Raw genomic sequence first — 57,671 nt, forward strand, 5'->3', positions numbered from 1 at the left:
CAGCATTGGCATCGGCCTGGTCGAACACCTGGCTCAGGCCCGGATTGGCCGCGGCTTCTTCCTTGCTGATGTTGCCGTCACCGTTGGTGTCGACGTCGGCCCAACCCTGCTTGGCCTGGGTACCGGCTGCATCGCTGCTCTGCGTCGGCGTGGTCGCCGAGCCCGTGGCCTGCTCGGCCGCCTGCTCGGTCTGCTGCGCCTGCGCGGCGTCCTCAGCCTTCTCCTGCGCGAACGCCAGCGGCATGGCCAGCGCGGCGCTCAGGGCGACCAGGGCGATCAGCGGCTTGCGGTTGTTATTCGTCATGTCAGTGCTCCGTTCTGTAGGGAGTGCGTCCGATTGCGCACGGCCCCACCTTGCCCCCGCGCATCTGAACGAAATTTGCGGCGCGATATGAACGTGCACGCATGCTTAACCACGCCGCCTGCGCTATCGATTAAACCGGTGTTAGGCGGCCGTGAGCGCGGTGTCAGCGACGCGTCCAATGCGTGACGTTGCACCGCGTTTGACGTTACGCATCCGTTTTTTCGGTGCTGTTCGCGGCGTCGGCATCCGTGGTTTTCTTGCTGAACCATTGCCAACCCAGTACCACGCCCGTCAATGCACCCGCGATTTCCAGCACCACGCGCGAACCGAGGCCATCGGGATCGTGGATGCCTTGCAGCGCGATACGGGCGTACAGCGGCGACTCAAGCCGCGCGATGCCCAGATAGAACATGTTCCATGTGTCCACGCCCGCACCGATGACCACTGCCGAGACGCAGGCCCAGCCGATCGCATGCCCGGTCGACCAACGCATCCTTCCGCTCAGCCAATGCCAGAACAGGAAGCACAGCACACCAGCAAGTAGCGCGATCAATCCCGCTTCCAGTGCACCCAGCAGGCCGTAGTGGAGCGGCAGGTTCATCGCAGCGGACCCCACGGAGAGAAGAGATCGCAGGGATTGGCGGGGCGGGGCATACGGGATTCCAGGTCATCGGGCCGCGCCCGTCGCTGCGGAAGGGTAACCGATGCCGTACGCCACCCGGCCGCAGGACTGGCAAGATGAGGCACTCCTCCTGTCGGGTATTCCCATGACGCGTGTATTGCTGGCCGGTGCCACCGGCCTCGTCGGTGAGGCGACGCTGCGGCGCGCACTCGCATCGCCGCGCGTGCAGCAGGTTGTCGCGCCGACGCGACGACCACTCACGCCACATCCGAAGCTTCTGAACCCTGTCGTGGACTTCGACGCACTGCCCGCCGACGCGGAGTGGTGGCGGGTGGATGCGGTGGCATGCGCCCTGGGAACCACGATTCGCGATGCCGGCTCGCAGGAAGCGTTCCGGCGCGTGGACCACGACTATCCCCTCGCGATCGCCCGCCACGCCCATGCACACGGCGCGACGACGTTCGCATTGGTCTCGGCCATGGGCGCGGACGCACGCTCGCGCATCTTCTATTCGCGCACGAAGGGCGACGTGGAAGAGAACCTGGCGGGCATCGGCTTCACATCGCTCAGCCTGCTTCGCCCCGGGCTACTGGGCGGCGTGCGCACGCAACACCGTGGCGGCGAGCGCATCGCGCTGCGCGTCATGGGCGCACTGGATGCGGTGCTGCCGGCGCGCTATCGCGTCGTACCGGCGGAACGGGTGGCCGAGGCGCTGCTGAAAGCGGCGCTGGATGCGCCGCCGGGCCGACACGTCATCCCATCCGAGCGCTTGCTCGGCTGACGGCGCCGATCAGGCGCCAGGATCGTCGGCCAGCACCTGCACGCCGTCGGCGACGATGCGGTACTCCACCTTCGGCACGGCCGCGCCGGAGGTTTCCTGTGCGGTGTGCCGTTGGGCATCCGGCGACAGTTCGACGCGCGACAGCACGCCATGCACCTGCGCCGGACCGCGTACGTCCTTGGGTACGTAGAAGTCATGGTCGCCCAGCAACACGCGCGCACCCTGCCCCTCGTCCTCGAGCATCACCCAGCAGCCCTTTTTCTGGCAGACGTCGACAACGCGGCCGCTGAACACCTTCGCCTGCCCGACGTGCGTGGCAGGATCGGCCAGCGCGGTGGCCAGCGGCACCGCCTTGCCGTCCTGCGGCAGGTCGGCGCCGAACTTCTCCCACTGCGACGTTTCCGAGGCCAGGGCAGCGCCTGCCAAGAACATCATTCCCGTGATCGCCCAACGTCGCATGCGCGCGTCCTCAAATGAAGTCGCCTGGATGATACGTCGCCGGGCAGCGCTACTGCAGCAGTCCGTGCGGCAGCACCTGCAGGCGGTGGACGCCGGCCGTGGCCAGTACGGCAGCGGTGGCACGCTCCAGCCGCGCGTCATCCGGATCCTCGATCACCAGCAGCACCTCGCCCGCTTCGATCTCCCGCCGGTAGTCGCGGCGTACTTCGCTGGGCACGGCGGAGCCGGCGAGCGAGGCCGCCCACATGCCGACGCAGCCACCGATCGCCGTGCAGACCGCCACGCCCGCCCAATGGATGCCGACCGCCGGCACCAGCAGGGCGACCAGTCCCAGCATCAGGCCCAATCCGGCACCGCCCACCAGGCCCCGCAGGGCGGCGGGCTTGAAATCGGTCGGCGCCGCTTCCTTCTCGTCGTCGGGGACCTGCTCGACCTCGATCTCCGACCGCCCGACCAGGGCGACATGGGCAGGATCGATGCCGGCGGCGACAGCCCGGTGCAGGGCCGCCTCGGCGACGGCGACGGAGGGAGCGCTGAATACACGACGGTTCTTCATGGCGGTCTCCTGCCCGGCGCGGAACGACCGGGCCATCGCGACACGCTAGGCGCGCAACCGCACACATCGGGTGAAGACCACAGGCGGAGACTGAATGCCCCGCAACCCCGCGCTCAAAGCGCCGGACGCTCCGGCGCGGCCTTCTTGCCCAGCGCGCGCAGGTAGAGCTCGTACAGCGCCGTGACCTTGGAGACGTACTCCTGCGTCTCCGCATAGGGGGGAACCCCACCGTACCGCGTCACCGTGCCGATGCCGGCGTTGTAGGCGGCAGCGACCAGGGTCAGGTCGCCTTTGTACCGTTTCATCAACTGACGGAGGTGGCGTGCGCCCGCGTGGATGGATTCGGTGGAGGAGAACGGGTCCGCCACGCCGTACTCCTTGGCGACGTCCGGCATCAGCTGCATTACGCCCATCGCGCCCTTGGGCGACACCGCCTTGGCATCGAAGTCGCTTTCCGCATGCGCCACGGCACGCAACCAGGCGTCATCGACGCCGGTCTGGCGCGCGGCCGCCTTGAACTCGGTGGGATAGCGGTCCAGTCGTGGCTTGCCGACCCGCCCCAGCCCGGGATGGGTGGGTTCGCCGGGCGGGGTCTGCACGGTGAACTTCAGGTAGGGCGTGGACCCCGGCAGGTTGCGGGTGGAATAGACGTTCTGCCCGTCCTGCTCGCGCTCGTAGAGCGTGCCGCTGAAGACACCCATCGAGCCCCACAGGTTGGGCGTGCTGACGGCGTTGTCGTCGATTTCCTTGGCCACGCACTTCGAGCCCGGCTCGGGCGCCGTGGCCAGGCTGACCGTCCCACCCTGCACGCAGCGGTACACCGTCCGCGCGCCCGCTTCGGTGCTGGCGAGGGCCAGCACCGTCAGCAACAGGCCGGCGGCGGAGCGTGGGAGGAGCATGGGCGGCGGATTCTAGGCTCGGGCATTGAAGGGCAACCTGAACCACGTGGCCTCTGCCGACGGTCGGCCAGTGCGCCGAAGGTCCTGCTGCGCCGCAGCAGCCAACCGCGTAAAATGCCGGCCCTCAATCACCGCACCCCTCGGAGCACGCAATGGGCCTGGATCTGGTCAGCGCCGGCAAGAACCCGCCGGACGAAATCAACGTCATCATCGAGATCCCCAAGGACGCCGAGCCGGTGAAGTACGAGGTGGACAAGGCCAGCGGCGCGATCTTCGTCGACCGCATCCTCTCCACCCCGATGCGCTACCCCTGCAACTACGGCTACGTCCCGCACACCCTGTGCGGCGACGGCGATCCGGCCGACGTGCTGGTCGTGCTGCCGCTGCCGCTGATCCCCGGCTCGGTGATCCGCTGCCGCCCCGTCGGCGTGCTGCGCATGAGCGACGAAGCCGGCAGCGACGAGAAGCTGCTGGCCGTGCCGGTCGACAAGGTGTTCGCCGGCTACAGCCACATCAGCGACATCGATCAGGTCAGCCCGCACTGGCTGGAGCGCATCGGCCACTTCTTCGAGCACTACAAGGACCTGGAGAAGGGCAAGTGGGTGAAGCTCGACGGCTGGGGCAACGCCGCAGAAGCCAAGGCCGTGCTGGTCGATGCCATCGCCCGCCAGGCTGCGCAGCCGGAAGACGAGAAGCACAAGTTCTGATCCCGTCGCGGGATCGCGCACATACAGGAAGGCCGCCCTCGGGCGGCCTTCTTTTTTGCCCGCCAGGCGAGCGGCAACCATGAAAAAAACCACGGCCCCTTTCGGGGCCGTGGCTTGGAACGACAGCGTGTGATCCGGGGATCAGAAGCGCTGGGTGTACTTCACGTACAGGAAGCGGTCGAAGTCGAAACCACCGTAGTAGGCGAAGTCGCTGTGGCGGTACGACGAGTTCGAGAACATCAGCGGACCCTGATGGTTGAACACGTTGTTGGCGCCCACCGCAATCGTGGCATTCCACGGCGCGCTGTAGCTGACCTGCATGTCGTGGAACGTGTTGGAGCCGACCTTGCGGATCGCATCCGGCTCGCCGTTCGCGATGTGGCCGGGCTCCGTGCAGGGACGCGCCGTCACGCAGCTTTCCTTCATGCCCGAGTAGTAACGGGCCGTCCAGTTGACGGCGACGGGACCCAGCGACCAGTCCACGCCCAGGTTCGAGCGCAGGCGGAAGATGCCCGAGTTGCCCACGTTGCCGACGATGATCTTCTCACCGGCGGAGTTCTCGGCTTCTTCGTCATACACGCTGGTGTAGGACGAGGTCCAGTCGAACGCGATCTTGCCGAACGACTGCTCCGGCAGGGCGTACTTCACGCCCAGGTCGAAGCCTTCGGTCTCCATCGCGCCCAGGTTGGCCAGGCCGTAGAACAGGTTGGTGATGTGGCCATCGTCCGCGCGCGTGATGCCTTCGCAACGGGCGCTGTTGCCCAGCACGTAGCAGTCGCGCAGGATGCGGTCGACGCTGTCCGAGATGATCATGTTGGTCAGCTCGTAGCGGTACCAGTCCAGCGAGATGTCCAGACCCTGCACCCAACGCGGCGACCAGACGACGCCCATGGTCTTGCTCTTGGACGTTTCCGGGATCAGCGCCGGGTTGGAGCCGGTGATGAACTGGTCAGGCGTGGCGCACGGATAGGTCGTGCAGGGCACCAGGCCCTGGCCCAGCTGCACGTAGCCCAGCGGCACGCCGGCGGCCGTACATGCGGCATTGCCGTTGACGCTGTTCACCGCACCGGTACCGCACGGATCGGTGTAGTTCTCGAAGCTCGTGCCGATGCCGCCGTACAGGTTGTCGATCGTCGGGGCGCGGAAGCCCTCGGCGTAGGTGCCGCGGACCAGCAGCTCGTCGATCGGACGCCAGGTGAAGCCGAACTTGCTGTTGATCGTGTCGCCGAAGTTGCTGTAGTCGGAGTAACGGCTGGCCATGTTGATGGTCAGCTCCTTCGCGAACGCCATGTCGGCCAGCACCGGGATGCTCAGCTCGACGTAGAACTCGTCGACCGAGTAGTCGCCCTCGGTGGTGGTCGCACCCAGGCCCGTACTCTGGCCCGACTGCGCGAACGCGTCCGGCACGAAGCGGCCCTGCTCCTTGCGATGCTCGACGCCCACCGCGATGCCCAGGTCACCGGCCGGCAGTTCGAACAACGAACCGGACAGGTTGGCGGTGTAGCTGGTGGTGCGGGTCAGACCGGTGTCGGTGAACCACGGGAACAGGAAGCGCTGCACGTCCGGATCGGCCAGCGAACCCTGACCTGCCACGCCGTAAGGCAGCAGCGGGTTCCACGGACGGCAGTCCGACAGCGGGATCGGGCTGGCGGCGCTGCCGCACTGCGCGATGCCGTCGGCGTTGATGAACGACGCGCCCAGCGCCTGCTCCGAGGCGATCAGGCTCATGTCGCCGTGCGCACGCTTGGTCGACTGGTTGCGGTTGATCAGCGCACCGATGTCCCAGTCCCAGGTCTTGCCGGCGACGTCGAAGAAGCCGGAGAAGCCGCCCGCGAAGCGGTAGGTTTCCATCTCGCTTTCGGTGGTGCGCGGCACTTCCCACAGGCGGCGGCGGAACGTGGTGTCGCCGGCCATCGGGTTGAACGCGCTGTCGGCGGACAGCGGCGTGCCGAAGGCGGCCGACTGGTACGGATAACCGGCGATCTGCTGCTGGGTGGAGCGGTGGTTGTACAGCACGTCCGCGTTGAACGAGATGTTGTCCGTCACGTCGTAGTTGGCGTTGACGAACACCGAACGGCGCTCGATGCCCGTGGACAGAAACATCTGCTGGTTGGCATTGGCGTTGTAGTCGGCGGAGTGCACGACATAGTCGGCGCGGTTGGTCGGGTTGCCGCCGTCGCGCAGCGTCCACCACACGGCCGAAGCGGCCGGCGAGCACGGGTCGCAGAACGAGCCGTTCTGGCTGATCGGGCTCCAGCCCGAACCCGGGTAATCCGGACCGGCGTTGCCGTCCTTGGAGAACCAGCGGTCGGCGGCCGAGATCGGGTCTTCCTTCGAGTACTCGACCGACAGCGTGACGCCGCCACGGTCGCTGGCCGAGCCCACGGTGAAGGAGTACTGCTTGACGTCGCCGTCACCCTCGCCGCTCTGGCCGAGGTAGGCCGACGCTTCGGCGCCTTCGAAACGCTTGCGGGTGATCACGTTGACCACGCCGGCGATCGCGTCGGAGCCGTAGATGGCGGAGGCGCCGTCCTTCAGCACTTCGATGCGGTCGATCGCCGACATCGGGATCTGGCTGAGATCCTGGTAACCACCGGTGGTGGCACCCAGGCGACGGCCATTGACCAGCACCAGCGTGCGGGTGGCGCCCAGGTTGCGGATGTCGACGTAGTAGCCGCCCACGTTCTCGCCCGAGGCCAGCGCTTCCGAACGCGCGATCGCCGGGGAACCGGCGGACGTCAGGTTCTGCAGCACGTCGGCGACCGAGGTGAAGCCCTGCTTCTCGATGTCTTCACGCCCGATCGTGATGATCGGCTGCTGCGTTTCCATGTCGGCGCCGCGGATGCGCGAGCCGGTCACTTCAAGGCGATCCAGGGTCGTCGTCGTGGTGGCCTCGGTCGTGGCCTCCTGCGCGCTGGCGAACGCCGGGATCAATGCGATGGCGATACCGGCCGGCAGCATGCCGACCCGCATCGCACGACGCGAATTGCGGTGGTTCATTCAATCTCTCCTCAGAGGAACGTGTTGCGTTATGGGCGTGTTAAAACGCCTTGCAAACTTACGTTCCAGTCTTCAGCGCCGCTTTGCGGCCGACGCCCGATGACTTTGCCGAGTCTGTCCTCGACGTCATGATGGCGGAGCGGTAGCGGCTGGCCGACGTGCCGAAGCGTGCGCGGAAAGCACGCGCGAAACTGCAGCAGTTGTCGAAGCCGGAGGCGGCCGCGACCTCGCCGACCATCATCGACGTACTGCGCAGCAGATCGGCCGCATGTTCGAGCCGCATGCGCGCGGCAGCGGCCTGCGGACTCTCGTCATACAGGCTGTAGAAGGTGCGCGAGAAGTACCAGCTGGAGAAGCTGGTCAGCTCCGCCAGTTCGCTGATGCGGACCACACGGTCGCAATTGCCTTCCAGGTAGAGCCGCGCGCGCTGGAGACGACCGAACACCTGTCGCTTGCGCGTGCGGGACCGGCCCGGACAACGCTGGACGAACCCATCCAGCTCCTGCTGGACGGCCGCGAAGTGCAGCAGCAGCGGCCGCAGCGCCTGGGCATCGACACTTTCCGCGCCACGTTCGGACGCCGCACGCCACAGGCGGAGCAGGATCAGCGCATCGCGCCGGCCCAGGCGGCCACGCCCCGCATAGAGCGGACCGTCGGCGAAGCGTGCCATCGCCTTCATGCCGTCGCCATTCAGCGCGACACCGATGCACAGGCCATAGCGGTCGGTCTGCACGAGCGGCTTGGAGTCGCGCTCGAGCGCGATCCACTGGCCTCGCCGCAAGCGGAAGCGCCCTTCCTTGGCCTCGACCCAGGATGCCCCCCGCAATTGCACCCACAGGGTGAACAGCTCACCGCCGGCCTGTGCCCCACCCAGTCGCGAGACTGCGACGCAGCCGCTCGACGGCAAGCTTTCCGCCGTCTCCAGCCGGACCATCTGGCCCCGGTCCGCCCACCATGTTTGCTCCATCGGTCATTCCACTTTGCAAGACGTGTGGAAGCGATGTGCCGGGTTTGGCTGGCAGGCCGCAGGAAGTTTGTCGTAAAAGTCGACGAAATCTTGCCGAACGCCCATCCGACAAAGTTACGAAAGAAACTTTCCCTTTCGTGTCAGTCGGTTACCAGAAGCCTCCGGCTCCAGAGGGCGGTGCGGGGTCGAGCGACAGGAACCCGATGTCGGAACCATCGACCACCGCCATGGCGACATACGTCACGCGAGTGCGCGCGTGCGCACTGAAGCCGTTGATGGTGGCGAGGTGGGTCGGCTCCAGACATCTCGCGGGTGCGTGAGAACGGCCGGCACCGATATGGCGCACGCTGACGTAACAGTCTGGCAGCTGCTCCAGGTATTCCACCTGGCCATCCCCGGTCACCGTCCAGGTGCGGTAGCGCTGGCTGGCCGGGCGATTGCCGTCGACTTGGCGGATGCTGGCTTCCGACAGGCCGAGGTCCGATTGCCAGAGTCCGTCGCGCCCCAGGCGGGTGAACAGCACGCGGCCCTGCGCCAGGTCCGGGAGCGCGAACGAGACACCGTCGATGCTTCCCAGCCGACGCCAGGGCGTACTGCGGCGATCGAACAGCACCAGCTGCTGGCCGTCGCCGCGTCCGGCCACCACCAGAAGGTGCGCCGGATCCGGCAGGTAGGCGGCGAACAGCAGATCCTCCCGCGGCACGGGGACCGGCAGGGGAATCAGCTGGCCGCTGGACGGCTCCAGCTCGTGCAGGCCATAGAAGCCACGCGCGTTCGTACCGATCACCAGCAACCGCTTGCTGTCCGGCGACCAGGCCGGCAGGTGACGGGACTCCGGGCGGATGCCTTCCAGCGGGCGCAGCGATGCGGGCCGCTCCATGTCGGCCCACCAGAGCGAGAACTCACCGGAACGGTCGGATGTGAAGGCGATCTGGCGGCCATCCGGCGCCACCGAAGGCAACGAATCACGCCCCGTGGACGGAAACAGCCGCTGCATCTGGGGCGCCGTCTCCGCGCCCGCCGGATCACCGACGCGGTACAGGCCGAACTCCGGCTTCCGTTGCACGAAGGCCAACAGGTTCGCGTGTGCGGCGATGGCGGGCGCCTGCGCGTCCTCGATGCCCAGGTCGCTGATGTTCCGGCCGGAGAGCTCGAGCCGGTACAGGCGGGTGTGGCTGTCCACGCGACGGCCGAACACGATCGCGTTGCCGTCGGGTGTCCAGTCCCAGCCCCGGAACTCGGCGCGCTGGTGGGTCAACCGTTCCGCGCGACCGCCGCCGGCAGGAATGCGCCACAGGTCGCCCAACGGCGTGTTGCGGATGAAGGCGATCCACTTGCCGTCCGGCGAAAAGCGCGGGGCGGTGTCGACGTCCTCTGCGCTGGCCCCGTACTCCAGCGCGCGCCAACGGCCCGTCGCCAGGTCCAGCAGGCGCAGGCCGGGTTCGCCGCCACCGCTCAACGGGCTGCTGAACACCAGACCGCTGCCGTCGGGCATCCAGTCGAACGAGGGCCGATTGTGCGGATCGCAGCCTCCCAGCACACGGGGCTCGCCGCCACTGGCCTGCACGGCCATGATGCGGCAGTCCTCGCCGGGCGAGCGCCGGAGGAACGCGATCTCGCGACCGTTGGGCGACCACTCGGGGTTGCTGTCCCATGCCCCGTCGGGCGGGAACGTCAGTTTGCGGGGCTGGGCGGGTTCCGTGGTCTGCACGAGGACCGCCGTCCCGGCCAACTCCTCGGTCATGCTGGACAGGTAAGCCACCTGCGAGCCATCCGGCGACAGCGTGGGCGTCAGCTCGAACCCTGGCGCGGACGTGATCAGCCGGTACGGCCTCGGTGCAGGCAGCAGGCCGGTGACCTCGTCCTGCACACCGCCTTGCGCCCGCTTGTCGGCGCCCCACCAGACCGCCGTGATCGCACAGGCGATCGCCACCACGCCCAGCGCCAGGCCCCACATCCATCGGCGGAACAGCAACGCCTGCCGGGTCGCCGGCACCGCGATGCCGGCGGGTCCGGACGTGGCGTCCGCGGCCACGGGTGCACCAAGCTCCCCGGTTGCGGCGGGGAGTGCAGCCGGCACAGCGGCTGCCTCGTCGCCAACCGACGCATTCGGCAACCACTCCACCGCCACCAGCAGCCGGTATCCGCTCTTGGCGATGGTTTCGATGTAGCGCGGACCGTCGGCGTGCTCACCGAAGGCCTTGCGCAGTTGCGTGATGGCCTGGGTCACGACGTCGTTGGTCGGCAGCGTATCCGGCCAGACCGCGGCCAACAGTGCTTCGCGCGTGACCACACGGCCCGGGTTGTCCACCAGTACGCGCAATACCCCCATCGACTTGGGCGTGATGCGCGCCGCCCTGCGTGCGCCCGGCGCATGGACTTCGCGCAGCGGCACATCAACGAGGCATTCCCCCACCTTCAGGCGATCGCCTGTAGGGAGGGCGGCGGAATCGGGGGGTCTCATCGGGGGCGAATGCTGCGCTGTCTTCCGGGGGTCCGTCATGTGCCTTAATGCCTGCCGCCCGTAGGGCCAAGTGATCCGGCAGATTCGGCAAAGTTCAAAGGCAGCACGGGGAAAGCGCACCGTCGCGGTGCATTTTACAGTGGCCGTCATGCTCCCCCTGAACGGGAGCAGCACAGGCAATCTCTCTCTCCGCCGACGTCCTACTACATCAGCTCCAGCATTCGCGCCGAAAGGCGCGAATTTTTTATGTGCTGGCGATGCTCAGTCCGCCTTGCGCGCAGGCGATTTCAGGATGGTCAGTCCTATCAGTCGCGACACCACCACGGCGATGTACATCACGCCGGCGAACTGCTCCAGCATCACCAGCGCGCGGGCCTGCGGCAGGATCGGCACCACGTCGCTCAGGCCCACGCCCGACAGCAGGCTGAAGCTCAGGAACAGCAGCTCCATCCAGCTGCGCGGCGATTGCGGATCGACGGCGGCGGTGAAGCTGCCGGGATACCATTGCTGGCAGACCGAGAACGAAAACGCGAACGCCCACGCCAGCAGCGTGAAGGTGGCGCCGGCGGCGAACAGTTCGTCGCTGCTCACCGAGTGGTCCTGCAGCATGTAGGCGATCAGGCTGCCGGCCGTGTAGAAATACAGGCCGCTCTCCAGCAGGTGAGCGTAGATGCCCAACGACGGAAGATCGAAGACGGCCGCGGACACCGACAACAGCACCGACGGCACCGCCAGCGACCACGCGACCCAGTTCACCGCGGCGCTGCGGTTGACCACCCACAGGGCGAGCGCGAGCACCAGGATGCCGAACGCGCCGAACAGCGCGCGCCCGGCCTGCGTGTCTTCCATGATCGGGTACAGCAGGATGCCGGCCAGCTGCACGATCAGCAGGAAGGCGCAGGGATGCCGCCGCGCCGTCACCAGCCAGCGCAACCAGAGCCAGGGCGTCGTCACGCGGCGGGCCTCACTTGACGTGGTAGACCAGCGCGTAATAGACCACGTAGATCCACGACAGCAGACCGTGGATCACCGCCCACAGCAGCGACTTGTTGGCGCTCCACGAGATGGTGATGGCGAGCGCCGTACCGAAGCCGATGCCGGCCTTGGCGATGACGGGACCGCTGCCCTTCATGGCGTCGCTGCCGGCGTGCCACTGCCCGCGCGGTACGGGTAGCGCAGGAAGATGTCGGCGACCGCGCCGTCGATCTTCGCATTCCGCTCTTCAGGCTTGTCGCGCCCCGCACGTCCGACCGCCACGCCGGTCCAGACCAGCCGGTTCTGCTTCGCGTCCACCAGATCGACGTTCATGGTGCCCTCGGTGTACTTGTAGACGTCGGTGCGGTCCCGCCAGGTCGGCACGGCCACATAGCGGCGTGCGCGATAGCTGTAGTAGTAGTCGTAGTCGACTTCCGGCGTGTTCACGACATCCGTCTTTTCCTGCATGTAGGCGTTGAGGTTCACCCACAGATCCGGCGATTTCTCGTCATAGGTGTAGCCGCGCGACTCCATCTGCGCGCGGGCGGCGCTCTTGATGCGGCCGCTGGTCAGCGTGGCATAGCCCTGCCCTTCGATCGCCAGCGGCGAGTAGAAGGCGAACGTGCGGTACTGGCCGAAGTTGGCGGACGGGTCGACGTCACTGGTGATGCGCGGACCGGTGGCGCAGGCCGCCAGCAGCAGGACACTGGCCGCCGTCATCCAGCGGGCGGTGGTACGGGCGAATCCGAGCATGGTGGTTCTCCTGTCGGGGACGCCACCATGATGGCGGACGTCCCGTGAACACTGCGCCTGAGAGCGCCGGACGGAAGCACCCCGCCCGGCCGGGTCAGCCCTGACGATACACCTGCGCTCCCTGGGCCAGGAACTCCGCGGATTTCTCCGCCATGCCGGCCTCCAGTGCCGCCTGCTCCTCCACGCCGTGCTCGGCGGCATAGTCGCGCACGTCCTGGGTAATCTTCATCGAGCAGAAGTGCGGGCCGCACATCGAGCAGAAGTGCGCCAGCTTGTGCGCATCCTTCGGCAGGGTCTCGTCGTGGAATTCCTTGGCCTTCTCCGGATCCAGGCCCAGATGGAACTGGTCCTCCCAGCGGAACTCGAAGCGCGCCTTGCTCAGCGCGTTGTCGCGCACCTGCGCGCCGGGATGGCCCTTGGCCAGATCGGCAGCGTGGGCGGCGATCTTGTACGCCATGATGCCGTCGCGCACGTCCTGGCGGTTCGGCAGGCCCAGGTGTTCCTTCGGCGTGACGTAGCAGAGCATCGCCGTGCCGTACCAGCCGATCATCGCCGCACCGATGGCGCTGGTGATGTGGTCGTAACCCGGCGCGATGTCGGTGGTCAGCGGGCCGAGCGTATAGAACGGCGCTTCGCCGCACTCGCGCAGCTGCTTGTCCATGTTTTCCTTGATCAGCTGCATCGGCACATGGCCGGGGCCTTCGATCATGCACTGCACATCGTGCTTCCACGCGATCTTGGTCAGCTCACCGAGCGCTTCCAGCTCGCCGAACTGCGCGGCGTCGTTGGCATCGGCGATGCAGCCGGGGCGCAGGCCATCGCCCAGCGAGAAGGCCACGTCGTAGGCCTTCATGATTTCGCAGATGTCCTCGAAGTGCGTGTAGAGGAAGTTCTCCTTGTGGTGCGCCAGACACCACTTGGCCATGATCGACCCGCCGCGCGAGACAATGCCGGTCACGCGCTTGGCGGTCAGCGGCACGTGGCGCAGCAGCACGCCGGCGTGGATGGTGAAGTAGTCCACGCCCTGCTCGGCCTGTTCGATCAGCGTGTCGCGGAAGATTTCCCAGGTCAGCGCCTCGGCGCGGCCGTCGACCTTCTCCAGCGCCTGGTAGATCGGCACGGTGCCGATCGGCACCGGCGAGTTGCGGATGATCCACTCGCGCGTCTCGTGGATGTGCTTGCCGGTGGACAGGTCCATCACCGTGTCGCCACCCCAGCGGATCGACCACACCAGCTTCTCGACCTCTTCGGCGATGCCCGACGACACCGCGCTGTTGCCGATGTTGGCGTTGATCTTGGTCAGGAAGTTGCGGCCGATGATCATCGGCTCGCTTTCGGGATGGTTGATGTTGTTCGGCAGGATGGCGCGGCCGCGCGCGATCTCGTCGCGCACGAATTCCGGCGTGATGAATTTCTGGATGCTGGCACCGAAGCTTTCGCCCGGGTGCTGGGCGAGAAGATGCGCCTCGCGCACGGCATCGAGCCGCTGGTTCTCGCGGATGGCGACGTATTCCATCTCCGGCGTGATGATGCCGCGGCGGGCGTAGTGCATCTGGCTGACGTTGGCGCCGGCCTTGGCGCGGCGCGGCAGAACGCGGTTGGGGAAGCGCACCGCATCCAGCTTGGGATCGTGCTCCCGTGCCCGGCCGAAGGTGGAGCTCAGCGCGTCGAGTTGCTCGGTGTCCCCGCGCTCTTCGATCCACTTCGTGCGCAGTGCGGCCAGGCCGGATGCCAAGTCGATGCGCGCATCAGGATCGGTGTACGGACCGGAAGGGTCATAGACGGTGACCGGCGGATTCTCTTCGCCACCGAAGATGGTCGGCGTCTGGGTCAGCGCGATCTCGCGCATCGGCACCTGCAGGTCGGGACGCGATCCCTGCACGAAGATCTTGCGCGAGCCCGGGATCGGCCGGGTGACGGATTCGGAAAGTTGCCCGGTCTGCTGCAGCAGGTCGGTGGCGGGCTTGGGAATGGCATTCATCGGCTTCGTCCTTTTGAATCCCCGCACAGGGAGATTCGCATAGTGGGATGCGAGGGTTCGCATCACGGACGAAGCGGCGGCGCGGCGGCGGACGGACTGCGGGCACGGGGCACGGCAATACGGCGCATCCTGCGAAGCTTCCCTACGCCGGTCTCAACCGGATCAGGTTCGAAGGGACTGTCTCAATCGCCGGCCCGGCCGGCGATACCCCCGCTTCGGCGCGAATTAGACCACAAACGCCGCCCCGGCAAGTCACTCCAGCGTGTAGCCCACGCGGAAGCCGCCCCAGTGGCGGTCGCCGACGAACACCGGCACCGACAGGTCGAACATGATCTGCCCGGTATCGCGGCGATAGACCTGCAGGCGGTAAGGGTCGGTGTGCGCGCCCACGCTGCGGCCGACGCGGTCGGCGAACAGGCGCTTGGTGCGGTTGCCCACCAGGTCCTTGGCGCGGTCGCCCGTCAGCGGCTGGGTGAAGCGCAGGTTGTGCGTGGGCACGTAGCCGTCCGGGTTGGCGCAGATGGCGAACACGATCCACGGGTGGCGCGCGATCACCGGTTCCTGCAGGGGCGGCAGCAGTTCGTCGCAGAGCGCGTCGAACGGGGTGGTGAACTTGGCCGGCTCGATGCCCGGCATCGGCGTGTAGTCGCGCGAGAACAGAGCATCGTCATCGATGCGCCCCTGCACCAGTGCCTGCGCCAGGGTATCGCCAATGCGCAGCGCCGCCGCCTGTGCCAGATCGCGGACGCGCGCATGCCGGCGATGTCCGAGCGGATCGGCGGGCAGCCGGAACAGGCCGACGCAGTCCCGCAGCGTGTCCGTGCCCTGCGCCAGCGCCGTGCCGCGTGCGGCCACCTGGTCCGCGTGTTCCAGATTGCTGCGGCTGAGCGCGGCGACGCGATCGACCGCGGCATCGATCGCGATGACCTCCTGATCCTGCGCGGAGACGCGCTCGACCACCGACTCCATCGCCTGGCTGGCGCGCGCCAGCAGGTCGCCGATGCCGACCAGCACCTGCCCCGTGGCTTCGGCCGACGCCGCGCTCTCGGTCAGGGCGCGTCCGCTTTCGGCGAGGATCACGCGCACATCGCGCGCCGCCGTCGCCGCCTGTTCGGCGAGGCGGCGGATCTCGGTGGCGACGACGGCGAAGCCGCGGCCGGCCGGTCCCGCACGCGCCGCTTCGATGCTGGCGTTGATCGACAGGATGTTGGTCTGGAACGCGACGGCGTCGATGACTTCGATAACCTCACCGGCGCGTGCGGAACGGCGTTCGACTTCGCGCATCGCATCGCCCAGCTGGCGCGCGGCCGCGACGCCCTGGCGGGCGCTGGCATCGGCGTTGGCGGCGACGCTGATGACCGCCTGCAGTTCTTCGCCCGCACCCTTCAGCCCTTGCAGCAGGCGACGGGTGGCGTCGAGCACAGTGTCGAGCGCGGTGACCTGCGCCTGCGACTGGGTCAGCAGTTCGTCGTTGTCGCCGACCAGATGCGGCACCTCGGCCGCGACCTGCACCGAAAGCGCGACGGCCTGCCGGATCGCCTCGGCCAGGTTGCCAAAGCCGGCAGCGATCTGCCGCGACAGCGGATGCGCGGCCTGCGCGTCGGGCAACGCGAGATCGAGATCGCACCCCCCGAGCAGACCGCCGATGCGTTCCAGCAACGCACGCTCGGTGGCGGCATCCGTCAGGCGTTGTGCGACGTCGCGCAGCGCAGGCGTGACCGCCGCGGGAATCTCGCCCTGCGCCAGCCGTGCGGCATCGCGCAACAACGCGGCGGTTTCCGGATGCGGCAACGACAGCAGCCAGCCTTCGCCATCGCGGTCGGCCTGGTAACGGATGCGGCGTGCAGGATCGTTGCCGGGCGCGCACCAGTTGCCTTCTTCGTCGTTCAGCACGCTGGCAGGCAAGCCCCACAACCGGTCGCAGGGCTGGCCCAGCAGCGCCTCGGGCGACAACGCCAGCAGATCCCAGGCGGCACGGTTGGCCGCCACGACGCGTGCGGACACATCCAGTCGCACCAGTCCCACCGGTGCGTCCGGCAGGACGTCCCCTTTCGCCGCGCTGTCCGCCGGCCTGTCTTCGATCGCTGCCATGCCCCCTCCTCCGTCTATCGGTAGCGGCCGGAGAAGACGTGAGTTGAGGGGCCTGTTCAGGCAGAAACGGCGCTCAGTCCCGGGGCAGTACAGCTTCCGACAGCCGTGCGGCATCGGCGGGAACGAAGACGGTGGCGTCGCCGAACTCGGGCCAGCCGACGCGCAGGGCCGCCATCACGGCCGGCTCTTCCCGGTGCGCTTCCAGCAACCAGGCCGCGATGGCCTGGCACGGCACCTCGGTCGTCGCACGGCACAGCAGGGGGCCCGGCGGGATCGGATCGGAGCGCCACAGTTCGTGGATATCGTTGCGACGCGACGCGTCGTAGACATCGATCGCCAACGCCGCCACATCGGCACGCTCTTCGACCACAGCCTGCAATGCGGCAGCGTGCGAACCCGAATAGATGACCGACGCGAAAGCCGTCGCAGGATCCAGTCCCTGGCTGCGCAGGTACTGCGCCGGCACGAAACCGCCGGATGCGGAGTCGCGACCGACCAGCGCCAGCCGCAGCCTGCCGGCATTCGCCTTCATGCCGGCGAACGATGCGACATCGCGCGCCACCAGCACCGCCCGATAGCCATCCGCCTGCAATGCGGGTACCTGCGGTACTGGCAGCGTGTTGACCTGTGCGATGTCGCGCCGCGCCTGCAGGTAGCCATGCAGGTTGGGTACCGCGACATCGACGTGGCCGTCACGCATCGCCTGCACCAGCGCCGTGGGCGATGGGAAGAGCTTCACCTGTACCGGATGGCGGCCGCGCTTTGCCAGGTAGTCGGCGAGCGGCTGGATCGCATCGAGGCGGTCGCGTTCGGGATAGGCATAGGTGGCGACCACCCACGGCGTGCGCCGGTCTTCCTTCGCGGAGACGGGAAGGACGACGAGTGCGAACAGCAGGACAAGAGCGGAGCGAAGGCGCATCCGCGTATCAGACGGCATCCAGCAGCGCCTTGTCACGCACGGCGCCCTTGTCGGCACTGGTGGCAAGCAGCGCGTACGCCTTCAACGCGGTGCTGACCTTGCGCGTGCGGGGCTGCGCGGGCTTCCAGCCCTTCGCATCCTGGGCAGCCCGACGCGAGGCCAGGTCCGCGTCGGACACCAGCAGGCTGATGGAACGCTGCGGGATATCGATGCGGATGCGATCGCCGTCCTGCACCAGTCCGATCGCGCCGCCCGCCGCCGCTTCCGGTGAGGCATGGCCGATGGAAAGCCCGGAGGTGCCGCCGGAAAACCGTCCGTCCGTCAGCAACGCGCATTGCTTGCCGAGGCCTTTCGACTTCAGGTAGCTCGTCGGGTACAGCATCTCCTGCATGCCCGGCCCGCCCTTGGGACCCTCGTAGCGGATCACCACCACGTCGCCCGCCTTCACCTCGTCGCCAAGGATCCCGGCCACCGCCGCATCCTGGCTCTCGTAGACGCGCGCGCTGCCTTCGAAGACGTGGATCGACTCGTCGACACCGGCCGTCTTCACCACGCAGCCGTCGACCGCGATATTGCCGTACAGCACTGCCAGCCCGCCTTCCTGCGAGAACGCGTGCTCGACGCTGCGGATGCAGCCCTCGGCGCGGTCGGTATCCAGCGACGGCCAGCGCGTCGCCTGGCTGAAAGCGACCTGGGTGGGAATACCGGCGGGCCCGGCCTTGTAGAACGTCGCCACGGCATCGTCGTCGGTCTGGGTGACGTCCCACTTCGCGATGGCGTCGCCCAGCGTCTTCGCATGCACGGTGGCGACATCGGTATGCAGCAGGCCGCCGCGCGCCAGTTCGCCGAGGATCGCCATGATGCCGCCGGCGCGGTGCACGTCCTCGATGTGGTACTTCTGCGTGTTCGGCGCCACCTTGCACAGCTGCGGCACGCGCCGCGACAGGCGGTCGATGTCGCGCATGTCGAACGGCACCTCGCCCTCCTGCGCCGCGGCGAGCAGGTGCAGGATGGTGTTGGTGGAGCCGCCCATCGCGATGTCCAGCGTCATCGCATTCTCGAACGCCTCGAACGTGGCGATGCCGCGCGGCAGCGCCGTCGCATCCTCGCCGCCGTACCAGCGATGGCACAGCTCAACCGCCACCACGCCGGCGCGCTTGAACAGCTGTTCGCGGTCGGCATGCGTGGCCACGACGGTGCCGTTGCCCGGCAATGACAGGCCCAACGCCTCGGTCAGGCAGTTCATCGAGTTGGCGGTGAACATGCCGCTGCACGAACCGCAGGTCGGGCAGGCGCTGCGTTCGACCGCGGCGACCTGTTCGTCGGACGCATTCGGATCGGCCGCCATCACCATCGCGTCGATCAGGTCCAGCTTGTGGTCGGCCAGCTTGGTCTTGCCGGCCTCCATCGGTCCACCCGATACGAACACCGTCGGGATGTTCAGGCGCAGCGCGGCCATCAGCATGCCGGGCGTGATCTTGTCGCAGTTGGAAATGCACACCAGCGCATCGGCGCAGTGCGCATTGACCATGTACTCGACCGAGTCGGCGATGACTTCGCGCGACGGCAGCGAGTACAGCATGCCGTCATGGCCCATCGCGATGCCGTCATCGACGGCGATGGTGTCGAACTCCTTCGCCACACCGCCGACGCGTTCGATCTCGCGTGCGACCAGTTGGCCGAGGTCCTTCAGGTGCACATGGCCCGGTACGAACTGGGTAAACGAATTTGCGACGGCGACGATGGGCTTGTGGAAGTCCTCGTCCTTCATGCCGGTGGCGCGCCACAGCGCGCGGGCGCCGGCCATGTTGCGGCCGTGGGTGGAAGTCTTGGAACGGTACTCGGGCATGAAAACCAGCGGTGCTGCGACGACGTGGGAAGCCTTGATTCTGCTGGCTTTCCACTGTTTCAGTTGCAACCATATCGAGTGAAATCATCCGATCGTCGAAAAGCGTACGGAAGCGCTTGACACGCTTCGGAGCGGCATGTTTCTCTTGCCGCATGTTGCAACGCCACACGCCCACGATGACCGACCCCACCGCACCCGCTGCGGCGTCCGTCCTTGTACTCGTCCTTATTACCTCGCCCACAACTGCGGGACGGACCGGCGTGTAACAAGCAAGCAACGCCAGATTCGCAAAACCCCGCACTGAGAAGTGCGGGGTTTTTTGTTTAAGAGCCTTTCTTCTCACCTCAACCCTCAGGAACTCCGCACCATGACCACCGCCAACGCTCTCCCGCAACCCAAGATCGCCGTCGTCGGCTACGGCAGCCAGGGCCGCGCGCATGCGCTGAACCTGCGCGACTCCGGTTTCGACGTCACCGTCGGTCTGCGCCCGGGCGGCCCGACCGAAGCGAAGGCACAGGCCGACGGCTTCGTGGTGAAGGCGGTGGCCGACGCGGTGAAGGACGCCGACCTGGTCGCCGTGCTGACCCCGGACATGGTGCAGAAGAAGCTCTACAACGACGTGCTGGCCCCGAACATGAAGCAGGGCGCGGTGCTGCTGTTCGCGCACGGCCTCAACGTCCACTTCGGCATGATCGAACCGCGCGCCGACCTGGACGTGGTGCTGGTCGCACCGAAGGGTCCGGGCGCACTGGTGCGCCGTGAGTACGAAATCGGCCGTGGCGTGCCCTGCATCTACGCCGTGCACCAGGACAAGAGCGGCAAGGCCGAGCAGTTCGCACTGGCCTACGCCGGCGGCCTGGGCGGCGCGCGCGCCAACATCATCAAGACCACCTTCAAGGAAGAGACCGAGACCGACCTGTTCGGCGAGCAGGCCGTGCTGTGCGGCGGCGCCTCCTCGCTGGTGCAGGCCGGCTTCGAGACGCTGGTGGAAGCCGGTTACCAGCCGGAAATCGCCTATTACGAAGTGCTGCACGAACTGAAGCTGATCGTCGACCTGTTCTACGAAGGCGGCATCACCCGCATGCTGGAGTTCATCTCCGAGACCGCGCAGTACGGCGACTTCGTCAGCGGTCCGCGCGTCATCGACGCGTCAGTCAAGGCGCGCATGAAGGACGTGCTGACCGACATCCAGAACGGCACCTTCACCCGCAACTGGCAGGCGGAGTACGACGCCGGCCTGCCGAACTACAAGAAGTTCCAGCAGGCCGACAAGGACCACCCGATCGAGAAGGTCGGCAAGGAACTGCGCGCCAAGATGGTGTGGCTGCAGGCCAACGCCCCGCAAGCGAAGACAGACGAGCAGGCCGCCGCATGAACGCCGCCGCGGCCACTGCCCCACGCAATGGCGCCCGCTGGCTGACCCGCGCCCTGGAAGCCGAGGGCGTGGACACGCTCTTCGGCTACCCGGGCGGCACCATCATGCCGTTCTACGACGCGCTGGTGGATTCCAACTTGAAGCACATCCTGGTGCGGCATGAGCAGGGCGCTGCACTGGCCGCGAACGGGTACGCCCGCGCCAGCGGCAAGGTCGGCGTGTGCGTGGCCACCTCCGGCCCCGGCGCATCGAACCTGGTGACCGGTATCGCCGACGCGATGCTGGACTCGGTGCCGATGGTCTGCCTGACCGGCCAGGTCGCCACCACGCTGATGGGCACCGACGCGTTCCAGGAGCTGGACGTGTTCGGCCTGACCCTGCCGATCGTGAAGCACAGCTTCGTGGCCCGGCGCGTGGACGACCTGCCGGAGATGGTCCGCGAAGCGTTCCGCATCGCGCGCGAAGGCCGACCCGGCCCGGTGCTGATCGACCTGCCGAAGGATGTGCAGATGTCGGATGCCTCGCATCTGCCCGATCACGTGCCGGCCAGCGTCGATCCGGTGCCGGCACCGGAGGAGGCGAAGCTGGCAGATGCACTGGCTGCCATCGCCGGTGCGGAGAAGCCGGTGATCTACGGCGGCGGCGGCATCGGTCTGGCCGATGCGGTGGATGCGTTCCGCCAGTTTGTCGACGCCACCAGGATCCCCACCGTGCTGACCCTGCGCGGTCTGGGTGCCCTGCCCGCCGCCCATCCGCATTACCTGGGCATGCTGGGCATGCACGGCACGCGGGCCGCGAACATGGCGGTGCAGGAATCCGACCTGCTGATCGTGGTGGGTGCACGGTTCGACGACCGCGCCACCGGCAAGCTGGCCGAGTTCGCCCCGTTCGCCCGCGTGCTGCACATCGACGCCGATGCCTACGAGATCGGCAAGCTGCGCACCGCCGACATCGCGGTCCCGGGCGACGTCGCCGCCAGCCTGAAGGCGCTGGGCGCCGCGCGCAGCACCTGTGATGAATGGCGCAAGCGCTGCGTGGGCAACCGCGAGCGTTTCGGCTTCCGTTACGACGCACCCGGCACCGACATCTACGCGCCCGGCCTGCTGAAGCGGCTGAGCGAAGTGGCACCGGCCGACACGATCATCGCCTGCGACGTGGGTCAGCATCAGATGTGGGTGGCGCAGCACTGCAAGTTCACCCATCCGCGCAACCACCTGACCAGCGGCGCGCTGGGCACGATGGGCTTCGGCCTGCCGGCCGCGATGGGCGCGCAATTCGCCTGTCCCGACCGCACCGTCGTCCTGGTCAATGGCGACGGCGGCTTCATGATGAACGTGCAGGAGTTGGCGACCATCGCCCGCTGCAAGCTGCCGGTGAAGATCGTGCTGATCGACAACAGCGCGCTGGGCATGGTGCGGCAGTGGCAGGAACTGTTCTTCGCCGAGCGCTACAGCGAGATCGATCTGTCCGACAACCCGGACTTCGCGGCGCTGGCGCGCGTGTTCGGTATTCCGGCCCACCACATCAGCCTGCGCGATGAAGTCGAGGGCGCCTTGGCCGACCTGCTGGCCCAACCCGGTCCCGCCCTGCTGCACGTCACCATCGACATCAAGGCGAATGTCTGGCCGCTGGTGCCGCCGAACCACGCCAACAGTTCGATGCTGGATGCCAATCCTGCGAAACCATCCGCCGAGCCGGCCATCGCGGCCGACGGCCCGGAGAACAAGAATGCGTTACCGGCTTGAACTCAAGCTCAAACCTGCCGAGGGCGCACTGGTGCGCGTGCTGGGCATGATCGAGCGCCGTGGCTTCCCACCCCATGCGGTGCACGCCACCCATGACAGCGAAGGCCACTGGGCGCTGGCGCTGGTGATCGACAGCACCCGCGCGCCGGAGACCCTGCGCCAGCAGTTGCTGAAGATCTACGATGTGGAGGAACTGTCCTTCAGCGCCGTGCAGGAGCTGAGCCGGGATAGCCGCCACCAGGACCGCGCCGCATGAAGGCCGCACCCGCCAGCGCGGATGTTGCGGTCAGGAGGCGTCTTCTTCGAGATCAGCCGTTCGCGTGCCGCGATGCCTGATGCCGGCCGCGCCTCCGCCAGCAACGAGCCCGACGTAGGCGACGTCGTCGTCACCGTGGCCGACGTGCTGGCGGCGCAGGCGCGGCTGCGTCGTTATCTGCCGCCGACGCCGTTGCACCACGCCGAGCGCTTCGGCGTGATGCTGAAGCTGGAAAACCTGCAGCGCACCGGATCGTACAAGGTCCGCGGCGCACTGAACGCCCTGCTGGCGGCGCGTGAGCGCGGCGACCATCGCCCGGTCATCGCGGCTTCCGCCGGCAACCACGCGCAGGGCCTGGCCTGGGCCGCCTACCGCCTGGGCGTGCAAGCCATCACGGTGATGCCGCATGGTGCGCCGGAGACGAAGATCGCCGGTGTTGCCCACTGGGGCGCCACGGTGCGCCAGCACGGCAACAGCTACGACGAGGCATTCGCCTTCGCGAAGGAACTGGCCGAACAGAACGGCTACCGTTTCCTGTCCGCCTTCGACGATCCGGACGTGATCGCAGGCCAGGGCACGGTCGGCATCGAGATCGCCCCGCACGCGCCGGACGTGGTGATCGTGCCCATCGGCGGGGGCGGCCTGGCCTCCGGCGTCGCACTGGCGCTGAAGTCGCAGGGCGTCCGCGTCGTCGGCGCGCAGGTCGAAGGCGTGGATTCGATGATCCGTGCGATGAAGGGCGACGTCTCGCCCGTCGATCCCGTCGCGTCGCTGGCCGATGGCGTGCGCGTCAAGGTGCCCGGCTTCATCACACGCCGCCTATGCACGCAGCTGCTGGACGACGTGGTCACCGTGCGCGAGGCCGAGCTGCGCGAGACACTGGTGCGGCTGGCGTTGGAAGAGAACCTGATCGCCGAAGGTGCCGGCGCCCTGGCGCTGGCCGCCGGTCGCCGCGTGGCGGGCAAGCGCAAGTGCGCGGTGGTGTCAGGCGGTAACATTGACGCCACCGTCCTGGCGCAGCTGCTGTCCGACGTGCGCCCCCGGCCGCCGCGCAAGCCGCGCCGACGCGCCGCCGAGGGCGAGCCTGCGCTTGCCACCGGCCGCGGCAGTACGCGCGCGGCCACCCCGAAATCCCCCATCAAGACCGGCGCGCGCCGTATCGCGGTCGTCGCCCCGGAAACAGAAGTACACGAGGAATCCATCTGGTGAACACGACCATTCCCACCCCCGCGCAGATCCGAATTTTCGACACCACGCTGCGCGATGGCGAACAGTCCCCCGGCTGCAGCATGACGCCGCAGCAGAAGCTGGTGATGGCCCGCGGTCTCGCCGACCTGGGCGTGGACATCATCGAGACCGGCTTCCCGGCCAGCTCACAGTCCGACCGCGAAGCGCATGCGCTGATCGCCCGTGATCTGCGCGACACCACGCTCGCGGTGCTGTCGCGCTGCCTGCCCGGCGACATCGAGACCTCGCTGCGCACGCTGTCGGCCTCCGCGAAGCCGCGCCTGCACCTGTTCCTGTCGACCAGCCCGCTGCACCGCGAGCACAAGCTCCGCATGAGCCGCGAGCAGGTGCTGCAGTCGATCGACACGCACGTGCGGCTGGCGCGCGGTCATGTCGACGAGATCGAGTTTTCGGCCGAAGACGCGACCCGCACCGAAGAGGACTTCCTGCACCAGGCCATCGCCACGGCCATCGCCGCCGGGGCCACCACCATCAACCTGCCGGACACCGTGGGCTTCACCACGCCCGAGGAGATCCGCGCCATGTTCGAGCGCGCGATCGCCAAGGTGCCGGGCGCCGGCAACGTCGTCTTCAGTGCGCACTGCCACAACGACTTGGGCCTGGCCGTGGCCAACTCGCTGGCCGCGATCGAAGGCGGTGCGCGGCAGGTCGAAGGTTCGATCAACGGTATCGGCGAGCGCGCGGGCAACTGCGCCATCGAAGAGCTGGTGATGGCGCTGAAGGTACGCAACGCCTTCTACAACCTGGACACGCGCATCGACACGCGCCGCATCGTGCCGACGTCGCAACTGCTGTCGCGCCTGGTCGGCATGCCGGTGCAGCGCAACAAGGCCATCGTCGGCGCCAATGCCTTCGCCCACGAGTCCGGCATCCACCAGCACGGCATGCTGCGCCACCGCGGCACCTACGAGATCATGCAGCCGCAGGACGTGGGCTGGCCGTCGTCGCAGATGGTGCTGGGCCGCCACAGCGGCCGCGCCGCGGTCGAGCAGCGCCTGCGCGCGCTGGGTTACTGGCTGGAAGAGGACGAGCTGAAGCTGGTGTTCGAGCAGTTCAAGGCGCTGTGCGAGAAGCAGCGCGTAGTCGGCGACGCCGACCTGCAGGAGTTGATGCAGGACGCCGCGGTGAGCGACGGCTACCGCCTGGCGTCGATGACCATCAGCGACGTCGGCAGCCGCGCGAACGCGCTGGTCGAACTGTCCGATCCCGACGGCAACCGCGTCTCCGAGACCGCACAGGGCAACGGCCCGGTCGATGCGCTGTTCAGCGCACTGGCCGCCGCCACCGGCGTGCAACTGCAACTGGAAAGCTACCAGGTGCACAGCGTGGGCATCGGCGCGGACGCACGCGGCGAAGCCAGCCTCTCGGTGCGCTGCGACGGCGAGGAGTACGAAGGCACCGGCACCAGCAAGGACATCATCGAAGCCAGCGCGCTGGCCTGGCTGGACGTGGCCAACCGCCTGCTGCGCCAGCGCCGCATCGAACAACAGGAAGCGGCCGCGGCTTGAGCCGCGTGCCACATCCCTTTCCCACGTAGCTCCGGATTCCGCATGACCGCGCCACGCACCCTGTTCGACAAACTGTGGGATGCCCACGTCGTCGTCCCCGAGACCGACACCGCTCCCGCCGTGCTGTATATCGACCTGCACCTGATCCACGAGGTCACTTCGCCGCAGGCCTTCACCGAGCTCGCCGCGCGCGGGCTGTCGCCACGCCGCCCGGACCGCACCAAGGCGACGATGGACCACTCCACGCCGACCCTGCCCGCCGGTCCCGACGGCAAGCTGCCGTACTACACCCAGGCTGCGGAAACGCAGGTCGAGACGCTGGCGCGCAACTGCGCCGCGCACGGCATCGAGCTGTTCGACATGGCCTCGCCGAACCGCGGCATCGTCCACGTCATCGCACCGGAACAGGGCTTCACCCTGCCCGGCATGACCATCGTGTGCGGCGACAGCCACACCAGCACGCATGGCGCGTTCGGTTCGCTGGCGTTCGGCATCGGCACCAGCGAGGTCGGCCACGTGCTCGCCACGCAGTGCCTGCTGCAGCGCAAGCCGAAGACCATGGCGATCACCGTCGACGGTGCGGTCGCGCCGGGCGTCGGCGCCAAGGACATCGTGCTGCACGTGATCGGGGTGATCGGCGTGAACGGCGGCACCGGCCATGTCATCGAGTTCCGGGGCAGCGCCATCGAGGCGCTCGACATGGAGCAGCGCATGACCCTGTGCAACATGTCGATCGAAGCCGGCGCACGCGCCGGCATGGTGGCGCCCGACCAGACCACGTTCGACTGGGTCGCCAACACGCCACGCGGACCGAAAGGCGAGGCCTTCGAAACTGCCATCGCCTACTGGAAGACCCTGCGCAGCGAGGACGGCGCGACATTCGACGCTGAGGTACGCATCGATGCCGCCGACATCCGCCCGACGCTGACCTGGGGCACGCATCCTGGCACCGCGATCGCGGTGGACGCACCGATTCCCGCGCCGGTCGACGCCGCCGCGCAGAAGGGCCTGGACTACATGCACCTGAGTGCCGGCAGCGCGCTGGAAGGCACCCCCGTCGACGTGGTGTTCGTCGGCTCCTGCACCAACGGCCGCCTGCGCGACATGCGCGAAGTGGCGCAGGTGCTGCGCGGCCGCAAGGTCGCCGCAGGCGTGCGCATGCTGGTGGTGCCGGGCTCGGAGATCGTCAAGCGCGAAGCCGAGGCCGAAGGCATCGACCAGGTCGTGCGCGACGCCGGTGCCGAATGGCGCGAACCGGGCTGTTCGATGTGCATCGCGATGAACGGCGATCTGGTGGCGCCGGGCCAGCTGGCGGTGAGCACCAGCAACCGCAACTTCGAAGGGCGCCAGGGTCCCGGCGCGCGCACGCTGCTGGCCTCGCCGCTGACGGCGGCATGGGCCGCGGTGAACGGACGCGTCAGCGATCCGCGTGACCTGTTCGACGACCAGAAGGCGGTGGCGTGATGGCCGGGTTCAACGAAGTGCGCTCGAAGAGCGTGGTGCTGGCGCAGACCAACATCGACACCGACCAGATCATCCCCGCGCGTTTCCTATCGACGACCGAGCGCGCCGGCCTGGGCAAGAACGCGTTCAACGACTGGCGCTGGCAGGCCGACGGCGCGCCGAACCCGGCGTTCCCGTTCAACCAGCCGGAGAACGCCGGCCGCAAGATCCTGTTGGCCGGCCGCAACTTCGGCTGCGGCTCCTCCCGCGAGCACGCGCCGTGGGCGCTGACCGATCTGGGCCTGCGCGCCATCGTCAGCAGCGAGATCGCCGACATCTTCCGCAACAACAGCCTGAAGAACGGGCTGGTGCCCGTCGTGCTGCCGGAAGAGGCGGTGCAGTCGCTGATGCAGCGGCCGGACGACGAACTGGTCGTCGACGTCGCTGCCAAGGAACTGCGCACGCCGGGCGGCGCCGTCTTCTCCTTCCCGCTCGACGCCTTCGCGCAGACCTGCCTGTTGCAGGGCGTCGACGAACTGGGCTACCTGCTGGCCCGCCACACCGACATCGAACGCTACGAGGCCACCCGCCATGCACGCTGATATCGCCGTACTGCCCGGGGACGGCATCGGTCCCGAAGTCACCGCCGCCGCCGTCACCGTGCTGCGCACCCTGGCACGCCGCCACGGCCACACCTTCGATTTCCACGAGTACGACATCGGCGGCATCGCCATCGACCGGCACGGCGAACCGCTGCCGCAAGCCACGCTGCAGGGCTGCCAGCAGGCGAACGCGGTGCTGCTGGGCGCGGTGGGTGGCCCGAAGTGGTCGGACCCTAACGCGAAAGTGCGTCCGGAACAGGGCCTGCTGGCGCTGCGCAAGGGCCTGGGCCTGTTCGCCAATCTGCGCCCGGTGCGCCCGCATCCTGCCGCGCTGAACGCGTCGCCGATCAAGCCGCACCTGCTGACCGGCGTGGACATCGTGGTCGTGCGCGAACTCACCGGCGGCATCTACTTCGGCGAGAAGACCCGCGATGCGCGCGGCGCCAGCGACCTGTGCAGCTACAGCGTCACCGAGATCGAGCGCGTCGTGCGCAGCGCGTTCAAGCTGGCGCGCCAGCGTCGCAGCCAGCTGGTATCGGTCGACAAGGCCAACGTGCTGGAGACCTCGCGCCTGTGGCGCGACGTCGCCACCCGCATCGGCCGCGAGGAGTTCCCCGACGTGAAGCTGGAACACCAGCTGGTCGATTCGATGGCGATGCACCTGCTCGCCAAGCCGCGTGAGTACGACGTGATCGTCACCGAGAACATGTTCGGGGACATCCTCACCGACGAGGCCTCGATGCTGGCCGGCTCGCTGGGCCTGCTGCCGTCGGCCTCGCTGGGCGACGGCAAGGTCGGCCTGTACGAGCCGATCCACGGCTCGGCGCCGGACATCGCCGGCAAGGGAGTCGCCAATCCCTACGCGACGATCCTGAGCTGTGCACTGCTGCTGCGCCATTCGCTGGGCCTGCACGAGGAAGCGGACTGCATCGAGCGCGCCGTCGATGGTGCGCTCAACGCACAAGTGTTCACCAACGACCTCGCGACGGCCGGCCGCGGCGTGTCCACGCAAGTCGCGACGCAGGCCGTGCTGGAGCAGATGCAGGCACGCTGCTACGTGGCGGAGCTGCGCGACTGAGGCGTGCGTGACCTGATCGCGGCATCCCCTGCGTTGACTCGGATGCAGGGGATGCACGCACAGGACAGGCACGATGCCCACGACGCAGATCGAGAAGTACCACGTCATCTATTCCGCCAACACGTTCCGCCGCCGCATCGGCCTGATGGCCGGTGGCGCCTACATCGGCCAGCTGGTGTTCCATGCCAACGGTGCGGCGCTGCCCGCCGACGGCCTCAACGGCACGCAGCCGCAGCTGAACTACCACCTGGACGACTTCCAGAACTGCATCGACCTGCTGCGCAACGAGAAGCCGGTCTACCTGCTGTACAACGGCAGTGGCGGCGGCTTCGAGAATGCGTTGACGACCGATCCGGAAACCGTGGGTGAAGGCGAAACCGGCGGACTCCGTTTCGCAGGCCGCTGACCACGGTGCCACGTCGACGCAGATGCGTCAGCCGGATACCAGGCGATTGCGCCCCTGCTGCTTCGCCTTGTACAGGCGCTCGTCCGCGACACGCAGCAGGTCGCGCAGATCCTGGCCGGCCTCCAGTTCCGCCACGCCGATGCTGACCGTGCAATGCAGGGTATCGCCGTCCGGCGTTTCGATGCCTGCACGGGCGATACCCTCGCGCAGCGTCTCCAGGCGCGCGCGCGACGTCGACCGGGGCAACTGCTGGCACACCAGGAACTCCTCGCCGCCGTAGCGTGCGATCAGCACGCCCTCCACGCCACCCGCCAACTGTTCCGCCAGCGCGGCGATCTGCGACAGCACATCATCGCCGAAGGCATGGCCGTAGCGGTCGTTGACCCCCTTGAAATGGTCGATGTCGATCAGCGCGACGGACAACGGACGTCCTTCGCGACGGCTGACCTCCAGGGCTTCGGCGAGGAAGGCGTCGCCGGCACGCCGGTTGGCGAGCCGGGTCAGCGGATCGTGGCGCGCCTGGTGTGCCAGCTGCTTGAGCAACCGCGCATTCGCCTCGCCGGCCTGCTCCAGCTGCGCGTTCTTGTCGCTCAGTTCCGACGTGCGCGCGTCCACCAGCGCCTCCAGCCGCCGCTGGCGATGCCGCTGGCGACGCAGCGCGAGCAACAGCACGGCCCACCCCACCAGACCCAGCACCACGGCGTACAGGACCAGCGCCCACGCCTGCAACCACCACGGCGATGCCTTTTCGAATTCGACGGTCCGCATCACCAGGTTTTCCGGCTTGCTCCAGTCCGCCGGCGCATTCATCACCTGCACCTCGAAGCGCAGCTTGCCCGGCGGCAGGTTGGTGTAGACCGCATCGTGGGCGATGCCGTTGTCGGTCTCGATCCATCCGCGGTCGAATCCGACCATCCGGTAGCGGTAGCGCAGGCGCTCGGGGGCGCGCTGGTTGAGGCCGGTGAAGCGGATCACCACGCGCCGGGTGTCCGCCCGCAACGCCTGGCGTTGCTGCAGGGGCAACACGCGACCGTCCGCCTCGACCGATTCGACCACCAGCGTGACGCCCTGCGTGCGCTGGCGCCGCGCGTCGTCGGGATCGATCACGCCGATGCCGTTCGCCGTGGCGAACCACAGCTTGCCGTCGCGCATCAGCCAGCCCGCAGGCGAGGTCGCCCCGTTGGCCTGGCTGCTGGGCAGACCGTCCGCATGGGTGAAGGCCTCCACCGGCAGGCGCGCGAGGTGGCCGTTCTCCACGGCCGTCAGCGCCGCGCGCGAGATGCGGAAGACGCCGCGGTTGCTCGATGTCCAGAAATCGCCGTTGTCGTCTTCCAGCAGACGGAACAGGCGGTTGTTCGGCAGGCCCTGGCGATGGTCGAACTGCACGAAGCGGCCGTCGCGCCAGTGCAGCAGGCCGCGGTCGGACGCGATCCACAGACTGCCGTCGGGATCGCCGAGGAAGTCGAACGCCGCCACGGCGGGGAACTCCGACATCGGCGGCCAGTGCCGCACCGAGCCGTCGCGGCGCACGACCGCCATGCCGTTGCTGGTGCCTATCCACAAGGCTCCCTGCGCCGTTTCGTACAGCATGTACACGTTGCCATCCGGCAAGCCGTCCTTCGCGCCCAGGGTGCGCACGATGCGACCATCGCGATACACGCTCACGCCCTCGTTGCTGCCGATCCACAACGAACCGTCGGCGCGTTCCAGCAATGCGCGCACATGGTTGGAGGGCAATCCGTCCGTCTCGTCGAGGCGCGAGGGCCGGAACTGTCCGTCCGCCGAGGCGACGGGCAGGTGGATCACGCCCTGGTCGTAGGTGCCGATCCACAGTCCGCCGTCGCGCGCATTGGCCATCGACAGGACGGAAGGATCCGTCTTGCCGTCGAACGCCAACGGCACGGCGCGGGCCTGACCGGCCTGCCAGACATCGATGCCCATGGGATGTCCGATCCATACCCCCTGGCCGGGCCGCTCGATGATCGCGCGCACATAGATGTCGCGCAGGCCGCTGCTGCGCGTCAGGCCGAACACCGGTCCGTCGGACACGCGGTACAGGCCATTGGTGGTGCCGACCCACAGCAGACCGTCGCGGTCCTCGAACAGCGCCGGCGCCAGCCGGCCCATCAGGCCGTTGCGCTCGCCCAGGGTTTCGTAGCGTCCCTGGGCGTACCGGCGCAGGCCGTCGAGGGTGGAGATCCACAGGTTCCCGTGGCGGTCCTCCAGCATGGCTTCGACGCGCTCGCCGGTGAGCGGTTCGGCACGCCCGTGTTCCAGCCGCCACGCCCCGGCGCTGCCACCGACCAGGATCCCGCCCCAGCGCGACGCCTGGATGGCCAGCACGGAGGTCTCGGGCATGCCTGTTGCGCGTCCCCATTCGCTGGCGCGGCCATCCTCGATCCGGAACAGCCCATGCCGGTTGCCGACCAGCGCATTGCCGTCCGGAAGCGGCAGGATCGCCAGCACGCGTTCGTTGGCCAGGCGCGCGTGCGTGTTGCCGATCTCCTGCAACCGGCCATTGCTGTCCAACCGGAACACGCTGTGGTCGGTTCCGATCCACAGCGCGCCGTCGGGCCCGAAACGGAGCACCGATACGTCCGCCAGCGTGCCGGCCTGTCCGGGCAGGCGCTGCCAGCGCCCCTGGTGAAAACGCAGTACGCCCGGGCCCACACGTCCCAGGCTCAGCACCATGCCACCGTGCGGATGCGGCGTGATGGCACGCACGCCTTCGATTTCGAGTCCCTGCGCGCTGCCGGCGTCGTAAGGCGTGAAGCGGCGGCCGTCGAAACGCGCCGCGCCCTCCCAGGTGCCTGCCCAGAGGTAACCGTCGGCGTCCTGGCTGATGGTGTGCACCAGGTTGTGCGGCAGCCCGTCTTCCATCGTCCAGCGCGCGATGGTGTATTCGTCCACCTTGCGTGCAGGGTCCAGCGCCCACGCGGGCGCGCCGACGAGCAGGACCAGCAGGCACAGGCTGGTGGTGAACAGGCGGCGCACGGCGGGCACGGAGTCCGGAGGGCTACGACCCCCCAAGTATCGGCGGTGAAGGGGGGGTTCTTGAACCCCCCGCCGCACGACGAACTATGACGCGGTGCGCTCTTCGGGCCTGACCTTGAACCATGCCGCGTACAGCGCCGGCAGGAAGAACAGCGTCAGCACGGTCGCGACCGTCAGGCCGCCCATGATGGCCACCGCCATCGGGCCGAAGAAGGCGCTGCGCGACAGCGGGATCATCGCCAGCACCGCTGCCAGTGCCGTCAGCACGATGGGACGGAAGCGCCGCACGGTCGCATCGATGATCGCGTGCCAGCGGTCGTGGCCTGCGCGGATGTCCTGATCGATCTGGTCCACCAGGATCACCGAGTTGCGCATGATCATGCCCGCCAGCGCGATGGTGCCGAGCATCGCGACGAAGCCGAACGGCACGCGGAACACCAGCAGCGCGAGCGTCACGCCGATCAGGCCCAGCGGCGCGGTCAGCAGCACCAGCGCCATCCTGGAGAAGCTGCGCAATTGCAGCATCAGCAGCGTGGTCACCGCGAGCAGGAACAACGGCATGCCGGCGGCGATGGACTTCTGTCCGCGCCCCGAATCCTCGACCGTGCCACCGGTCTCCAGCAGGTAGCCCTGTGGCAGCGTGGCGCGGATCCCGTCCAGCGTCGGCGAGATCTGCGCCACCACCGTCGGTGCGGTCACCGCGTCGCTGTTGAGGTCAGCGCGCACGGTGACGGTCGGCAGGCGGTCGCGGTGCCAGATGATGCCGTCCTCGAAGGCGTATTCCAGGTTGGCAATCTGCGACAGCGGCACGCTGCCGCCATGGCTGGTCGGTACCGCCAGGCTGCCAAGCAGGTCGAGCCGCGTACGCTCCTCTTCCGGTCCGCGCAGCAGGATCTCGACCAGCTCGTTGCCTTCGCGGTAGGTGCTGACGCTCAGGCCCGACAGCGAACCGGACAGGAAGTGCGACACCTGCGCCGTGCTGACGCCGAGCGCGCGCGCGCGGTCCTGGTCGATCTGCAGCCGCACGATCTTGCTCGGCTCGCTCCAGTCCAGATTGACGTTGGTGACGTGCGGATTGGCACGCACCTTCTCCGCCATCTGCCGCGCGATCGCCTGCACGCGGTCGACATGCTCGCCGGACACGCGGAACTGGATCGGGTAACCCACCGGCGGTCCGTTCTCCAGGCGCGTCACGCGGAACTGCAGTTCGGGGAACTGCGGCGCGACCTCGTCGATCAGCCAGCGGCGCGTGGCTTCGCGCGCGTCGATGTCGTTCGTCAGTACCACGAACTGCGAGAAATTCGCCTGCGGCAGCTGCTGGTCCAGCGGCAGGTAGAAGCGCGGAGAGCCGGTACCGACATAGGCCACGTAGTTCTGCACGCCCTCGCGCTTGGCGAGCAAGGCTTCCAGCTTCTTCGCCTGCGCATCGGTCGACTTCAGCGAGCTGCCTTCGGCCAGTTCCAGATCCACCATCAGCTCGGGACGCACCGAATCCGGGAAGAACTGCTGCGGCACGAAGCGGAACAGCGCGATCGACGCGACGAACGCCGCCACCGTCACGCCGATCACCAGCCAGCGATGGCGCAGGCAGAAGGCCAGCCAGCCACGGAAGCGCTGGTAGAACGGCGTGTGATAGGGGTTGTGGTCGTGGGCGTCGTGCGCCTTCGGTGCCAGCATGCCGGCGTACTGTGGCCAGCGGTCGGCCAGCCCCGTGCGGAACGCGTGCCAGCGTGCGGCCAGCGAGCCCGGCTTCGGCGGCTGCGGATTGCCCAGGTCCGGCAGCATCTTGTCGCCCAGGTACGGGATGAACAGCACCGCCGCGACCCACGACACCACCAGCGCGATGGTCACCACCTGGAACAGCGAGCGCGTGTACTCGCCCGTGCTCGACGCGGCGGTCGCGATCGGCAGGAAGCCCGCGGCCGTCACCAGCGTGCCGGTGAGCATCGGGAACGCCGTCGACTCGTAGGCGAAGCTCGCCGCCTTCAGCCGGTCGAAGCCCTGCTCCATCTTGATGGCCATCATCTCGACCGCGATGATCGCGTCGTCGACCAGCAGGCCCAGCGCAAGCACCAGCGCGCCCAGCGAGATCTTGTGCAGGCCGATGCCGAAGTAGTGCATCACCGCGAACGTCATCGCCAGCACCAGCGGGATCGACACCGCCACCACCAGGCCGGTGCGCATGCCCAGCGAGAAGAAGCTCACCAGCAGCACGATGACCACGGCTTCGGCCAGCACCCGCACGAACTCGCCCACCGAATCCTCGACCGCTGCCGGCTGGTCGGACACCTTGCGCAGCTCCATGCCCAGCGGCAGCGTCTTCTGCAGGCGCTTGAACTCGCTTTCCAGCGTCCCGCCCAGCTTGAGGATGTCGCCGCCGTCCTTCATCGCGACCGCGATGCCGATGCCGGGCTGGCCCATGAAGCGCATCCGCGGCGCCGCGGGATCGGCGAAGCCGCGCTTGATCTCGGCGATGTCGCCCAGCTTGACGGTGCGGTCGCCGGCGCGGATCGGGAACTCGCGGATCTCGTCGACCGAGCCGAACTCGCCGCTCACGCGCAATTGCACACGATCGCTTGGCGTCTCGAAGAAGCCCGCCGGCGTCATCGCGTTCTGTTCTTCCAGCGCCTGCTGCACCGCGCTCAGCGGGATGCCGAGCGTGGCCAGCTTGGTGTTGGAAAGCTCGACCCAGATCTTCTCGTCCTGCAGGCCGATCAGTTCGACCTTGCCTACGTCGTCCACCCGCTGCAGCTCCAGCTGGATGCGGTCGGCATAGTCCTTCATCACCGCGTAGTCGAACCCTTCGCCGGTCAACGCATAGATGTTGCCGAAGGTGTCGCCGAACTCGTCGTTGAAGAACGGGCCGATCACACCGCTGGGCAAGGTGGCGCGGACGTCGCCGACCTTCTTGCGCACCTGGTACCACAGCTCGGGCACGTCCTTGGACTTCATGGAGTCGCGCGCCATGAAGATCACCTGCGACTCGCCGGGACGCGAGTACGAGCGGATGAACTCGTATTCGCCCGTCGTCATCAGCGCCTTCTCGATGCGCTCGGTGACCTGCTGCGAGACTTCTTCGGCGGTCGCGCCTGGCCACACCGTGCGCACCACCATCGCCTTGAAGGTGAAGGGCGGGTCCTCGGACTGGCCCAGATGCTTGTACGACCACGCGCCGATGATGCCCAGCAGGATCATCATGAACAGCACGAGGCTGCGGTTGGTCAGCGCCCACTCGGAAAGGTTGAAGCGGCGCATGCCGTTACTCCGAGCGCGTGGCGACGTTGGCGGTACCGCCCGCGGCGGTCGGCTTCAGGGGCCGGTTGTTGCGGTCCACCGGCGCGACCACCTGGCCTTCGCGCAGCAGATGGCCGCCTGCCGCCACCACCCAGTCGCCAGCCTTCACGCCGCTCTGCACGGGTACGGACGCTTCGCCATAGGGGCCGAGCTGCACCGCCTGCGCGCGCACCTTGCCGTTCGCCGGATCGACGACCCATACCGTGGTCTTGCCGTCGTCGCCGCGCTGGATCGCCGACAGCGGCAACTTCAGCGACGCCTTGCTGCCATTCTCCTGCACGTAGACGCGGGCGCTCTGGCCCAGTTCGACCTGCTGCTGCGCCTCGCCCACCAGGCTGACGCGCGCGGCGTAGGTGCGCGTCTGCGCATCGGCCGCCGGTGCGATCTCGCGGATGGCACCCGGCAGGCGCTGGCCAGGCGCATTCCACAGTTCGATCACCACCGGCTGGCCGACGCTGAAGTCGCGGATGCGGTTTTCCGGCAGCCCGATGGCCACCTCGCGACCGCCATCGGCGGCAAGGGTGAAGACGGTCTGGCCCGCCGCCACCACCTGTCCGGCCTCGGCCTGGCGGCTGGCGATCACGCCGTCGCGGGGTGCGCGCAGCTGTGAATAGCCTTCCTGGTTGCGCATCACGTCCATCTGCGCCCGCGCAGCGCGCGCCTGGCCCTCGGCCGCCTTGTACGCCGCGACCTGCGCGTCGTAAGCGGACTGGCTGATCAGCTTGTCGCCGACGAGTTTCGCGTAGCGATCACGATCACCACGCGCGCGGACAAGGTCGGCCTCGGCCGCGGCCAACTGCGCCTGCGCAGCCTGCGCCTGCAGGGCGAAATCGCCGGGATCCAGCAACGCGAGTACTTCGCCCTTCTGTACGCGGGCGCCGGCATCCACATTGCGGCGGACCAGGTTGCCGCCCACACGGAACGACAGCGGACTCTCCTCGCGGGCCCGCACCTCGCCGGCATAGGCCGACAGCGCAGCGTCGGCGCCACCACCGGGCTGCACGACGAGTGCCGGATGCGGCGTTTCCGCCGGCTGCTCCGCACTGCAGGCGGCCAGGCCGACCAGCACGATTGCGAACACTCCGTTCCAGCGCATCTGGCGCATGACTGCTCCGTTGAGGCTTCAATTAGTGGACTTGGCGGTATAGTATAAATATCGAACCGAGTAGTCTAGTATTAAGCCATGGTCAGCCCACGCCCCTCCGCCAGCCGCCCCAAGCCGTCCGCCAAGCCCGCCTCCAGCGGCCCCGGCCGCCCCAAGGACCTGGGCAAGCGCGCCGCCATCCTCGAAGCCGCCAAGCAGTTGTTCGCGCGCGAGGGTTTCAACGGCGTCAGCATGGACCAGATCGCTGCCGAAGCCGGCGTGTCCAAACTGACGGTGTACAGCCACTTCGGCGACAAGGACGCCCTGTTCGCCGCGGCCGTGCAGGCCAAGTGCGAGGAAATGCTGCCGGACGCGCTGTTCGAGATCGAGCTAAAGGGCAGCCTGCGCGACCAGCTCAAGGCCATCGCGCAGGCGTTCTTCGCGCTGGTCACCAGCGAGGAGGCCATCAGCACGCATCGCATGATGATGGTCCCGGGCAACATCGACGACAAGCTCAAACGGACCTTCTGGGAAGCCGGCCCGCAACGCACGCACGATGCCTTCGCCGCCATGCTGCAGGCACTGGTGGCCAAGGGCGAGCTGGATATCCCCGACGTGGCGACGGCCTCCGTGCAGTTCTTCACCCTGATCAAGGGCGAGGTGCACGCGCGCATGACCTGCGGCCTGTGCAGCCGGCCAGGCCCGGTCGACGCCCGCCAGCACGTCGATGCCACGGTGGACATGTTCCTGAGGGCGTATGGCCGCCGCTGAAACTGAAGCGCAGCCCCGGGCGACGGAGGTTGCGGTGACTTCCGGCACTGCGCCTGCCGCCGCGGGTGCCCCGATCCTTGCCCAGCGCGGACCGAGCCAGCCCGGTAAAATGCCCGGCCCAGCCCTCCGCGTCGGATGACCACCCCCATGACGATCAACTACACCCAGGCCCGCGAAAACATGGTCGAGCAGCAGGTACGTCCCTGGGACGTGCTGGATGCGCGCGTGCTGGAAACGCTGGCCACGCTGCCGCGCGAGGCCTTCGTTGCCGAATCGCACCGCGCGCTCGCCTATGCGGACCTGGAACTGCCGCTCGGCCATGGCCAGTCGATGGCCAAGCCGGTCATCGAAGGCCGCACCTTGCAGGCGCTCAAGCCGCAGGCGGACGAGGACGTGCTGGAGATCGGCACCGGCAGCGGCTACCTGACCGCCTGCCTGGCGCACCTGGCACGCGAAGTGGTCAGCCTGGAGATCCAGCCCGAGCTCGCCGACGCCGCGCGCGCGCGCCTCGATGCCGCCGGCCTGGGCAGCAACGTGCGGATCGACACCGTCGACGCGCTTTCGTGGGAAACGGACCGCCGCTTCGACGTCATCTGCGTGACCGGGGCCGTCGCCACCGTGCCCGCACGTTTCCTGCAATGGCTGCGTCCGGGCGGTCGCCTGTTCGTCGTGCGCGGGGCATCGCCGGTGATGGAAGCCGTGTTGCACGTCGCCGATGTCAACGGTACCCGCGTCGAATCGTTGTTCGAAACCGACCTCCCCTATCTGGTCGGCGCCGCACCGGCGCCCCAGTTCGTCTTCTGAAGAAATACAAAAAGGAACCCGCATGAGCCGTCGCCCCCTCGTACTCGCGCTCGCCCTGGCCCTGCCGTCTGCGGCAAACGCCGCCGACCTGATGCAGACCTATGAACTGGCGCGCACCGGCGACCCGACCCTGTCGATCGCGGAATCGACGCGCCTGATCGACAAGGAAGGCGCGGTGCAGGCGCGTGCGGCGTTGCTGCCGCAGATCACCGGCAGCGCAGGATACGAACTGACCCACAGCAGCCGTCCGGGCGATCCGACCGGCGACGGCAAGAGCCGCACCTACGGCGCCCAGGTCAACCAGACGATCTTCGACTGGAGCCGCATCGCCAACCTGCGCGGCCAGCGCGCCATCAGCCGCGCCGCCGATTTCGATCTGGCCTCGGCGAACAACGAACTGATCACCCGCACGTCGGCCGCCTATTTCAACGTGCTGATCGGCATCGAATCGCTGGCCGCCGCCGAAACCAACGAAGCCGCGTCGAAGAAGCAGTTCGACTACGCGCAGAAGCGACTGGACGTGGGCCTGGCTCCCATCACCGACGTGCATGAAGCCCGCGCCCAGTACGACAGCGCGCGCGCCAACACCATCCTGGCCCGCAACGCGCTGGACGACAGCTACCGCGCCCTGGCCGAGATCACCGGCCAGCCGATCAGCGGCCTGAAGGGCCTGCCGGACGATTTCCGCCCGGAACTGCCGGTGGAACAGAACGCGCAGTCGTGGGTGGACCGTGCGCTGGAGCAGAATCCGAACCTGAAGTCGGCCGAATATGTGCTGGAATCGGCGCAGCATGGCGTGGCCAGCGCGCGTGCAGGCCACTATCCCACACTGAATTTCCGCGGTGGCTATTCCAACGGCACCGACTGGGACAGCGTGCCGGGCACGCTGTCGCGCGATGGCGAGGGCTACAACTGGGGCGTGACGCTGACCGTGCCGATCTTCTCCGGCGGCGCCACCCAGTCCGGCGTGCGCCAGGCACTGGCCCAGCGCGATCGCGCCACCGATGGCCTGGAGCAGACCCGTCGCGCGCTGGTGCGCAACACCAGCAATGCCTACCAGGCACTGGTCGCCGGCGTGACCGAAGTGGAAGCGCGTCGCCTGGCCGTCGTGTCCGCGCAGAGCGCGCTGGATGCCTCGCAGGTCGGCCTGGAAGTCGGTACCCGTACCGTGCTGGACGTGCTGCAGAACCAGCGCACGCTGTTCCAGGCGCAGGTCGAATACGCGCGCGCGCGCTACAACTTCCTGCAGAACCGACTGCTGCTGGAACAGGCGGCCGGCACGCTGGACGGCACCGATGTGCAGGACGTCAACCGCCTGCTGACCGCCGACGCCGAGGCGCGCCTCTCGTCGCAGCCCGTTTCGCAGTAACACCTCGCGCTCTTCGCGATCACGACGGCGGGCTTCGGCCCGCCGTTGTCGTTACAGGACCCGGGATTTTCTGCAGGAGCGACGCGAGCCGCGACCGCACGTTTCGGTAACCCGGATACGTCGAAGCAGGTGGAAGCCCCGCGGTCGCGACTCACGTCGCTCCTGCACCCGCCCCTCAGATCGCGCCTCGCGCACGCAGCGCGACGATCTCCGCATCGTCGTAGCCTGCCTCGAGCAACACCTCGTCGGTATGCTGTCCGAGTAGCGGCGGCGCATGCCGCAGATCGACCGGCGTAGCGGACAGCTTCATCGGACTGTCGACCAGCGCCACGACGCCGGCCAACGGGTGCGGAGCCTCGACGACCATGCCGCGCGCCCGGACCTGCGGATCGGCAAACACGTCGGCGATGTCGTTGACCGGTCCGCATGGAATGCCAGCCGACTCCAGCAAAGTCAGCCATGCGTGCCGGTCGCGCGCGCGGAAGGCCGACTGCAGCATCGGCACCAGCACATCGCGATGGCGCACGCGTCCCGCGTTTGTCGCGAAACGCACGTCGCCAGCCAACGTGGGAACCTCCAGTACGTCGCACAAGCGCGCGAACTGCCGGTCGTTGCCGACCGCCACGATGAGGTGGCCGTCGGCAACGGCAAAGACCTGGTACGGCACGATGTTGGCATGCGCATTGCCCTGTCGCGGCGACACCTCGCCACCGATCAGGTAGTGGCTGCCCAGGTTGGCGAGCATCGCGACCTGCGCATCCAGCAGGGCCATGTCGACCACCTGCCCCTCGCCGGTCGCATCGCGGTGACGGAGCGCGGCGAGGATCGCAACGGTCGCGTACATGCCGGTGAACAGGTCCGCGACGGCGACGCCGACCTTCTGCGGTTCGCCATCGGCCGCACCGGTGACGCTCATCAGGCCGCCAAGTCCCTGCACGGCGAAGTCGTAACCGGCACGCCGGGCATACGGCCCTTCCTGGCCGAAACCGGTGATCGAGCAATAGACCAGTCGTGGGTTGGACGCGCGCAGCGTTTCGGCATCCAGGCCGTAGCGTGCCATGTCGTCGACCTTGAAGTTCTCCACGAGCACGTCGCTCTGCAGCGCGAGCCGACGAATGATGGCCTGTCCTTCCCCGGTGGCGATGTCGACCGTCAGCGAACGCTTGTTGCGGTTCGCGCACAGGTAGTACGCGGATTCCGCCGTCTCGTTTCCTTCTGCATCGCGCAGGAACGGCGGCCCCCAGCCACGCGTATCGTCGCCGCTGCCCGGGCGCTCGACCTTGATGACCTCGGCGCCCAGGTCGGCCAGTGTCTGCGTGCACCATGGTCCGGCGAGCACGCGGGTCAGATCCAGCACAAGCACGCCAGCCAGCGCGCGTGGTGCGCCCGTGCTCATGCCACGGGCGCCGGCAGGTGGGGCGCGATCATCACCAGCGTACGCGCCAGCGCGCCGCGTCCGTGCTCGACCAGCGCCCGTCCCCGTTCCGCCATGCCGCGTCGGCGGGCGTCGTCGCCGAGCAGGGCATCGATCGCCTCCGCCACGCCCGGTGCGTCGGGCACGATCACCAGCGCATCGGCCTCCTTGAGCCGACGCGAAATCTCGCTGAAGTTGTGCAGGTGCGGCCCGGTAACGGCCGGTGTTCCCACCGCCGCAGGCTCCAGCATGTTGTGGCCCCCGATGGCCTGCAGGCTGCCGCCGATGAAGGCCACGTCGGCGCACGCGTAGAACGCCATCAGCTCGCCCAGCGTGTCCAGCACGAAGACATCATCGCCGGCGGACGGCCAGCGGTCCTCGCGCCGCGTGCCGACCTTCCAGCCGGCCTCGCTCGCCGCCTCCGCCACGCGCGGAAAGCGTTCCGGATGCCGCGGTGCCCACAGCAGCAGCAGGTCCGGCCAGCGCTGGCGCAGGCGCGCGTGGATGGCGAGGACGGGACCCTCTTCGTCCTCATGCGTGCTGGCGGCGATCCAGACCGGCCGGCCGCTCGACAGATGCTGCCGGAAGCCGTCGACCACCTCGCCCACGTTGGCCGGCACGGGAATGTCGAACTTGAGATTGCCCACGTCGCGCACCTGTCCGGGCAACGCACCCAGCTGCACGAAGCGCGCGGCGTCATCGCCGGACTGCGCCGCCACCTTGCGCACCGTTCGCAGCGTGCGCGCGATCAGCGGCCGCAGCACGCTGTAGCCACGCAGCGAGCGCGCGGACAGCCGCGCGTTGAGGATGTACAGCGGCACCTTGCGATCATGGCAACCGAACAGCAGGCTGGGCCAGAGTTCGGTTTCCATGATCAGCGCCAGGCGCGGCGGAAAATGCCGCAGGAAGCGCGACACGGCGCCCGGCAGGTCGTAGGGGGAATACACGTGCAGCACGCGCTCGCCCCATAGCGTCTGCACGCGCTGCGATCCGGTCGGCGTGATGGTGGTGATGAGCAGGCGCAGGCCGCGATGCCGTTTCAGCAGCGCATCGACCACCGGCGCGGCGGCGTTGACCTCACCCACCGACACCGCATGCAGCCACACGTCGACCGTGCCCCCCGGGACATCGTAGTTGCCGTAGCGCTCGTTCCAGCGCTGGAAATACTCCGGATAGCGGAAGCCGCGCCAGATCAGGTGGTAGAGGGTGACCGGCGTCAGCACGTACAGCACCACCGAGTACAGGGCGCGCAGCAGGCGTTCGGCAGTACGGTTCGACATGGGCGACAAGGATACCCGGGGCCGCCGTTACAATGGGCCATGGCCGAATCCAAGCGATCCTCCGACGCCGGCGAGCGTCCACCGATGGGCCCGCGGCAGTGGCCGTCCTGGCTGGGCATCGGACTGGCCTGGCTGGCTGCGCGCGTGCCGTGGGTCCTGCAGCGCCCGATCGGCCGCGCCGTGGGCGCGCTGCTGTACCGCGTGCTGCGCGACCGCCGGCACGTGGCCCAACGCAACATCGCCCTGTGCTTTCCGGAACTGGATGCGCAACGCCAGGACGCCCTGGCGCGCGCCAGCTTCGGTGAGCTCGGCATCGGCCTGTTCGAGTTCGCGCGCGCCTGGTGGGGCAGCGTCGAGCCGATGCGGAAGGGACTGCAGGTGGAGGGACTGGAGCACCTGGCCGCTGCGCGCGCGGGTGGACGCGGCGTGATCGTGGTGTCGGGCCACTTCACCACGCTGGAGATCTCGGCACGCCTCATGTGCGATTACGCACCCCTGGCGGGCATGTACCGCCCGCACAACCAGGGCGCGATGGAGTGGGCAGTCAAGCGTGGCCGACTGCGTTACGCCACCGCGATGTTCACCCGTGAGGAACTGCGTCCCGCGTTGAAGCACCTCAAGCAGGGCGGCCTGCTGTGGTTCGCGCCGGACCAGGACACGCGTCGCGGCGACAGCGTGTTCGTACCGTTTTTCGGCCACCCCGCCTACAGCCTGACGTCGACGCACCAGTTGGCGCGGCTGTCCGGTGCGGCGGTGATCGCCTTTGCGCACGTGCGCCGCGAAGATGGTGGATACACGCTGAAACTGTCGCCCGCGTTCGAGGACTTCCCCTCGTTCGATGCCACCGGCGATACCGCGCGCGTGATCGCCGCGATCGAGGCGATGGTGCGGCAGGCGCCCACGCAGTACCTGTGGATCCATCGGCGCTTCAAGCGGCAACCCGACGGACGCGGTGAACTCTACCGGTAAAGGTCAGGCTCGCGCGGAGGCCGCGTCTTGAAGCGGCGGTGCACCCACAGGTACTGCTCGGGATGCTGGCGGACCACGGCCTCAAGTTCGGACATGTAGCGCGCCGCGTCCTTCACGGGATCGCCGCTCGGCCATCCATTCCACGTCGGCTCGACGCGCAGCTGATAGCGCCCATCCGCATCGCGGTGGAACCAGAACGGCAGCACCACCGCGTTGCCGCGACGTGCGAGGTCGGGCGTGGCGGTCAGCGTCGCGGCCGACACGCCGAAGAACGGCACGAACGCGTTCTGGTAGTTGAAGTCCTGATCGGCCGAGTACGCCACGATGCCGCCGCGCGACAGCGTGCGCAGCAGGCCGCGCACGTCCTTCTTGCCGATGACGTCGGCGAACACGCGACGACGCGCGTCGTCCATCAAGCGCTCGATGCAGGGATCGTTGTTGCGTCGCGCGACGATGTTCACGCGCTCGCCCAGCGCGTCACCGAGCAGACGCGCGCACAGCTCGGAATTCGGGATGTGTCCGCCGAACAGCAGAATGCCGCGACCCTGCGCGCGCGCGGCCTGCACATGTTCCAATCCCTGCACGTCGGCCAGCCCGCGCAGCGCGCGCGAGGGTGCATACCAGCCACGGACGAGTTCGAGCGCGGCGGTCACGGTCGCGCGCACGGTACCGCGGAGCAAGCGTACACGCGCGTGCTCGTCCAGCTCCGGAAAACAGAGCGCCAGATTGATCGCCGCGTGGCGACGACGTTTGGCGAGCAGCGGCCACAGCAACGAGGTCGCAACACTCCCCAGGGCCAGCAGCCAGGACTGCGGCAGGCGCGCGATGCACGCTGCCACCAGGTTGACCGGTGCTACGAACCAGCAGCGCACCCCCGACGCGCGCTCACTCGTCATCGCGCGCCAGCAGGCTGCCCGCGTACAGCGCCGCCAGCATCAGGGTAAGGCCGCCCCAGAACGTCGAATAGAAGGCCAGGTGCGTGTTCAACGGGAACACCGTCACCGCCAGCGCCAGCATCGCCGGCCGCGCGCGATCCTTGGCCTGGGGCGTGGCATAGCGCCATGCGCGCCACGCCAGCGCCGTGCCGGCCAGCCACAGCAACAGACCGATGACGCCGGTTTCGCTGAGCACCTCGAGCACGATCTGGTGGGCGTGGAATGCCGGGCCCTGGCCCCACTCCGGACGCTGGCCGGTATCCGTGGTGCAGGCGGGATAGGCCTCGCGGAAGCCACGGGCACCGACGCCATTGATCGGATGATGGACCACCATGCAGACTGCGGCAGACCAGATCTGCGCACGCCCCGACAGGGCCGTATCCACGCCCGACTCATCGGCGGCCAGGGCCTGGGTCGTCAGCATGATGCGGTCGCGTACCTGCACGGACGACACCGAAAGCAGGGTCAACACCAGCAGGCCGGCCGCCATCACGCCCAGCATGCGGCGCAGCCCGAGCAGTCGCCAGCCGGAGGCCACCAGCACCAGCGCGTACGTGATCCATGCGGCCCGTGCGCCTGCGAGCAGGACGACGATGCCGATCGCACCCGCGGCGAGCAGCCAGCCCAGCGTCTCCAGGCGCTTCGCGGCGGCGAACAGCAGGAACGGCGACAGGCTGGCCATCACCACGCCGAGCTTGCGATTGCACGGGCCAAGGAAGCCGCTGAGCCGGTCGATTCCCGCCACCTGCTCCAGCGTGCACATCGGCCGTCCGCTGATGAGCTGCTTCAGCTGGTCGAGCCCCCAGAACAGCGGACTGCTGCCGAAGACCACCTGCGCTATCGCATCCAGCGTCCAGATCGCCACGATGACCGCAAGCCCGTTGAAGGTCGTGCGCCTGGCGGAAGCGTTCGCCACCGATGCCGCCACCAGCCACAGGAATGGCAGGTAGCGCAGATCCACCGCCGCCTCGCGCAGCGCGCGCGGCGTGTCGACCGCATCGATCGCCGAGATCGCCTGCGGCAGCCAGTACGCGGCGAACAGCGCGCTCGTCAGCGCCCATGCGCCCCCGCTCAACAGGCGCGTGCCTCCGCGGAAGCGGCCGAGCAGCAGGCGGACGACCGCCGCCAACGCACCCAGCACCATCACCGCCTCGGCATAGCCGGGCGCGGGCCACAACGCCACGAACGTGAGCACCCACGCCGGTGCCCAGCGCCAGCCGTGCGCGTCGCGTGGACGCGGTGTATCAGGGATCGATGGCGAGTCGGCGGTCATCGGCGAGGTCGTGGTAGAGGGCGAGCGTGGCGTCCTGCATCGCGCGCAGGGTGTAGGCCGCCATCGTAGCCAATGGCGACGGCGGATGGGCGAGAACGTCCTGCACCGTGTCGAGCAGCGTGCCTTCATCGAAAGCCGGCACGGCGCCGCGCGGTTGCAGTTCGGCCAGCAGTTCGCCGACGCCGCCATGCGCCCAGCCGACGACCGGACGTCCCACCGAAAGCGCCTCGATCACCGTGCGGCCGAAGGCTTCGGGCTTGCGCGACAGCTGCAGTACCAGGTCGCTGGCGGCATAGGCGCGGGCGATCTCTGTCGTCGGGGGCGTAATCGCGAGCGCATCGGCGAACCGGCCCCGCTGCGCTTCCGTTTCAAGATCGGCCACGTACTGCTCACGCCCGCGCTCACGCGTGCCCGGCATCCACAGGCGGGCATCCACGCCCCGGTTGCGCAGGTTGCCCAGTAGCGCGAGCGCCTCGCGGTGCCCCTTCAGGCGCGTGCCGCGTCCCGGCAACAACAACAGCGGGCCATCGCCCGCCAGCGCGGGGTGCTGCGCCGCTGCCCAGGCGCGTGCGTCTACATCCGGGTGCGCGGCGCGCGGGAATTGCGCCGGATCGATGCCGCGCGGAATCACCACCAGCTTGCCGGGATCCGTACGCAGGTAATGCTGAAGCAGGTAACGGCGCACCGTGTCGGATACGCAGATCACGCGTTCGCCATAGGTCATCACCGCGCTGTAGCGGCCCGGCGAATTCAACCCGTGCATGGTGGTGACGAAGCGGGGCCGCGATGCCGGCGGCATGCTACGCACCGCCCACAGGCCGATCCACGCCGGCAGGCGCGAACGCGCATGCACGATATCGGCGCCGACATCGGCGAACAGCTGCCGCAGCGCACCGGCATGACGCAATGTCAGCAGCGATTTCCGGCCGATATCGAGGGTGACATGCTCCGCGCCGGTGGCGCGCAGCGCGGGCTCCAGCCGGCCACCCGAGGACACGACCACGGCACGATGTCCGGCGCGCACCAGCGCGTCGGCGATTTCCAGGGTGGAGCGTTCGACACCGCCGGACTCCAGCGCCGGCAGCAGCTGGACGACGGTCAGGCGGCGCATGGGCGATGGGCCGCGCGCGGGGCCCGCATCAGCCAGTCAGTCGGCCAGGACGAAGTGCGAACCGCAGTACGGGCACTGCACTTCCCCGCCCGCCGCGTCCTCGATGGCCAGGTACACCCGCGGGTGCGAGTTCCACAACGCCATCGACGGCAGCGGGCAGCTCAGCGGCAGGTCGGCGCGCGACACGGTGTAGCGCTTCTCGGCATTGGCGGGCGCGGTGGCGGTCTGGCTCATGGCGGTGCGGGCAGTCGTCGAACGAGGCGACCAGTCTACCAGCCGGCGCCGGGGTGCCCAAGGAACGGGCCTTCCACCAAGAAAAACGCCGCCCGGCGTAAGCGGGGCGGCGAGTCCTTGCTGGCGGGATCCGGCGGGGGGAGGAGCGCCGGATCGCAGCGGATTACTTCTTCGCGTCGGCCGTGGCTTCGGTGGTGATCTTCAGCGCGACCTCGTCGCTGACCATCGGGGCGTACGCGCCCACGCCGAAATCGCTGCGCTTCACGGTGGCGGTGGCATCGAAGCCGATCGCCGGCACCTTCTTCATCGGGTGCTCGCCGGCCTTGTTCAGGGTGACGTCCAGGACGACCGGCTTGGTGATGCCCTTGATGGTCAGGTCGCCGGTGACCTTCAGCTTGCCTTCGCCCGCAGCTTCCACCTTGGTGCTCTTGAAGGTCGCGGACGGGTACTTGGCGGCATCGAACCACTTGTCGCCGGTGAGGTGATCGTAGAACTGGTCGGCCAGCGCGCTCAGGCCGGTCAGCGGCAGCGTGACCTGCACGCTGGACTTGGACACGTCGGCGGCGTCGTACACCAGGGTGCCGTCGGCCTGGCCGAAGTTGGCGCTCGGATTGGAGAAGCCGAAATGGTTCCAGCTGGCCAGCACGTTGGTGTGGCCGGGGTCGAGCTTGTAGGTCACCGGCGCAGCGAAGGCCGAACCGGCGAACGCGAACAGGGCGGCAACGAGCAGGGTCTTGCGCATGGGGATGTCTCCGGGTGGTGGGGTGTCAGAGGATGCGTGCGGCTTCGTCGAAGCCCAGGCGCGGGGAACGCGGGAAAATGCTGGACGGATCGCCATGGCCCAGGTTGACCAGGATGTCGGACTTGATGGCGGTGCCTGCGAAGAACGCTTCGTCGACCTTCTCGGCGTCGAAACCGGTCATCGGGCCGGCATCCAGGCCCAGCGCACGTGCGGCGACGATCAGGTAAGCCGCCTGCAGGCTGGCGTTGCGCAGCGCGGGCTTGAAGCGGTTGTCGCGCGGGCCGTCGAACCAGGCCTTGGCGTCGGTATGCGGGAACAGGAACGGCAGCTTCTCGTGGAAGTCCTCGTCACGGGCGATGATGACGGTAACCGGGGCTTCCATCGTCTTCTTGTAGTTGCCTTCGGACAGCGCCGGGCCCAGCTTGGCCTTGGCCTCGGCCGACTTCACGAACACGAAGCGTGCCGGCGTGGTGTTGGCCTGGGTCGGACCGAACTTGAGCAGGTCGTACAGCTGGCGCAGGGTGTCGTCGCTGACCTCGCCGGTAAACGCGTTGTAGGTGCGGGCGGTGCGGAACAACTGGTCGAGCGAGGCGGCATCGAGGGCGTGGGACATGGGTTACCTGTCGCGAGGAAGGGAAGCACGTCGCGGCGGCACGGGCCGGCGCATCGGACGGGCAGTGTAGAGTGTCCTGACCATGGCAATATCCAATCGACCCGGAACGGATTGTTTTAACCGGTGGAACAAACAAGCCCCCTCCCGTCCGATTCCCGCGGTCTCTGCACGCTGACCGATGGACACGCCGGCAACCTACGCCAGGCGCAGTCGCTGGCGCGTGCACTGGGCGGCGAAGCACGCGACCTGATACTCGCACCGCGTGCGCCCTGGCGCTGGTTGGCACCGCGCCTGCTGCCGGGCGCGACACAGGGTCTCGGGCCGGCCTTCGATCAACTGCAGCGGCGGCCACCCACCCTGGCCATCGGCTGTGGTCGCCAGGCGGCGCTGGCCACGCGGCTTCTGCGCGCGCGTGGCAGCCGCGTCGTGCAGATCCTCGACCCGCGCATCGATCCATCGCATTGGGACCTGGTCATCGCGCCGGAGCACGACGGGCTCACCGGTCCGAACATTCTCACCCTGCTCGGCAGCCTGAATCCGGTCGACGATGCGTGGCTGGCCGACGCGCGCACCGCATTTCCCGCATTCGCAGCCCTGCCCTCGCCTCGCACGGCAGTGCTGCTCGGCGGCGACAGTGCGCACTACCGGTTCGATACGGACGCGTTCGCACGGCTCACGATCCTGCTCGATGACCTGACGGCGGATGGCAGCCTACTGGTCACCACCTCACGACGCACGCAACCCACGGTGATCGACGCCGTGCGCCGGCGCTGGGCACAACGGCCGCATACGCTCCTGTGGTGCGATCCGTCCGACGGCCCGAATCCTTACGCCGGCCTGCTGGGTTGGGCAGAGCGCATCGTCTGCACACCGGAGTCGGTGAACATGGTGTCGGAGGCCTGCGGCACGCGGGCCCCCGTGCTGGTGTTCGAACCGGGCCGCGTCAGCGGGCGTCCGCGTCGTTTCCTCGATGCACTGAGAGATCGCGGACGCATCCACGACCTGGCTGGAGCCCCGACGCTGTTCGATGGAGAGCCATTGCGGGAGACGGCACGCGTGGCAGCAGAGGTTCGAAAGCGCCTGGCCATGCCGGCATGAGCGCCGACGCGTCCCTTTATCCGGTTCGTCTCCGATGGGCAGGCCAGGAGTACCTGGTGTTGTGGGTGACCGGCATCGAAGGCACTTCCGGCCTGGATGCGATCGACCACCTGGTGTGCGATGGCCATCGACGCATCTCGATCTTCGACCCCGCCACGCTGGCAAGGGACGCCATGGCCAATCGCGTTGCCTGGAGCGAGGAGCACCGGGTGGACCTGGATGATGTCGATGGACGACTCAATGGCCTCAGTGGGCGTGACGTGCTGCGCCAGGACTGCACTGCGTTCCTGCACGCATGGAACATGCTCGATGACATCGCGGCCACGGTGCGGGGCCCCGCGCTCGACACATCCAAGGCGATGAAGTGCGACGCGGTGCTTTGGGACGTCTACGACATGATCTTCCAGGCCAGTCTCGGCACGGGCAAGGACGATCCCGATATCGTCAGTCCCGACCTGTTCTGGAGCCATGACGACGCCGTGGCGCTCGCACACGGTCTGCGTGAACTGATCGATGTGGGGATGGGGGCGTTGCGGGGCCCGACCGGCGTCCACTGAACCGTGATGTCCGCGGCGCGCGGAAGCACGTGGCTGGCCACGCCAGGCTCAGGGCGACGACGCGACGTCCAATCCGTGCGCGGCCGTCGTCCGCATCACCACCGCACGCGCCATCGCCAGTGCGGCGTTCTCGACGACCAGCCTCGGACGCCGGTCCAGCGTGCAGGCCAGACCTTCGGCGACGAAGGTGGCATGCACCGCATCGAGCGCACTGGCTTCTTCCGGAGTCAGCGCCCCCTCGGCCGCCAGCGACGCGATCAGGCGCGGCGTATCCCGCGGCAACAACAAGGCGGGTTGCGCCATGGCATCGCGCAGGACCAGGTACTGGATCAGGAATTCCAGGTCGACCAGGCCACCGGCGCCCTGCTTCAAATCGAAGCGCGCGACGTCGCTGCGGTCGAGTTCGGAACGCATGCGTCCGCGCATCTTCACCACGTCGTCGCGCAGGACGTCGACATCGCGCGACCGCGCCAGCGTCGCGGCCCGGATGTCTTCGAACGTCTGAAGCAGCGAGGCATCGCCGGCGACGCCACGCGCACGCACCAGTGCCTGGTGTTCCCAGGTCCAGGCGCGCTCGCGCTGGTACTCGGTGAAGCTGGCCAGCGACGACACCAGCAGGCCTTTCGCGCCGTCCGGGCGCAGCCGGACGTCCACGTCGTAGAGCCGTCCCGCCGCGGTCACGGCACCAAGCAGCGCGACGACCTTCTGGGCCAGCCTGGCGTACCAGCGACCGGCTTCCATCGGCCGCTTGCCATCCGATTCCGCCTCGGCCGGCGCATCGAACAGGAACACCAGGTCGAGATCCGAACCGAAGCCGAGCTCCTCGCCCCCCAGGCTGCCATAACCGATCACCGCGAACCGTCCTGCGGCAACGATGCCGTGCGAGGCGGCGACATCGCGCGTGGCGACCTGCACGACCACGCGGACGACCTCGTCCGCCAGCCAGCCCAGCTGGCGCACGCTGTCGCGCGCGGACTGACGGCCATCGAGCGCGGCCAACGCGACGCGGAAACTCAGCGCCAGACGGCGCTCGTTGAGCACGCGCAGGCAGGTCTCCGGATCCTCCTCGACCAGTGCGGCCTCGCACTCGGTCCGCAATTCGTCGCGGTCCGGCATCGGCCCGGAGACGCGCGTGTCGAGCAGCTCGTCCAGCAGCAGCGGATAGTGCGCCAGGCGTTCGGACAGCAGCGCACTGCGCGCCAGCACGTCGACCAGGCGGCCCAATGCGCTGGGCTGCTCGTCGAGCAGCGCGAGGTAGCTGGCGCGGCGCAGGACGGCCTGCAGCAGCGACAGCACCCGGCGCAACGCGGCATCCGGCTGTGACGACCGCGCGCAGGCGTCGAGCAGGGCCGGCACCACGCGATCCAATCGCGCGCGCGCGCCGTCGGACAAGGCACGCACGCCACTGAATTGCGCGAACTCACGCAACGCACCATCGGCACTGCCCGCGTCCGCGAAACCCGACGCCGCCAGCGTGCCCGCTTCCCCACCGTCGGGCAGCGCGCGCCAGTACAGCGCCAGTGCGTCGGGCGCGGTGTCGCGCTGGCGCGGCGCCAGCAGTTCGGCGAACTCGGCGGCAACGCGCGCGCGTTGCACGTCCAACGCGGCACGCAGGCTGTCCCAGTCCGGATAGTCGAGGCCTCGCGCGATGCGATGCCGGTCCAGTGGATCCTCCGGCAGCGCATGCGTCTGTGCGTCGCGCAGCATCTGCAGGCGATTCTCCAGTCGACGCAGGAAGCGATAGGCCTGCATCAGCGCATCGCCTTCCTCGACCGAGACCTGTCGGGCAGCGACCAGTGCCGGCAACGCGACGCGCAGGCGGCGTTCACGCAAGGCCGGTTCGCGACCGCCCCGGATCAACTGCAGCGCCTGCGCCAGGAATTCGATCTCGCGGATCCCACCCGGTCCACGCTTGATGTCGTCCGCCAGTTCGCAGCGCGCGACTTCGGCAGCGATGGCGGCTTTCATCTCACGCAGACCGTCGAGCGCGGTGTAGTCCAGGTAGCGGCGATAGACGAACGGGCGCAGCGATTCCAGCCAGCGTTCGCCAGCATCGATATCACCGGCCACCGCGCGCGCCTTCAACCACGCATAGCGCTCCCAGTCGCGGCCTTCGCGCTGGAAGTACTGGTCCATGCCGGCGAACGACAGCGCGACGCGACCGGCATTGCCGAAGGGGCGCAAGCGCAGGTCGACGCGATGGCAGAAGCCGTCGACGGTCGGTTCGTCCAGCAGTTTCGCCAGCCGCTGGCCCAGCCGCATGAAGTAGTCCTCGGCAGCGAGCGACCGCGCACCATCGGATTCGCCACCCTGCGGATACGCATAGACCAGGTCGATGTCGGACGAGAAATTCAGTTCGCCACCGCCCAGCTTGCCCAGCCCGAACACCACCAGCCGCTGCGCGCTGCCGTCCGGCGCGCGCACCACGCCGTGGCGTTGCGCGAACTCCGCTTCCAGAGCCTCCAGCCCGGTCTGCAGGCAGACCTCGGCCAGGCGCGTGGTGCCGGCCAGCGTGTCGTCGACGGCGTCCAGCCCGTGCACGTCGCGCCATACGAGGCGCGTCGATTCGGCGGTGCGGTAACGACGCAGCAGCTCGGGCCATTGCACCGTGTTGTCGGTCGTCAGTGCGGGCACCGGCCATGGCGCGACACCGTCGTCGCGGAGCAGTGCGGTCAGCAGGTCGGGCTGGCGACGCAGGGTTTCGAGCGCCAGGTCGCTCGTGGCGATCACGCGCGACACGCGGCCGACGTGGTTCGTATCGGCGAGCAGTCCCTCCACGTCGGCGGACACGGCGCGGAGGCGCGCCAGGCCGCGTTCGATCAGGGCATCGCGTTCGGTGTCGAGGGACAGGGTCGCGTCATTCATGGCGACCGATTGTGGCATGGGCCCGGCTCGGCGCACGCGACTGCCCCGACGTGGGAGCGACGTGAGTCGCGATGCGACAAAGTTTCGAAGGCATCCATGCACGAGGCGCCCTGACCCAGGCCGCGTCCGCTTCACCTTCGGTTGCAAGGTTTCCGGGAAAGCCTTCGCGACTTACGTCGCTCCCACAACCTGCCTGCGCTACGCGGCTTCGGAGAGATCCGGCAACACGGCTTCGCGCTGCAGCGACAGGCCGAACTGGTCCGCCATGTGCTTCAGCAGCACAGGCTTCACCTGATCCATGCCGGACGGCCCACCGAGATCGGCGAGCGAGACGACCTGCAGGCCCTGGTAGCCGCAGGGATTGATGCGGTGGAACGGTTCCAGGTCCATCGCGATATTGAACGCGAGCCCATGGAACGTGCAGCCATGGCGCACGCGGATGCCGAGCGCGCCGATCTTGGCGCCCGCCACGTAAACGCCGGGTGCACCGTCCTTGCGCGCGGCCTCGATATTCCATTCGGCGAGCGTGTCGATCATCGCCTGCTCGATCTTGCAAACGTAGTCGCGCACGCCGACTTTCAGGCGCTTCAGGTCGAACAGCGGGTACGCCACGATCTGGCCGGGGCCGTGGTAGGTCACCTGGCCGCCGCGATCGACGTGGATCACCGGGATGTCGCCTGCCGCCAGCACGTGCTCGGGCTTGCCGGCCTGGCCGAGGGTGAACACCGGATCGTGCTCGACCAGCCACAGCTCATCGGGCGTGTCGTCGATGCGCGCATCGGTGAAGCGTTGCATCGCGCGCCAGACCGGCTCGTACGGCTGACGGCCGAGCTCGCGGACGATGCAGGTCGCCGTCACAGCGTCCACTTCACTTCGGGATGGTCGCGCAGCGCTTCATGGGCGGCGTCGTACTGCGCGCGGTCGTTGGCCTGGAAGCGGATGCGCACGGACACGTACTTGCCGTTGGCCGAATGCTTCCAGCTGATGTCTTCATGCAGGACTTCGACGCCTTTCGATTCCAGCAGGCGCGGGAGTTCGGTTTCCAGACCGGTGCCGGCCGTGCCCATGGCGCTGAGCTCGAAGGTGCCGGGGAACTGGAAGCCGTGTTCGGGGTTGTCGGATTTGATTTCCATCCCCGGATTATTGGGACGCCGGCGGCGAAAGCCAAGCCGATGCCATCCCGGAACGACGAAGGGCCGCTTGCGCGGCCCTTCGTTCACACAGTGACGCGGCTCAGCGCGCCAGCTGCACCAGGGTGGACGAGACCCAGCCCTTGTTGCCGAGTTCGTCCTCGACTTCCCACATCATGCCGTCCTTGTTGCCGGTCGGGTACAGCATCATCCCCGGATCCAGGTCGCGCACAGGCTTGCCGGTACCCTTCGGATTGGCGAACAAGCGACCCGGCTTGGTCATTTCTACCGCCTGCTGGGCGTTGGAGGCCGACGCGTTGCCGGACAGGCCGCCCAGCTCGCTCACCAGGTTGGTGTAGGCCTGCAGGTAGGCCAGCGTGATGACCTGGCCGATCTCGGTGTTGGCGTAGCCGCTGGCACCGCCGCCGCCCCAGTGGCTGCCGGTGAACAGGCTGCCGCCCGCGCCCCAGCCGATGTCGGTCTTCTTGGCGCTGCCCTCGGCCATGGCGACCTGCTCGGACGAACGCACATCGGTGACCGTCAGCACCACGTCGGCGGTCTTTTTCTTGAAGTCCAGTCCACCGACCATGCGACCGACATTGCCGCCCACCAGTCCGCCCAGCAGGCCGCTGATGGCGTTGCCGCCGGCGTTGCTGTTCTGCGAGATCAGATCGGGCACCAGCACGTAGTCGGCGGCGCGGATCTGGCCCTTGCCGATGTTGGAGCGGTTGCGCAGTTCGCCGCTGGCGGCCAGATCGCGCTCGGCCATCGCCGCACCCATGCCCACGCCACGGTCGACCAGCGTGAAGCAGCGCGACTTGTTCACGAACACCTTGATCAGCTTCGACGGTGCGGGCAGCTGCTGGCCGCTCCACCAGTTCACGCCATCCTCCGGCTCGATCACCGAGATGCTGCCCAGCGGCTTGCTGCAGGTCGGGATTTCCGCGGTCTGCTGCTTGCGCTGGTCCTGCGCACTCTGGCGCTGCGCCCACACGGGCGCCGTTGCTGCGGTCGCCATCAGCAGGCAGGCCGTCATCGTTACCGTCTTGCCAATTCCCCTGTTCACTGGTGCATCTCCTTGAGAATGATGGTGCCCGCACCCCGCGGACCTTCCGTTGCGGGCGCGATCTGCGCTTGTGCGCCGCATCGCCCCGTTGACGATCATAGGCGAAGAATGCGGCATCGTTTGTTGTACACGGAAAGAGTGACAGTCGAAGGCCATCCGGGAGCGGCCTGACCCACGGATGCGGCGATAATGCCGACCCCTTCCGTGAGATCAGCCGTGCCGTACCTGCTCTCCAGCGTCGTCTGCAGCGTGCTCGTCTCGGTCCTGCTCAAGCTCATGCAGCGCCGCGGCATCGACACCGCCCAGGGCATCGCCTGGAATTACCTGGCGGCCTCGCTGCTGTGCTTCACGTTGCTGGATCCCCCGTTGTCGGCACTGGCCGCACCGCACGCGCCCTGGCCCGCGCTCGCCCTGCTGGCGGTGCTGCTGCCCGGCATCTTCCTGGCGCTGTCGGCCTCGGTGCGCGCAGCCGGCATCGTGCGGACCGACATCGCGCAGCGCATGTCGCTGGTGCTGTCGCTGCTGGCGGCGTTCCTTTGGTTCGGCGAACAGGCCGATGCGCAGCGCCTGGCCGGGCTTGCGCTGGGCCTGCTGGCGATCGTGCTGCTGGTGCTGCGGCCGCGCGCTGCGTCGGGCGAAGCCGAAGGCGGCTGGAGCGGTTGGGCGCTGCCCCTGCTGGTCCTGGTCGGCTACGCCAGCGTGGACGTGCTGCTCAAGCACATCGCGGCGGCCGGGACACCGTTCGCCGCCTCGCTGCAGGTCGCCTTCGTTGCCGCCTTCGTGGTGATGATGGGCGTGCAGGTCGTGCGGAGCGTGCGCGGCGGTCCGTCGCTGACATTGCCCGCACTCGGGAGCGGCCTGCTGCTGGGCGCGCTGAACTTCGGCAACATCCTGTTCTACGTAAAAGCGCACCGCGCGCTGCCGGACAACCCGGCGGTGGTGTTCTCCACCATGAACATCGGTGTGGTCGTGCTGGGCACGCTGGCCGGCATGCTGCTGTTCCGCGAACGACTGAATCGCATCAACCTGTTGGCGATTCCGCTGGCGATCTTCGCCATCGCAGTGATCGCCGCGGGGTTGTAGGCGTCGGAAACAAAAAAGGCCGGCAATGCCGGCCTTTTTCTCATGCGGTGACGCGCCGGATCACTCCGACTCCCACCACATCCAGAACGCATCCCACAGGCGCTTGAAGAAGCCGGCTTCTTCGATCGGCGTGATCGCCACCAGCGGCGACTCCGCGACCACCTTGCCGTCCAGCGTGACCTTCACCGTGCCGATGGCCTGGCCGGCGGTGATCGGGGCGACCAGCGTCTTCGGCACGTCCATCGTCGGCTTCAGCGCGTCGTAGCGGCCGCGCGGCACGCTGACCAGCATCGGCTGCGCCACGCCCAGCTGCACTTCCTTGGCCTGACCCTTCCACACGCGCTGCGTGGCGATGGCCTTGCCCGGCTCGTACAGGCGATGCGTTTCGTAGAAGCGGAAGCCCCAGTTCAACAGCGCCAGGCTGTCGTCGGCGCGCTGCTTCTCGGAGGTCGAGCCCATCACCACCGCGACCAGGCGCTGGTCGCCGCGCTTGGCCGAACTCATCAGGCAGTAGCCGGCACCGGAATGGTGGCCCGTCTTGATGCCGTCGACGCTCGCATCGCGCCACAGCAGCAGGTTGCGGTTCGGCTGGGTGATGGTGCCGACCGTGAATTCCTTGATCTTGTTGAACGCGTACTGCTCGGGATAGTCGCGGATGAACGAACGACCCAGCAGGGCCAGGTCGTACGCCGTCGAGTAGTGCTCCGGCGCGGACAGGCCATGCGCGTTGACGAAGTGCGAGCCCTTCATGCCGATCTGCGCGGCGTAGTTGTTCATCAGCGACGCGAACGCTTCCTGGCTGCCGGCGGCGTGCTCGGCCAGCGCGATGGCGGCGTCGTTGCCCGACTGCACGGCCATGCCCTTTTCCATGTCCAGCAGCGGCGCGGTCTTGTTGACGGCGAAGCCGCTGTAGCTGCCGTCGGTGCCGGCGCCACCCTCGCGCCAGGCGCGCTCGCTCATCATCACCTGGTCGTCGGGCTTGATCTTGCCGTTCTTCTGCTCGGCCGCCAGCACGTACGAAGTCATGACCTTGGTGATGCTGGCCGGCTCGACGCGCTCGTTGTAGTTCTCGCCCGCCAGGACCTGGCCGGTGATGTAGTCGACCAGCACCCACGCGGTGGCGGTGGGCTTGGGCGGCGGCGGGATCTCGACGGCCGCGGCGGCAGGCGCGGCGGGCGCCGGGGTCGGCGCGGGCGTCTGGGCAATGGCCAGGCCCATGGCGGTGGTCGCGAGCGCGGCGAGGGCGAAACGGAACTTCATCGGCGGAAAACTCCTGGCAAGGCCGTGGGCCTGACGGTTCAAGGCGAATATTGTAGGGAGGCCGACCGCGGGTTGGGTTGGAAAGACGTAAAAAAACCGACGGACCGGTGCGCGCCGCTACTCGCGGACGATCTGCGGGCGACCGAAGCCCAGGCTGGCGATCCTGCCTGCCAGCGCCTCTGCCGATGCGGCATCCGCCGCGCCGACGCGCAGGCGCCACAGGGGGCGATCCGCACCGGGCACATCGCTGAGCCGCGCATCGGCGATGCCGGCGGCGGTCAGACGCGCCAGGGCGCGGTCGGCATTGTCGCGGCTGGAGAAACTGGCGACCTGCAGCTGCAGGGCAGGCGGCAGCGTGGCCACAGACGCCACGACGGCCGCCTGCGGCGAAGCAGGTGTCGCGGACGGCGCCGCCACTGAAGGCACCGCAGGCGCACCGGGCTTGCCTGATGCCACGCGCACGCCGTTGGCCTTCATCCATGCCTCGAAACCGGCGGCACTGGGCGCATCCCCGGGCTTGGCAGGGACGTGGTAACGCGCGGCGTCCTTCGGCAACTGGCCGACCAATTGGTCCATCGCCGATGACGAAGGCGCGGGCGCGGGCGCGGCGGCGAGCGTGCTGCCATCCGGCGTCAGCGCGCGCACTTCCACGCGACCGGTGCCGCGCTGGGTGATGCCCAGACGGACTGCGGCGGCGTAGCTGAGGTCGATCACGCGGCCTTCGTGGAACGGACCGC

General features: G+C 68.2%; 50 protein-coding genes and 1 riboswitch (2 of these 51 running past the window's edge). Of the genes, 18 read left to right on the forward strand and 32 right to left on the reverse strand.

Going from position 1 to position 57,671, the window contains the following annotated elements; all coding sequences use genetic code 11:
- Positions 1–304 carry the 5' portion of an EF-hand domain-containing protein gene (locus IB230_RS08130; protein ID WP_192270772.1) on the reverse strand. 68 nt of this gene lie to the left of the window's left edge, so the window shows 304 of its 372 coding nt (coding positions 1–304); the start codon lies at positions 302–304; its stop codon lies beyond the left edge, outside the window.
- A gap of 205 nt (positions 305–509) precedes the next feature.
- Positions 510–905 (reverse strand): hypothetical protein, encoded by a 396-nt coding sequence (locus tag IB230_RS08135; protein ID WP_192270773.1) that lies wholly within the window; start codon positions 903–905, stop codon positions 510–512.
- Between the two features lie 166 nt (positions 906–1,071).
- Here IB230_RS08135 and IB230_RS08140 point away from each other — a divergent pair, with 166 nt between their 5' ends.
- A complete protein-coding gene (locus tag IB230_RS08140) occupies positions 1,072–1,707 on the forward strand; it encodes an NAD-dependent dehydratase (protein ID WP_192271400.1) in 636 nt (211 codons plus the stop codon).
- 9 nt (positions 1,708–1,716) lie between these two features.
- On the opposite strand, the gene IB230_RS08145 is transcribed toward IB230_RS08140, so the two are convergent.
- From IB230_RS08145 to IB230_RS08155, 3 genes are all read right to left on the reverse strand, one after another.
- Entirely contained in the window at positions 1,717–2,133 is a 417-nt protein-coding gene (locus IB230_RS08145; RefSeq protein ID WP_192270775.1) for a DUF4920 domain-containing protein, read from the reverse strand.
- A gap of 82 nt (positions 2,134–2,215) precedes the next feature.
- Positions 2,216–2,722 (reverse strand): hypothetical protein, encoded by a 507-nt coding sequence (locus IB230_RS08150; protein ID WP_192270777.1) that lies wholly within the window; start codon positions 2,720–2,722, stop codon positions 2,216–2,218.
- 113 nt (positions 2,723–2,835) lie between these two features.
- Positions 2,836–3,621, reverse strand: coding sequence for a lytic transglycosylase domain-containing protein (locus tag IB230_RS08155; RefSeq protein ID WP_192270779.1), 786 nt, complete (start codon positions 3,619–3,621; stop codon positions 2,836–2,838).
- 152 nt (positions 3,622–3,773) lie between these two features.
- On the opposite strand from IB230_RS08155, the gene ppa reads away from it, so the two are divergent.
- Entirely contained in the window at positions 3,774–4,328 is a 555-nt protein-coding gene (gene ppa, locus IB230_RS08160; protein WP_055937232.1) for an inorganic diphosphatase, read from the forward strand.
- A gap of 141 nt (positions 4,329–4,469) precedes the next feature.
- Here the strand turns inward: ppa and IB230_RS08165 are convergent, their stop codons facing one another.
- The 10 genes from IB230_RS08165 to ilvD form a co-directional block, all read right to left on the reverse strand.
- Complete coding sequence (locus IB230_RS08165) at positions 4,470–7,328, reverse strand: TonB-dependent receptor (RefSeq protein WP_192270781.1); 2,859 nt, start codon at positions 7,326–7,328, stop codon at positions 4,470–4,472.
- Between the two features lie 58 nt (positions 7,329–7,386).
- The gene (locus IB230_RS08170; RefSeq protein WP_192270783.1) at positions 7,387–8,295 is read right to left on the reverse strand and encodes a helix-turn-helix domain-containing protein; all 909 of its coding nucleotides are present in this window, start codon (positions 8,293–8,295) and stop codon (positions 7,387–7,389) included.
- A 148-nt stretch (positions 8,296–8,443) separates the two neighbouring features.
- Positions 8,444–10,759 carry a winged helix-turn-helix domain-containing protein gene (locus IB230_RS08175; RefSeq protein WP_192270785.1) on the reverse strand — a complete coding sequence of 772 codons (2,316 nt, stop codon included), beginning with the start codon at positions 10,757–10,759 and terminating at the stop codon, positions 8,444–8,446.
- Between the two features lie 261 nt (positions 10,760–11,020).
- Positions 11,021–11,713, reverse strand: a complete 693-nt coding sequence (locus IB230_RS08180; protein WP_343227272.1) for an ion channel — start codon at positions 11,711–11,713, stop codon at positions 11,021–11,023.
- Between the two features lie 10 nt (positions 11,714–11,723).
- Complete coding sequence (locus IB230_RS08185) at positions 11,724–11,891, reverse strand: hypothetical protein (protein WP_192270787.1); 168 nt, start codon at positions 11,889–11,891, stop codon at positions 11,724–11,726.
- Positions 11,888–12,487 carry a DUF4136 domain-containing protein gene (locus tag IB230_RS08190; protein WP_225589283.1) on the reverse strand — a complete coding sequence of 200 codons (600 nt, stop codon included), beginning with the start codon at positions 12,485–12,487 and terminating at the stop codon, positions 11,888–11,890. Before IB230_RS08190 ends, IB230_RS08185 begins: the two co-directional genes overlap by 4 nt.
- A 94-nt stretch (positions 12,488–12,581) precedes the next feature.
- A complete protein-coding gene (gene thiC, locus IB230_RS08195; protein ID WP_192270788.1) occupies positions 12,582–14,468 on the reverse strand; it encodes a phosphomethylpyrimidine synthase ThiC in 1,887 nt (628 codons plus the stop codon).
- Positions 14,469–14,589: 121 nt separating this feature from the next.
- Positions 14,590–14,690: riboswitch (TPP riboswitch) on the reverse strand.
- Positions 14,691–14,720: 30 nt separating this feature from the next.
- Positions 14,721–16,559, reverse strand: coding sequence for a methyl-accepting chemotaxis protein (locus IB230_RS08200; protein WP_192270790.1), 1,839 nt, complete (start codon positions 16,557–16,559; stop codon positions 14,721–14,723).
- Between the two features lie 73 nt (positions 16,560–16,632).
- Complete coding sequence (locus IB230_RS08205) at positions 16,633–17,478, reverse strand: PhnD/SsuA/transferrin family substrate-binding protein (protein ID WP_192270792.1); 846 nt, start codon at positions 17,476–17,478, stop codon at positions 16,633–16,635.
- A 7-nt stretch (positions 17,479–17,485) separates the two neighbouring features.
- Positions 17,486–19,327, reverse strand: coding sequence for a dihydroxy-acid dehydratase (gene ilvD, locus IB230_RS08210; RefSeq protein ID WP_192270794.1), 1,842 nt, complete (start codon positions 19,325–19,327; stop codon positions 17,486–17,488).
- Between the two features lie 367 nt (positions 19,328–19,694).
- On the opposite strand from ilvD, the gene ilvC reads away from it, so the two are divergent.
- The 9 genes from ilvC to IB230_RS08255 all read left to right on the forward strand — a co-directional run bounded on the left by ilvC (position 19,695) and on the right by IB230_RS08255 (position 28,988).
- Positions 19,695–20,702: a ketol-acid reductoisomerase gene (gene ilvC / locus IB230_RS08215; protein ID WP_192270796.1), complete on the forward strand. Its 1,008-nt coding sequence runs from the start codon at positions 19,695–19,697 to the stop codon at positions 20,700–20,702.
- On the forward strand, positions 20,699–22,447 hold the full coding sequence (ilvG, locus tag IB230_RS08220) for an acetolactate synthase 2 catalytic subunit (RefSeq protein WP_192270798.1): 1,749 nt from the start codon (positions 20,699–20,701) through the stop codon (positions 22,445–22,447). Before ilvC ends, ilvG begins: the two co-directional genes overlap by 4 nt.
- Positions 22,431–22,703, forward strand: coding sequence for an ACT domain-containing protein (locus tag IB230_RS08225; protein ID WP_192270800.1), 273 nt, complete (start codon positions 22,431–22,433; stop codon positions 22,701–22,703). The genes ilvG and IB230_RS08225 overlap by 17 nt, the downstream gene beginning before the upstream one ends.
- Before the next feature lie 72 nt (positions 22,704–22,775).
- Entirely contained in the window at positions 22,776–23,912 is a 1,137-nt protein-coding gene (locus tag IB230_RS08230; RefSeq protein WP_192271406.1) for a threonine dehydratase, read from the forward strand.
- Entirely contained in the window at positions 23,909–25,459 is a 1,551-nt protein-coding gene (locus tag IB230_RS08235; RefSeq protein WP_192270802.1) for a 2-isopropylmalate synthase, read from the forward strand. The genes IB230_RS08230 and IB230_RS08235 overlap by 4 nt, the downstream gene beginning before the upstream one ends.
- A 42-nt stretch (positions 25,460–25,501) precedes the next feature.
- Entirely contained in the window at positions 25,502–26,923 is a 1,422-nt protein-coding gene (gene leuC, locus IB230_RS08240; protein WP_192270804.1) for a 3-isopropylmalate dehydratase large subunit, read from the forward strand.
- On the forward strand, positions 26,923–27,504 hold the full coding sequence (leuD, locus tag IB230_RS08245; RefSeq protein WP_192270806.1) for a 3-isopropylmalate dehydratase small subunit: 582 nt from the start codon (positions 26,923–26,925) through the stop codon (positions 27,502–27,504). The genes leuC and leuD overlap by 1 nt, the downstream gene beginning before the upstream one ends.
- Entirely contained in the window at positions 27,494–28,582 is a 1,089-nt protein-coding gene (gene leuB / locus IB230_RS08250; protein WP_192270808.1) for a 3-isopropylmalate dehydrogenase, read from the forward strand. The genes leuD and leuB overlap by 11 nt, the downstream gene beginning before the upstream one ends.
- Positions 28,583–28,655: 73 nt before the next feature.
- Positions 28,656–28,988 (forward strand): hypothetical protein, encoded by a 333-nt coding sequence (locus IB230_RS08255; RefSeq protein WP_192270810.1) that lies wholly within the window; start codon positions 28,656–28,658, stop codon positions 28,986–28,988.
- 27 nt (positions 28,989–29,015) lie between these two features.
- On the opposite strand, the gene IB230_RS08260 is transcribed toward IB230_RS08255, so the two are convergent.
- The 3 genes from IB230_RS08260 to IB230_RS08270 form a co-directional block, all read right to left on the reverse strand.
- On the reverse strand, positions 29,016–31,982 hold the full coding sequence (locus IB230_RS08260) for a ligand-binding sensor domain-containing diguanylate cyclase (RefSeq protein ID WP_192270817.1): 2,967 nt from the start codon (positions 31,980–31,982) through the stop codon (positions 29,016–29,018).
- Between the two features lie 84 nt (positions 31,983–32,066).
- Entirely contained in the window at positions 32,067–35,237 is a 3,171-nt protein-coding gene (locus IB230_RS08265) for an efflux RND transporter permease subunit (RefSeq protein WP_192270819.1), read from the reverse strand.
- Positions 35,238–35,241: 4 nt separating this feature from the next.
- Positions 35,242–36,381, reverse strand: a complete 1,140-nt coding sequence (locus IB230_RS08270) for an efflux RND transporter periplasmic adaptor subunit (protein ID WP_192270821.1) — start codon at positions 36,379–36,381, stop codon at positions 35,242–35,244.
- 78 nt (positions 36,382–36,459) lie between these two features.
- On the opposite strand from IB230_RS08270, the gene IB230_RS08275 reads away from it, so the two are divergent.
- The 3 genes from IB230_RS08275 (at position 36,460) to IB230_RS08285 (ending at position 39,304) form a co-directional block, all read left to right on the forward strand.
- Complete coding sequence (locus IB230_RS08275; protein ID WP_192270823.1) at positions 36,460–37,131, forward strand: TetR/AcrR family transcriptional regulator; 672 nt, start codon at positions 36,460–36,462, stop codon at positions 37,129–37,131.
- Positions 37,132–37,278: 147 nt separating this feature from the next.
- On the forward strand, positions 37,279–37,935 hold the full coding sequence (locus IB230_RS08280; RefSeq protein WP_192270825.1) for a protein-L-isoaspartate O-methyltransferase: 657 nt from the start codon (positions 37,279–37,281) through the stop codon (positions 37,933–37,935).
- A gap of 22 nt (positions 37,936–37,957) precedes the next feature.
- Complete coding sequence (locus IB230_RS08285) at positions 37,958–39,304, forward strand: TolC family outer membrane protein (protein ID WP_192270827.1); 1,347 nt, start codon at positions 37,958–37,960, stop codon at positions 39,302–39,304.
- A 175-nt stretch (positions 39,305–39,479) separates the two neighbouring features.
- Here IB230_RS08285 and IB230_RS08290 read toward each other — a convergent pair whose 3' ends face one another.
- Complete coding sequence (locus tag IB230_RS08290) at positions 39,480–40,700, reverse strand: CaiB/BaiF CoA-transferase family protein (RefSeq protein WP_192270829.1); 1,221 nt, start codon at positions 40,698–40,700, stop codon at positions 39,480–39,482.
- Positions 40,697–41,998: a lipid IV(A) 3-deoxy-D-manno-octulosonic acid transferase gene (gene waaA, locus IB230_RS08295; protein ID WP_192270831.1), complete on the reverse strand. Its 1,302-nt coding sequence runs from the start codon at positions 41,996–41,998 to the stop codon at positions 40,697–40,699. Before waaA ends, IB230_RS08290 begins: the two co-directional genes overlap by 4 nt.
- A 39-nt stretch (positions 41,999–42,037) precedes the next feature.
- On the opposite strand from waaA, the gene lpxL reads away from it, so the two are divergent.
- On the forward strand, positions 42,038–42,967 hold the full coding sequence (lpxL, locus tag IB230_RS08300; RefSeq protein ID WP_192270833.1) for an LpxL/LpxP family Kdo(2)-lipid IV(A) lauroyl/palmitoleoyl acyltransferase: 930 nt from the start codon (positions 42,038–42,040) through the stop codon (positions 42,965–42,967).
- On the opposite strand, the gene IB230_RS08305 is transcribed toward lpxL, so the two are convergent.
- From IB230_RS08305 to IB230_RS08330, 6 genes are all read right to left on the reverse strand, one after another.
- Positions 42,958–43,863, reverse strand: a complete 906-nt coding sequence (locus IB230_RS08305) for a lysophospholipid acyltransferase family protein (RefSeq protein ID WP_225589287.1) — start codon at positions 43,861–43,863, stop codon at positions 42,958–42,960. The genes lpxL and IB230_RS08305 overlap by 10 nt on opposite strands.
- On the reverse strand, positions 43,853–45,175 hold the full coding sequence (locus tag IB230_RS08310; RefSeq protein ID WP_192270837.1) for an O-antigen ligase family protein: 1,323 nt from the start codon (positions 45,173–45,175) through the stop codon (positions 43,853–43,855). The genes IB230_RS08305 and IB230_RS08310 overlap by 11 nt, the downstream gene beginning before the upstream one ends.
- Entirely contained in the window at positions 45,147–46,286 is a 1,140-nt protein-coding gene (locus tag IB230_RS08315; protein WP_192270839.1) for a glycosyltransferase, read from the reverse strand. Before IB230_RS08315 ends, IB230_RS08310 begins: the two co-directional genes overlap by 29 nt.
- Positions 46,287–46,322: 36 nt before the next feature.
- Positions 46,323–46,520, reverse strand: a complete 198-nt coding sequence (locus IB230_RS08320) for a zinc-finger domain-containing protein (protein WP_062357310.1) — start codon at positions 46,518–46,520, stop codon at positions 46,323–46,325.
- 163 nt (positions 46,521–46,683) lie between these two features.
- Positions 46,684–47,262 carry a YceI family protein gene (locus IB230_RS08325; protein WP_192270841.1) on the reverse strand — a complete coding sequence of 193 codons (579 nt, stop codon included), beginning with the start codon at positions 47,260–47,262 and terminating at the stop codon, positions 46,684–46,686.
- A gap of 25 nt (positions 47,263–47,287) precedes the next feature.
- Positions 47,288–47,875: a malonic semialdehyde reductase gene (locus IB230_RS08330; protein WP_192270843.1), complete on the reverse strand. Its 588-nt coding sequence runs from the start codon at positions 47,873–47,875 to the stop codon at positions 47,288–47,290.
- 123 nt (positions 47,876–47,998) lie between these two features.
- Here IB230_RS08330 and IB230_RS08335 point away from each other — a divergent pair, with 123 nt between their 5' ends.
- Positions 47,999–48,973 carry a mitochondrial fission ELM1 family protein gene (locus IB230_RS08335; protein ID WP_192270845.1) on the forward strand — a complete coding sequence of 325 codons (975 nt, stop codon included), beginning with the start codon at positions 47,999–48,001 and terminating at the stop codon, positions 48,971–48,973.
- A complete protein-coding gene (locus IB230_RS08340; RefSeq protein WP_192270847.1) occupies positions 48,970–49,530 on the forward strand; it encodes a hypothetical protein in 561 nt (186 codons plus the stop codon). The genes IB230_RS08335 and IB230_RS08340 overlap by 4 nt, the downstream gene beginning before the upstream one ends.
- A gap of 48 nt (positions 49,531–49,578) precedes the next feature.
- On the opposite strand, the gene glnE is transcribed toward IB230_RS08340, so the two are convergent.
- The 4 genes from glnE to IB230_RS08360 all read right to left on the reverse strand — a co-directional run bounded on the left by glnE (position 49,579) and on the right by IB230_RS08360 (position 54,561).
- On the reverse strand, positions 49,579–52,395 hold the full coding sequence (gene glnE / locus IB230_RS08345) for a bifunctional [glutamate--ammonia ligase]-adenylyl-L-tyrosine phosphorylase/[glutamate--ammonia-ligase] adenylyltransferase (protein ID WP_225589291.1): 2,817 nt from the start codon (positions 52,393–52,395) through the stop codon (positions 49,579–49,581).
- A gap of 198 nt (positions 52,396–52,593) precedes the next feature.
- Positions 52,594–53,262 carry a lipoyl(octanoyl) transferase LipB gene (gene lipB, locus IB230_RS08350; RefSeq protein ID WP_192270851.1) on the reverse strand — a complete coding sequence of 223 codons (669 nt, stop codon included), beginning with the start codon at positions 53,260–53,262 and terminating at the stop codon, positions 52,594–52,596.
- A complete protein-coding gene (locus IB230_RS08355) occupies positions 53,250–53,528 on the reverse strand; it encodes a DUF493 family protein (protein ID WP_162337146.1) in 279 nt (92 codons plus the stop codon). Before IB230_RS08355 ends, lipB begins: the two co-directional genes overlap by 13 nt.
- 100 nt (positions 53,529–53,628) lie before the next feature.
- The gene (locus IB230_RS08360) at positions 53,629–54,561 is read right to left on the reverse strand and encodes a CsgG/HfaB family protein (protein WP_192271408.1); all 933 of its coding nucleotides are present in this window, start codon (positions 54,559–54,561) and stop codon (positions 53,629–53,631) included.
- A gap of 246 nt (positions 54,562–54,807) precedes the next feature.
- Between IB230_RS08360 and IB230_RS08365 the strand changes: the two genes are divergently transcribed.
- Positions 54,808–55,674: an EamA family transporter gene (locus tag IB230_RS08365; RefSeq protein ID WP_192270853.1), complete on the forward strand. Its 867-nt coding sequence runs from the start codon at positions 54,808–54,810 to the stop codon at positions 55,672–55,674.
- Between the two features lie 60 nt (positions 55,675–55,734).
- Here IB230_RS08365 and IB230_RS08370 read toward each other — a convergent pair whose 3' ends face one another.
- Positions 55,735–56,934, reverse strand: a complete 1,200-nt coding sequence (locus IB230_RS08370) for a D-alanyl-D-alanine carboxypeptidase family protein (RefSeq protein ID WP_192270855.1) — start codon at positions 56,932–56,934, stop codon at positions 55,735–55,737.
- Between the two features lie 117 nt (positions 56,935–57,051).
- Positions 57,052–57,671, reverse strand: partial view of a septal ring lytic transglycosylase RlpA family protein gene (locus IB230_RS08375; RefSeq protein WP_192270857.1) — the 3' portion only. 547 nt of this gene lie beyond the right edge of the window; the window shows 620 of its 1,167 coding nt (coding positions 548–1,167); its start codon lies off the right edge, out of view — the gene reads right to left on this strand; it ends in the stop codon at positions 57,052–57,054.

Origin of the sequence: Pseudoxanthomonas sp. PXM01 (assembly GCF_014851815.1) — a bacterium.
Taxonomy (GTDB): Bacteria; Pseudomonadota; Gammaproteobacteria; order Xanthomonadales; family Xanthomonadaceae; genus Pseudoxanthomonas_A.

Excerpts from the sequence above, each read along its gene's own strand:
- IB230_RS08135 (WP_192270773.1), bottom strand. The coding sequence starts at position 905 with ATGAACCTGCCGCTCCACTACGGCCTGCTGGGTGCACTGGAAGCGGGA.
- IB230_RS08140 (WP_192271400.1), top strand. The coding sequence starts at position 1,072 with ATGACGCGTGTATTGCTGGCCGGTGCCACCGGCCTCGTCGGTGAGGCG.
- IB230_RS08150 (WP_192270777.1), bottom strand. The coding sequence starts at position 2,722 with ATGAAGAACCGTCGTGTATTCAGCGCTCCCTCCGTCGCCGTCGCCGAG.
- IB230_RS08155 (WP_192270779.1), bottom strand. The coding sequence starts at position 3,621 with ATGCTCCTCCCACGCTCCGCCGCCGGCCTGTTGCTGACGGTGCTGGCC.
- ppa (WP_055937232.1), top strand. The coding sequence starts at position 3,774 with ATGGGCCTGGATCTGGTCAGCGCCGGCAAGAACCCGCCGGACGAAATC.
- IB230_RS08165 (WP_192270781.1), bottom strand. The coding sequence starts at position 7,328 with ATGAACCACCGCAATTCGCGTCGTGCGATGCGGGTCGGCATGCTGCCG.
- IB230_RS08170 (WP_192270783.1), bottom strand. The coding sequence starts at position 8,295 with ATGGAGCAAACATGGTGGGCGGACCGGGGCCAGATGGTCCGGCTGGAG.
- IB230_RS08175 (WP_192270785.1), bottom strand. The coding sequence starts at position 10,759 with ATGAGACCCCCCGATTCCGCCGCCCTCCCTACAGGCGATCGCCTGAAG.
- IB230_RS08185 (WP_192270787.1), bottom strand. The coding sequence starts at position 11,891 with ATGAAGGGCAGCGGTCCCGTCATCGCCAAGGCCGGCATCGGCTTCGGT.
- IB230_RS08190 (WP_225589283.1), bottom strand. The coding sequence starts at position 12,487 with ATGCTCGGATTCGCCCGTACCACCGCCCGCTGGATGACGGCGGCCAGT.
- thiC (WP_192270788.1), bottom strand. The coding sequence starts at position 14,468 with ATGAATGCCATTCCCAAGCCCGCCACCGACCTGCTGCAGCAGACCGGG.
- IB230_RS08200 (WP_192270790.1), bottom strand. The coding sequence starts at position 16,559 with ATGGCAGCGATCGAAGACAGGCCGGCGGACAGCGCGGCGAAAGGGGAC.
- IB230_RS08205 (WP_192270792.1), bottom strand. The coding sequence starts at position 17,478 with ATGCGCCTTCGCTCCGCTCTTGTCCTGCTGTTCGCACTCGTCGTCCTT.
- ilvD (WP_192270794.1), bottom strand. The coding sequence starts at position 19,327 with ATGCCCGAGTACCGTTCCAAGACTTCCACCCACGGCCGCAACATGGCC.
- ilvC (WP_192270796.1), top strand. The coding sequence starts at position 19,695 with ATGACCACCGCCAACGCTCTCCCGCAACCCAAGATCGCCGTCGTCGGC.
- ilvG (WP_192270798.1), top strand. The coding sequence starts at position 20,699 with ATGAACGCCGCCGCGGCCACTGCCCCACGCAATGGCGCCCGCTGGCTG.
- IB230_RS08225 (WP_192270800.1), top strand. The coding sequence starts at position 22,431 with ATGCGTTACCGGCTTGAACTCAAGCTCAAACCTGCCGAGGGCGCACTG.
- IB230_RS08230 (WP_192271406.1), top strand. The coding sequence starts at position 22,776 with ATGCCTGATGCCGGCCGCGCCTCCGCCAGCAACGAGCCCGACGTAGGC.
- leuC (WP_192270804.1), top strand. The coding sequence starts at position 25,502 with ATGACCGCGCCACGCACCCTGTTCGACAAACTGTGGGATGCCCACGTC.
- leuD (WP_192270806.1), top strand. The coding sequence starts at position 26,923 with ATGGCCGGGTTCAACGAAGTGCGCTCGAAGAGCGTGGTGCTGGCGCAG.
- leuB (WP_192270808.1), top strand. The coding sequence starts at position 27,494 with ATGCACGCTGATATCGCCGTACTGCCCGGGGACGGCATCGGTCCCGAA.
- IB230_RS08255 (WP_192270810.1), top strand. The coding sequence starts at position 28,656 with ATGCCCACGACGCAGATCGAGAAGTACCACGTCATCTATTCCGCCAAC.
- IB230_RS08265 (WP_192270819.1), bottom strand. The coding sequence starts at position 35,237 with ATGCGCCGCTTCAACCTTTCCGAGTGGGCGCTGACCAACCGCAGCCTC.
- IB230_RS08270 (WP_192270821.1), bottom strand. The coding sequence starts at position 36,381 with ATGCGCCAGATGCGCTGGAACGGAGTGTTCGCAATCGTGCTGGTCGGC.
- IB230_RS08275 (WP_192270823.1), top strand. The coding sequence starts at position 36,460 with ATGGTCAGCCCACGCCCCTCCGCCAGCCGCCCCAAGCCGTCCGCCAAG.
- IB230_RS08280 (WP_192270825.1), top strand. The coding sequence starts at position 37,279 with ATGACGATCAACTACACCCAGGCCCGCGAAAACATGGTCGAGCAGCAG.
- IB230_RS08285 (WP_192270827.1), top strand. The coding sequence starts at position 37,958 with ATGAGCCGTCGCCCCCTCGTACTCGCGCTCGCCCTGGCCCTGCCGTCT.
- IB230_RS08290 (WP_192270829.1), bottom strand. The coding sequence starts at position 40,700 with ATGAGCACGGGCGCACCACGCGCGCTGGCTGGCGTGCTTGTGCTGGAT.
- waaA (WP_192270831.1), bottom strand. The coding sequence starts at position 41,998 with ATGTCGAACCGTACTGCCGAACGCCTGCTGCGCGCCCTGTACTCGGTG.
- lpxL (WP_192270833.1), top strand. The coding sequence starts at position 42,038 with ATGGCCGAATCCAAGCGATCCTCCGACGCCGGCGAGCGTCCACCGATG.
- IB230_RS08305 (WP_225589287.1), bottom strand. The coding sequence starts at position 43,863 with ATGACGAGTGAGCGCGCGTCGGGGGTGCGCTGCTGGTTCGTAGCACCG.
- IB230_RS08310 (WP_192270837.1), bottom strand. The coding sequence starts at position 45,175 with ATGACCGCCGACTCGCCATCGATCCCTGATACACCGCGTCCACGCGAC.
- IB230_RS08315 (WP_192270839.1), bottom strand. The coding sequence starts at position 46,286 with ATGCGCCGCCTGACCGTCGTCCAGCTGCTGCCGGCGCTGGAGTCCGGC.
- IB230_RS08320 (WP_062357310.1), bottom strand. The coding sequence starts at position 46,520 with ATGAGCCAGACCGCCACCGCGCCCGCCAATGCCGAGAAGCGCTACACC.
- IB230_RS08325 (WP_192270841.1), bottom strand. The coding sequence starts at position 47,262 with ATGCGCAAGACCCTGCTCGTTGCCGCCCTGTTCGCGTTCGCCGGTTCG.
- IB230_RS08330 (WP_192270843.1), bottom strand. The coding sequence starts at position 47,875 with ATGTCCCACGCCCTCGATGCCGCCTCGCTCGACCAGTTGTTCCGCACC.
- IB230_RS08340 (WP_192270847.1), top strand. The coding sequence starts at position 48,970 with ATGAGCGCCGACGCGTCCCTTTATCCGGTTCGTCTCCGATGGGCAGGC.
- glnE (WP_225589291.1), bottom strand. The coding sequence starts at position 52,395 with ATGAATGACGCGACCCTGTCCCTCGACACCGAACGCGATGCCCTGATC.
- IB230_RS08355 (WP_162337146.1), bottom strand. The coding sequence starts at position 53,528 with ATGGAAATCAAATCCGACAACCCCGAACACGGCTTCCAGTTCCCCGGC.
- IB230_RS08360 (WP_192271408.1), bottom strand. The coding sequence starts at position 54,561 with ATGACGGCCTGCCTGCTGATGGCGACCGCAGCAACGGCGCCCGTGTGG.
- IB230_RS08370 (WP_192270855.1), bottom strand. The coding sequence starts at position 56,934 with ATGAAGTTCCGTTTCGCCCTCGCCGCGCTCGCGACCACCGCCATGGGC.